This is a genomic window from Pseudomonas sp. NFX71, from assembly GCF_048079215.1.
GTDB classification, from domain to species: Bacteria; Pseudomonadota; Gammaproteobacteria; order Pseudomonadales; family Pseudomonadaceae; genus Aquipseudomonas; species Aquipseudomonas fluorescens_B.
On the sequence record NZ_CP182230.1, the window covers coordinates 821658 to 877392 of the forward strand.

Sequence of the window (55735 nt, forward strand, 5' to 3'; positions counted from 1 at the left end):
GGGTCGCGAAGGCGGGGTTCCAGCGAAACAGGGCATAACGTCCACACATGGGGCAACACGACTCTTGATAAAACGAACGTCAGCCTAACAGACCAGCGTGCCGGGAAAGCTTTCCGGCTCATCGCCGGGTAGCGGCAGCGCGGCATTGTACGCGGCGATCAACTCGCGGGCGTATTCGGCCTGGTCATTGTCGACCGACAACCCCAACAGACCGAAAATGGGCAACTCCCCGCTGCCACCGAGCAAATCACGCCCGACCAGATGCGCCTCGATGCCCTCGCTGGCCAGCATGCCTTGCAGCAGCTCGCCTTCCATCAGGTTTTCCGGTTCATAGATTCGCTGCATGGAGCGCCCCTTCATTCGTTTTCGCTGTGAACTTCAAGTAACCATTCCTGACCATCAGTCTGCAGGACAAACGTGATGGGGCGGCAACACACCGGACAGTCTTCGATATAGGTCTGATCGCCACCGGACAAATCCAGCACCGCCTCGGCCTCTTCACCACAATACGGACATTCGTAGCGCTCGGTTTCCAGCATCGCGGTCTCCAGGGTGACTTGTGCGTATAATCGCCGGTCTATTTGCAGGGCTATTTTTGTCTGGCTACCTTTTCAGACCGTGCCCCGTTGGTTTTCGATCAAAACCTTTACTTACCCTAGCCGTTTCTAACAAGAGAGCATGATGGGCGAATTCGATGCCATCCGACCTTACGACGACAGCGAAGTCCCAGCGGTGCTGGCACGATTGCTCGGCGACAAGGCGTTTCTAGATATCCTCACCCACTTCCGCTTCCCGCGTTTCGCCGGTGCTTTCGGCTGGATGCTCAAACCTCTTATAGCTCATCGGTTGCGCCGTGAGTTCGCCGGCATCAATTCGGTGGCCACACTGCAGGACAAAGTCGAGTATTACGTTGACCACACCATCGAACGCGCCACGGACGGGGTGACGTACACCGGCGTCGAGCAGTTCAAGTCCGGTAGCGCCTACCTGTTCATCGCCAACCACCGCGACATCGTCATGGACCCGGCCTTCGTCAACTATGCCGTGTACCACGCCGGCCTGCCGACACCGCGCATCGCCATTGGCGACAACCTGCTGCAGAAACCCTTCGTCAGCGACCTGATGCGCCTGAACAAAAGTTTCATCGTGCACCGTTCGATCACCGGTCGCCGAGAGAAAATGGCGGCCTATCAGCTATTGTCGGCCTACATCAACCACTCGATCCGCAACGATTGCGCGTCGATCTGGATCGCTCAGGCCGAAGGCCGGGCCAAGGACGGCGACGACCGCACCGAGTCAGCGATCCTCAAGATGTTCCACATGAGTCGCAAGGATGAACCGTTCGGCGAAGTCATCCGCTCGCTGAACGTCACTCCGGTGTCGATCAGCTACGAATACGACCCGTGCGACCAGGCCAAGGCCCGCGAGCTCTACATCCGAGCCACCACCGGCAGCTACACCAAGGTGCCGGGCGAAGACGACGTCAGCATCGCCAAAGGCATCACCGGCTACAAGGGCCGGGTCCACGTGAACTTCGCCGCGCCGATCACCGAGTTGTTCGAAGACACCAAACAATTGGCGATCGAAATGGACAAGCAGATCCTCGGCGGTTATCGCTTGTTCCCGGTGCACTACCTGGCGTACGCACAGTGGAAAGACGCCGATCCGCAGTTGCAGGTGCCGAAAGCGGCTGACGTGTTTGCAGCCGACGAGCTGGCGAAGGCCCAGGAAGAATGGCAGCGGCGCCTTGAGGCCTGCCCGGAAGAACATCGTCCTTTCCTGGTGCTGCAATACGCCACACCGGTGCGTAATCAGTACCGGGTGAAAGCCGGGTTGGCGCTGTAGGTTTTTACAGCAAGATCAAAAGATCGCAGCCTTCGGCAGATCCAACATCAATGTAGGAGCTGCAGAAGGCTGCGATCTTTTGCTTTAAGGGATCAAACCCGCGTGCTGATCCACGACACCAGCAACGCCAAGCCCAGGCAGGCAAAACCGAAACGATAGAAAAACCGGTTCATGCGCAAGGTCGCCCAATCCAGCACGGGCTCTTCACTGGGACGGCTCTGACGCTGCGCTGCCAGACTGGCCTGCGCGCGCTGTTCGCGGCGACGCGTAGCGTGCAGCAACCAGCTGCCCGGAAAGGCAAACAGCAAGGCGAGCAAGTTGATCAATTTGGCGGGATGGGCGGTAAACAGCGTCATCAAATGCAGCGACATCACAAACCTCAGTCAAAACAGGTGTGGCGAACGCCGGACCGACGACCGCGGCGCAAATTCTACCGAAAGCCGTCCCTCCTGCCCGCCGCTTTACGACAAATAACTCACCATTTGGCAGATTCCTGCTCTGCGTCACGGCTTCGTCATCTGAATGCGCCAGTCTCTCGGCCCATCGAAACCGACACGGAAACCGTCATGCTCCACGCCGAAAACCAGGATCGCCTCTACCTCATCGCTCAAAGCGACGAACAACAAGCCCTCGTCGGCAGCCTCGCCTTCAACGTTCAGGATTGCCATTGGCTGGTGTATTGCGCACTGGGTGGGCATCAACATGCGGATTTACCGGAGGCGGACTTGCTGACGGGCGTGAGTGTGCTGGATTTTTATTCGCAAGCCGCCTGACTCCGCAGAATCCTGCCCGGCAGGAGCTGCAGAAGGCTGTGATCTTTTGATTTTTTGAGGGAGTAGCCGAAGATCAGGATCAAAAGATCGCAGCCTTCGGCAACTCCTGCGGGGCTCGCATTACTCGCTGAGAATCTGACCAATCGTCGGGTCCTTGAACAGACGCGTCAATGCGTCGCTCAATACATCGCTGACCAGCTTGGTGTTGGTTTCCTGATTCGGCGCCATGCCGAAACGCTGATCCAGCGACGCACCGTAACGACCGCTGTAGCGGCGGTTGGCGTTCTGTACGTCGGAGCGGAAGGTCGCGCCAATGGTCGCCTCGGTCACGTACATGCCTTCCTTCGGCGACTGATACTTCAGCTCAGCCAGGGTCACGGTCAATTGCGGGGCATTCATCGCATTGGATGTCGGGGTAAAGCCCAGCAAACGCACGGCCGCTTCAGCCTGGGCCTGCAACTTCGGCAGGATCTGCGCGCCCTGCACCGTGATTGCACTCGTTTCCGGATACAGACCGCCACGGGTGCCCAGGGTTGGCGACGGACGACCGTCCACCACACGCACCACCACTGGCTGACCATGGCCGACCGGCGCCAGCTGAGTTGTCAGCTTCGGCTCCGGGTTCAGTTGTTGCGGGCTGTGGGCGCAGCCAACCAGGGTCAAACTGGTCACAGTGATCAAACCGAACAACAGGCGTTGCAACATGCTCTTCTCTCCAGAATCAGGCACAAACAGGCCGGCAGTATAGCGGTGGGCCACTGCGGGTAACCAGCGCCTCGCAGTGAATACTGAAATGTCTGACAAACCCTTGGGAAGCCGGTTCCTGTCACACAGATGTCACCGCCCATACACTTGCATGTCACGGCGCTTTGACAACCTTCACGACAGTCACCCCTTGAAGGTACTTTGCCATGCGCCACCTGATCTCGCTGTTCGCTCCGCGCCCATTGCATCGCTGCTTTGCCCTGCTCGACCGCTATGGTCATTGCCAGGCGTTCAAGCAGTGCAGCCTGCAGCCGATGGGCGATGGCTGGGTCGAAATCGAAGAAATCCGCCTCAACTGGCTGCACCATCCCCTGCCTGCCAGTGCCCGTGTCAGCCAGCACAAACCACGCGCGCGGGCGCAGCAGCTGTTGACCACCTGACCAGACGCCTAATAAAAGTCATTAAACACGTCCATTTCCCTGCGTTTCTTAGATACAATCTCCCCCCGATTATAAGGACGTCTCCTGATCGGGCCTCGCAGCATCGTCAATGCTTCGGTATTGGCACCCCGCACCGCCCACAGAGAGCCGCCCACACAGATCGAGTGAAGCTGGCGTGCTTGCTGTTCCTTGAGCAAAACCCCCACTTTTCGCGAATCTGCAGAGCTGTCATTACGCTCGGTCACTGAGCTGTTTGCCCGTTTTGCCTGTCATGCATCCCATGGCGGCAATCCATCCGGGCACGGTGCCAGGCTGGGGCAGCCCTTTTTTGAGGTTCACGTCTTCAAAAGAGCGTGAAAAAAACGGGTTTTCACAACTTCACAAGAGTGTGGCGAGCAAATGAATAGTTTTGCGTCTGAATATGCACCATTAGCGTCTGGAACAGCCCAACGACACAGGACCGAGTATTCCTCGAACACCGGAGCCTGAAGCCTGTCCGCTACGGATTTGGTTGCACAAACGGATGTCTCGACCATAAGTCGAATTGCCAGTCGCGCGTTGAAATGAGTTCATAGACCTCATTGACCCGGCCGGTAGCGTCCGTCGAAGTTGCGATAAATTGCGAAGATTCGGACATGGCGATACTGCCATGAGTACCAGGGGCATCACTGACTCGCCCCGGAACGCCTGGCAGCCATGCCGACAATTTGGTGCTGCAGATTTTGGAGACGCGTTAAATGGCGCATAACGAAGCAGTCGACGTAGTACTGGTTGGGGCCGGCATCATGAGTGCCACCCTCGCAGTACTGCTCAAAGAGCTCGACCCCGCGATCAAGCTGGAAGTCGTCGAGCTGATGGATTCCGGTGCCGCGGAGAGTTCGAACCCGTGGAACAACGCCGGTACCGGTCACGCCGGGCTGTGTGAGCTCAATTACACGCCGCAGGCCGCCGACGGCACCGTCGACATCAAGAAAGCCGTGCACATCAACACCCAGTTCGAGGTGTCGAAGCAGTTCTGGTCGTACCTGACCAAAAAAGGCACCTTCGGTTCGTGCAAGTCCTTTATCAGCCCGGTGCCGCACCTGAGCTTCGTGCAAGGTGACAGTGGCGTGTCCTTCCTCAAGGAGCGCTTCAACGTGCTGAGCAAGCACCACGCCTTCTCCGACATGGAATACACCGAAGACAAGGCAAAAATGGCGGACTGGATGCCATTGATGATGCCTGGTCGTCCGGCTGACGAAGTCGTCGCCGCCACCCGCGTGATGAACGGCACCGACGTCAACTTCGGCGCGCTGACCAACCAATTGCTCAAGCACCTGACCAGCGCACCCGATGCCCAGGTCAAGTACTGCAAGCGCGTGACCGGTCTGAAGCGTAACAACGGCGGCTGGACCGTCAGCATCAAGGACGTGAACAGCGGCAACACCCGCGAAGTCGACGCGAAGTTCGTCTTCCTCGGCGCGGGCGGTGCGGCATTGCCGTTGCTGCAGGCGTCGGGCATCGAAGAAAGCAAAGGCTTCGGCGGCTTCCCGATCAGCGGCCAGTGGCTGCGTTGCGACAACCCGGAAGTGGTCAAACACCACCAGGCCAAGGTGTATAGCCAGGCCGCCGTGGGTTCGCCACCGATGTCGGTGCCGCACCTCGACACTCGAGTGGTCGATGGCAAGAAGTCCCTGCTGTTCGGACCTTACGCCGGTTTCACCACCAAGTTCCTCAAGCACGGCTCCTTCATGGACCTGCCGATGTCGGTTCGCGCCGGCAACATCGGCCCGATGCTGGCCGTGGCGAAAAACAACATGGACCTGACCAAGTACCTGGTCAGCGAAGTGATGCAGTCGATGGAGCAACGCCTGGATTCCCTGCGTCGTTTCTACCCTGAAGCGAAAGCCGAAGACTGGCGCCTGGAAGTGGCCGGCCAACGGGTTCAAATCATCAAGAAAGACCCGAAAAAGGGCGGCGTCCTGCAGTTCGGCACCGAGCTGGTCGCGGCCAAGGACGGCTCCCTTGCTGCACTGCTCGGCGCTTCGCCAGGCGCGTCGGTGACCGTTTCGATCATGCTGGAGCTGATCGAGAAATGCTTCCCGGCCAAAGCATCCGGCGAGTGGGCGGCCAAACTGGCGGAAATCTTCCCGGCCCGTGAAAAGGTTCTGGAAACCGATGCTGCGCTGTATCGCAAGATCAATACGCAGAACAACATCGCGCTGGAACTGGTTGAAGAAAGCAGCGAGACCCCAAGCTACGCTTGATCGTCGCGCATAAAAAACGCCCCGTTCTCATTGAGAGCGGGGCGTTTTTTTATGGGCGGCAAAACAATCTTGTGGCGAGGGAGCTTGCTCCCGCCGGGCAGCGAAGCGGCCCCAAAATTCTGCCAACGGCGAAGATTTTGTGAGTGCTGCGCACTAAAGCGGGAGCAAGCTCCCTCGCCACAGGTATTCGGTTCGCTTCGGATACGATCAGCCGCGAGCCTTGTTGATCAGTTCGATGTACTCGGCCGCGTTGCGCTGATCCTTGATCAGGTCAACGAAGGTCTTGCCGTGTTCATCCTGGCCATCAACGTCGTAGCCGGCTTCGACGAAGAACGTCAGAAAACGCTCGAAGTCGTCAATGCGCAGGCCACGGTAGGCCTTGATCAGTTTGTGCAGGGACGGCGAAGTGGCGTCGACCGGTTCGAAATCGAGAAACAACTTGATCTGCTCGTCGCCGATCTCGTCACCAATCACTTGTTTCTTATCTTTACGCATTGCCGACTCCAGCTCGCAGACATTTCACGGGGCGGGCAGTTTACCCCTCACAGGGCGCCGGGCTCAACGCGGACGAACGGCCCCGGTGTGCAGGTCAGCCCAGACATGGCCATTGGCGTAGCTGAGGAACTGGCAATACACCGTGTCATTGCGCAACAAGTCGATCACCACGCGGTACTGCGCCATCGGATAAAACAGCGTCAGGGTTTTGCTTTTGTCGTCGTAGATCGGCTTTTTCAGGCTTTTGCTCTCGCCATCGAAGTTGACCAGTACCTGATTGATGGTCGCGCCCTTGTTCAAGGGTTTGCCCTTGAGGCGGATCAGCAACGGAGACGTCACCGGGATCGGTTGTTGGGTGGACTGGCGCTGACTGCCGACCACCACCGAATATTCGGTGACCTGCAGCAGTTGTTGCTGCTCGGGTTCGGCGTCACGCAGGGTCAGGTCGTCCGGTGGCAGAAACTGCGCATGCATCGGCGTCGGCGCGGCGGCCAGGGGCAGGCTGAGGGTCAGCAACAGGGCGGCGCAGCTGCGGATCAAAAGGCTCATGACGGGCTCCCAGGGCGAAGCGGAGCACTCTAGCATGAGGATCATCTGCGCGAATTAGCGATATGGGTCAATACTTCGCAGTACCAAGCTGGCCATGCTGGAAGAGCTTTCAGCCGTCGATCAATGGTGCACCGTCTACCGTGGAGTGCTCATGTCGTTCTCCGTTCCCCCGTTATTCGCCGCCTGGCGTCAGACCTGGCACGCCGGCTACACCCTCAGACGCTTACGCGGCGACATCAGTGCCGGAGTGACGGTAGGGATTATCGCCATCCCATTGGCCATGGCCCTGGCGATTGCCGTAGGTGTACCGCCCCAGCAAGGGTTGTATACGGTACTGATCGCCGCGCCCCTGATCGCTCTCACCGGCGGTTCGCGTTTCAATGTCAGTGGGCCGACCGCCGCGTTCGTGGTCATCCTGCTGCCCATCACCCAACAATATGGCCTGGGCGGCTTGCTGCTCTGCACCATGCTTGCCGGCGTCATCCTCATTGCCCTGGGACTGATTCGCGCCGGGCGGTTGATTCAGTACATTCCGTATCCGGTCACGCTGGGCTTTACCGCCGGGATCGGCATTGTCATTGCCACCCTGCAATTGAAGGATTTGCTGGGCCTGAACACCCCCAGCCAGGCAGAACACTACATCGAACAGCTGGGTGTACTGATTCTCGCGTTGCCCACCGCTCGGCTCGGGGACGGGATCATCGGTATCGCCTGCCTGGCCGTTCTGATTGTCTGGCCACGGTGGGTACCGAGGATCCCGGGGCATCTGGTGGCGCTGACCGTCGGCGCCCTCCTGGGGTTGGCGCTGGAACACGGCGGGTTGGCGGTGGCGACCTTGGGTGAGCGTTTCAGCTACATGGTCGAGGGCGTCAGCCATCCCGGCATTCCACCGTTCCTGCCGAGCTTCGATTGGCCGTGGAATCTACCCGGTCCCGACGGCCAGCCGCTGCACCTGTCCTACGACTTGATCCGTCAATTAATGGCGCCGGCGTTCGCCATTGCCATGCTCGGTGCCATCGAGTCCTTGTTGTGTGCGGTGGTGGCGGATGGCATGACCGGCAGCAAACACGACCCCAACGCCGAACTGCTGGGCCAGGGCCTGGGCAACCTGATCGCACCGTTGTTCGGCGGCATTACCGCCACGGCTGCGATCGCCCGAAGCGCCACCAATGTGCGCAGCGGAGCCTTTTCGCCATTGGCCGCCATTATTCACAGCGCGGTGGTACTGATGGCGATACTGGTGCTCGCACCGCTTTTCAGCTACCTGCCGATGGCTGCGCTGGCCGCATTGCTGGTCATGGTGGCGTGGAACATGAGCGAAGCCCGGCACGTGCTGCATACACTGCGCATCGCGCCCCGCAGCGATGTGCTGGTCTTGCTGACCTGCCTGAGCCTGACGGTGTTATTCGACATGGTAATGGCCGTCGGTGTCGGCCTGTTGCTGGCCGCCGGGTTGTTTATCAAGCGCATGAGCGATCTGACGGACACCGCCGAACTGCCACGCGCCTACCATCAAGCCTTGCAGGACATGCCGGCGCACGTTCGTTGCTACGCGATACGCGGGCCGTTGTTTTTCGGTGCGGCCGAAAAGGCCTTGGGAGTCCTGCGCAAATTCAGTCCGGAGGTCAAAGTGGTGATCGTCGAGATGAGCGCCGTGCCCATGCTGGACATGACGGCGCTGGCGGCCTTCGACAATATCCTCAGGGATTACCGCACGGACGGCATTGGCCTGATTCTGGTGGCGACCTCCCCGCGGGTGCGCCTGAAGCTCAGACGCGCGGGTATCCATCGGGAGCAGCGTCAGTTGGCCTACGTGAACAACCTGGAACAGGCTCGTCGCAAAAGCGAACGCTGGCTGGCCGGGGAAAACTGAGCGCGCTTCAGGCGAACTGCGCGCGCATCCACGCCTGATATTCAGCCACACCCGGCTCGCCTTCGCGCGGCGCCCAGTGAGCAAGCTCTCCCTCACCGACGGGACGATAAGGGCCGGCCTTGCACTCGAACATCAGGCTGTCGGCTTCCAGCACCACCAGGCCATGGAACACACCGGTTGGCAGGTCAACACCCACGCAATCGCCACCAGCCTGCAGAATCTGCTTGCGCACCACCACACCAGACTCATCGAAAATCAGCAGACCAAGCCGCCCTTTGAGGACCAACAAGGTTTCAGCCTTGTTCTCACACAGATGCCGATGAGGCGGAATGTACGTGGACGGCTGCAGACCCACCGCCATGCGATGGCAAGCGTCTTCCATCCGATGGAAGTTGTGATGCTGGCGCCCACGTGGATTTACCGCAGCCTTCCCGGCCAGTTCATTGAACAAGGATTGATCAAGAAAGCTCGGCGCGCTCATCGCTTACATCCCTTTAACGGCGAAAATTCCGTTGGCGTTACGCCAGTAGCCTTTGTAGTCCATGCCGTAACCGAAGATGTAACGGTCGATGCACGGCAGGCCGACGAAATCGGCTTTCAGGTCCGGGCGAGCCTTACGGTCGTGGTCCTTGTCGATCAGCACGGCGGTGTGCACTTTGCGCGCGCCAGCGTGTTTGCAGAAGTCGATGATCGCGCCCAGGGTGTGACCTTCGTCGAGGATGTCGTCGATGATCAGCACGTCACGGTCGATGAACGACACTTCCGGCTTGGCTTTCCAGAACAGGTCGCCGCCGCTGGTTTCGTTGCGATAGCGGGTGGCGTGCAGGTAGGACGCTTCCAGCGGGAATTGCAAATGGGTGAGCAGCTTGCCGGCGAAAATCAGGCCGCCGTTCATCACACAGAACACCACCGGATTTGTTTCAGCCAGTTGTTCGTTGATGTGTGCACCGACGCGGGCGATGGCCGCCTCGACTTCAGCTTCGGTGTACAGGCAGTCAGCCTCTCGCATGATTTGACGGATATGCTCGAGATCAGCGGACATGGCGCTCTCCAGGGGGGACGGGATTCGGGAAAAGCGGGCAAAGGTACGCATCCCGCACGGCCAGATCAAGCGTTTGTGGACTAACGTACTCTATGTCTATAGGACAACACCCTCGGATAGATTAATCTAGGCCGGTTTTTTTGCCCGCCGCCGGAGCCTTTCCCATGCCCATCCTCGAGATCCGCCATCCGCTGATCCGTCATAAACTCGGCCTGATGCGCCGCGCAGACATCAGCACCAAGAATTTCCGTGAGCTCGCTCAGGAAGTCGGCGCCCTTTTGACCTATGAAGCCACCAAAGACCTGCCGCTGGAATCCTACGACATCGAAGGCTGGTGCGGCACTGTGTCGGTCGAGAAAATCGCCGGCAAGAAGATTACCGTGGTGCCGATCCTGCGCGCCGGTATCGGCATGCTCGAAGGTGTGCTCAGCCTGATTCCGGGGGCCAAGGTCAGCGCCGTGGGCGTGGCCCGCAACGAAGAAACGTTGCAGGCCCACACCTATCTGGAAAAACTGGTTCCCGAAATCAACGAACGCCTGGCCATGATCATCGACCCGATGCTCGCCACCGGCAGCTCCATGGTCGCCACCATCGACCTGCTGAAAAAGGCCGGTTGCCGCGACATCCGCGCCATGGTGCTGGTCGCCGCGCCGGAAGGCATTGCCGCCGTGGAGAAGGCTCACCCGGACGTGACCATCTACACCGCTTCCATTGACGAGAAACTGAACGAACACGGTTACATCATCCCAGGCCTGGGCGATGCCGGTGACAAGATCTTCGGCACCAAGCAGAAGGACGCGTGACCATGCAGCAAGAGTTCAACGATCCGCTCTGGCGCACGGTGCTGTCCGGCGCCCAGATGCTGTTCGTGGCGTTCGGCGCGCTGGTGTTGATGCCGCTGATTACCGGCCTCGATCCGAACGTAGCGCTGTTCACGGCGGGCCTGGGGACGATTCTGTTCCAGATCGTCACCGGGCGTCAGGTGCCAGTGTTCCTGGCTTCGAGCTTCGCCTTCATCACCCCGATCATTCTCGCCAAGGGCCAATTCGGCCTCGCGGCGACCATGGGCGGTGTGATGGCGGCCGGTTTCGTCTACACCTTCCTCGGCCTCGCCGTGAAGATCAAAGGCACCGGCTTCATCGACCGCTTGCTGCCACCGGTGGTGATTGGCCCGGTGATCATCTCCATCGGCCTGGCCATGGCGCCGATCGCCGCCAACATGGCGATGGGCAAGGCTGGCGACGGTAGCGAGCTGATCCACTACCAGACGGCCATGCTGATCTCAATGCCTGCGCTGCTGACGACGCTGATCGTCGCGGTGTTCGGCAAAGGCATTTTCCGCCTGGTGCCGATCATCTCCGGCGTGCTGGTCGGTTTTGCGATGGCGTTCTATTTCGGCGTGGTCGATACCGCGAAGATTGCCGCGGCACCGTGGTTCGCGATCCCCAACTTCACCGCGCCGGAATTCAACTGGCAGGCGATTCTGTTCATCGTTCCGGTGGCATTGGCCCCGGCCATCGAGCACATCGGCGGCGTGATCGCCGTGGGCAGCGTGACCGGTCGCGACTACCTGAAGAAGCCCGGCCTGCACCGCACCCTGCTCGGCGACGGCATTGCCACCACCGCCGCCGGTTTGTTCGGCGGTCCGCCCAACACCACCTACGCCGAAGTGACGGGCGCGGTGATGCTGACCAAGAACTACAACCCGAAAATCATGACCTGGGCGGCGATCTTTGCCATCAGCCTGGCGTTCATCGGCAAGTTCGGCGCGCTGCTGCAAAGCATTCCAGTGCCGGTGATGGGCGGGATTCTGTGCCTGTTGTTCGGTTCGATTGCGGCGGTGGGGATGAACACGCTGATTCGCCACAAGATCGACCTGGGCGAAGCGCGCAACCTGGTGATCGTTTCGGTCACGCTGGTATTCGGGATAGGCGGCGTGCTGGTCGGCACCGGCACCGGTCCGGACGACTTCGGCCTCAAAGGCATCGCGCTGTGCGCGGTGGTGGCGATTGCGCTGAACCTGTTACTGCCGGGCAATGACAGCTGGAAGCACAAGAAGGCGGATGAGCCGCTGATCTAAGGCTGACACAACACCCTGTGGCGAGGGAGCTTGCTCCCGCTGGAGTGCGCGCAGCACTCACAAAATCTTCATGGATTGCGAGAATTTTGGGGCCGCTTCGCGACCCAGCGGGAGCAAGCTCCCTCGCCACGGTTTGTATTTCTACAGCGCCAACGGCGCTCTTTCGCACAAAGTTCTCAGCGCCTTGGCCCACTGCGGATCATCGTTGAGACACGGCACCAGCACCAACTCATCTCCCCCCGCTTCGCGGAACAGTTCATTCCCGCGATCACCGATTTCCTCAAGCGTCTCGATGCAATCGGCAACGAACGCCGGGCACATCACCAGCAACTTCTTCACGCCCATTCCCGCCAGCTCATCGAGGCGTGCTTCGGTGTAGGGTTCGATCCATTTCGCCCGACCCAATCGCGACTGGAACGACACCGACCACTTGCCGTCCGGCAAGCCCAGCCGCTTGGCAAACTCGGAAGCAGTGCGCAGGCATTGGGCGCGGTAGCAGGTCGCCAAAACTTCTGGCGAAGCGTTCAGGCAGCAGTTATCGCTTTGGAAGCAATGGTGACCGGTAGGGTCTATTTTCTTCAGATGCCGCTCCGGCAAACCGTGGAAGCTCAGCAGCAGGTGATCGTAATCCTGCAGTAAATACGGCTTGGCGCTGGCCACCAACGCATCGAGGTATTCCGGCTGATCGTAGAACGGCTGGAGAATCGAAAACTGCACGTCGAGTTGCTTCTCCCGCACGACCCGCCGGGCTTCCTCGATCACCGTAGTGACGGTGCTGTCGGCGAACTGTGGATAAAGCGGCGCGAGGGTAATTTTCTTGTGCCCCTGGGCAGCGAGCTGCACCAGTTTCGTTTCAATCGACGGCTCGCCGTAACGCATGGCCAGTTCTACCGGACCGTGAGTCCACTCAGCGGTCATGGCCTGCTGCAAGCGACGGCTGAGCACCACCAGCGGCGAGCCCTCCTCCCACCAGATCGAGGCATAGGCGTGGGCCGACTGCTCCGGGCGCTTGATCAGAATCAGCGACACCAGCAAACGTCGCACCGGCCATGGCAGGTCGATCACGTACGGGTCCATCAGAAATTGATTGAGGTAGCTGCGCACATCCGCCACAGAGGTGGAGGCAGGTGAACCCAGGTTGACCAGAAGCAACGCGTGATCGGTCATGCAACGTCCTATTTCAGAGGCGGCTGGACAAGTCGTCCAGGGCCGCGCGCAAATCAGTGAACTGGAATGTAAAACCCGCTTTCAACAAACGCGCCGGCACGGCTTTCTGGCCGCCCAGCAACAGCAATGACAATTCGCCCAAACACACCTTCAACGCCAGGGCCGGCATGGGCATGAATGCCGGGCGATGCAACACGGCGCCCAGCGTGCTGGCAAACTCACGATTGCGCACCGGTTTGGGCGCGCAGGCATTATAAGGACCGCTGGCGTCTTTCTGATGCAGAAGAAAATCAATCACGGCGATTTGATCCTTGATATGGATCCACGGCATCCACTGCCGACCATCGCCAAGAGGCCCGCCCAGCCCCAGTTTGAACGGCAACAACAGCCGCGACAAAAAGCCGCCCTCGGCAGACAACACCAACCCCGTGCGAATCAGGATCACTCGGATGCCCAAGGCCTCGGCGCGCTGCGCGGTTTCCTCCCAGGCAATGCACAACTGGCTGGCGAAATCGTCGATGACGGGTGGAGATTCCTCAGTCAATTCCCGCTCGCCACCGTCGCCGTACCAGCCCACGGCGGAGCCTGAGATCAACACCTGCGGTTTCTGTTCGCGGGTGTCGAGCCAGGCCAGCAGGGTTTCGGTCAGGGTGATGCGACTGCTCCAGAGCAAGGCCTTGCGCTTGGTCGTCCAGGGCCGGTCGGCAATCGGAGCACCCGCCAGGTTGATAATCGCGTCCACGGGCTCTTGTCCGAGGTCTTCCAACCGCGCGACACCACGAACTTCTGCACCGCAGATTTTCGCGACTTTTTCAGGTGCCCGACTCCATACCGTCAGACGATGTCCCTGGCTCAGCCAGTGTCGGCAGAGTTGACTCCCTATCAAACCAGTACCGCCGGTCAGCAATATGTGCATGACTTCTTCCTCGCGTGGCGTTTTACCCTGATCACTAGTCTATTTTTATAAGCAGGGATCTTTGATATCGGGCAGGCTCTGTTGATAACAATAGGCCAAGCTGTCAGAACGAGAACGCTAAAAGTTATACCAAAAAACAATATTGTACAGGTTTCATCCACGGCGTAGTCTGTACAGAAAGGCAAACGAGGCCCCTATGACTGTACCTATCGCAATCATCGGCACCGGCATCGCCGGACTCTCAGCCGCCCAGGCGCTTACGGAGGCCGGGCATGTCGTTCAACTTTTCGATAAAAGCCGCGGCAGTGGCGGACGCATGTCGAGCAAACGCAGCGACGCGGGTGCCCTGGACATGGGCGCGCAATATTTCACTGCCCGCGATCGCCGCTTTGTCACGGAAGTCCAGCGCTGGCAAGCCAACGGCTGGGTCGCCGAGTGGACGCCACAGCTCTATACCTTCCACGGTGGCCAGCTCAATCTGTCGCCGGACGAACAGACGCGCTGGGTCGGCACGCCGCGCATGAGTGCCATCACCCGCGGCTTGCTCGGCGATTCGGAAGTACATTTCGCCTGTCGCATCACCGAGGTCTATCGGGGTGAGGAGCATTGGCATCTGCAGGACGCCGAGGGATTCACCCATGGCCCGTTCAGTCATGTCATCGTCGCCACGCCCGCGCCCCAGGCGACCGCATTGCTGGCCTCCGCGCCGAAGCTCGCCGGTGCCGCCGCCGGGGTAAAAATGGACCCCACCTGGGCGGTCGCGCTGGCCTTCGATACACCGCTGGACACCCCCATGGAAGGCTGCTTCGTGCAGGACAGCCCGCTCGACTGGCTGGCCCGCAACCGGAGCAAACCGGGGCGTGACAACACAATGGACACCTGGGTGCTGCACGCCACGAGTGCCTGGAGCCGGCAACATATCGACCTGCCCAAAGAGGCTGTGATCGAGCAATTGCATGGCGCGTTCGCCGAACTGCTCCACAGCGCGATGCCAGCGCCTACGTTCAGCCTCGCCCACCGCTGGCTCTACGCCCGCCCCGCCACCAGCCATGAATGGGGCACCCTGGCCGATGCCGATCTGGGGCTTTACGCGTGTGGCGACTGGTGCCTGTCCGGTCGTGTCGAGGGGGCATGGCTCAGTGGTCAGGAAGCCGCTCGCCGCCTGCACGAGCACCTGCAATGAACCGAATCAACCCGAGCAAGCTGCTGCTGTCGAAATGGACAGCAGCCCAGCCGCAAAACCGCGAAAAACATTTTCTGGTCACCGAGCTGTTCCGCGACGAGGAAGGCATGGTGCTGGACGTCGAATTGCAGGCGGTGCTGACCAAGCGCAGTGAGCGGCTCGACTGGCAAACGCTGAAAAACAGCGACACCTGGATCCTCGGCTGGAAATAGATCGCCTGTAGAAGCGAACTCGCAATGTCCGTCAATGCCTTCGCTTTAAACCTGACACGCTTCAGCAATCTCAGGTTCATGGTGATCAGCCTCGCTCCCACAGGGCTCCCGCAAAAACCTATACAAATAATTTGACTTGTACACCTTTGAATCTATGATGAAGGCATGTTGTACAGAAATTTAATTTTGTACAGGTCTTGGATTCGAGGTGCACCCATGCCCCACGCCAGCGCGAAACCGAAAATTGCTATCAGCGCCTGCCTGATGGGCGCCGAGGTGCGTTTCAACGGTGGGCACAAGGAATCGCGGCTGTGCAGCCGCACCCTCACTGAATATTTCGAATTCGTCCCGGTCTGTCCGGAGGTCGCGATCGGTCTCGGCATCCCTCGGCAACCCATCCGACTGGTCGGCGACGCTGAACAACCTGAAGCCCTTGGCACTGTTGACCCTGAACTGAATGTCACCCGAGCGCTGGCCGATTACGGCGAGAAAATGGCCATTGAGCTGGACAATATCTGCGGCTACATCTTCATGCAGAAATCACCGTCATGCGGCCTGGATCGGGTCAAGGTCTACCACGCCAACGGCGCGCCCGTAGACGGCGGCGGCCGAGGCATCTATGCCCAGGCTTTCTGCGCGTTGCATCCGGACCTGCCGGTGGAAGAAGACGGTCGTCTCAATGACCCGGTGCTGCGGGAAAACTTCCTTACCCGAGTGTTCGCCTACAGCGCCTGGCAAGAGCTGCTGCAAGCGGGCCTGACTCGCCGCGGACTGACGGAATTTCACTCGCGGTATAAATACCTGCTGATGGCCCACAATCCGGTGCAGTACAAAACCCTGGGCAATCTGCTGGGCAACATGGGCCAGATCGATCCGAAAGAACTCGGCCCACGCTATTTCAGCGAACTGATGGCGGCCTTGAAGAAGTGCGCCACGCGCCGCACCCACACCAATGTTCTGCAACACATCAGTGGTTACCTCAAACAGGTCATCAGCGCTGACGACAAACAGGAAGTGCAACACGTCATCGGCCAGTACCGCCACGGCATCGTGCCGCTGGTGGTGCCGCTGACGCTGCTCAAACATCACTTTCGCCGACATCCGGATCCGTACATTGCACAACAGGTTTACCTGCAACCGCACCCGGAAAACCTAAGCCTGCGAAACGCGATCTGATGAAAACTCCACTCGACACCAGTGCCCGCGAAGACCTCGGCGCCGACTTTAAAAAAGCCCTCGATGAAGGCTGGCTGCCGATTCGTGAAGTGGCCCGGCAGACCGGCGTCAACGCCATCACTTTGCGCGCCTGGGAACGACGTTACGGGCTGATCGTGCCGCAACGTACGCCCAAAGGGCATCGACTGTTCAGCGCCGAACACGTGCAACGCATCCTGACGATCCTCACCTGGCTCAATCGTGGCGTGGCCGTCAGCCAGGTCAAGCAACTGCTCGACTCCCCGCAAGCTTTTAGCGAGTCGGTCGAAAATGATTGGCAGGTGCTGTGCAACACGCTGCTGCAAGCGGTCACTTCGCTCAACGAACGCACCCTCGATGACACCGTCAACCAGGCGATCGCCTTGTACCCACCGCGGACCCTGTGCGAACAGTTGCTGATGCCGTTGCTGGCCGAGCTTGAACAACGCTGGCAGGGCCAGTTTGGCGCGCAGATGGAGCGTGTGTTTTTTTACTCCTGGCTACGCAGCAAATTTGGCGCGCGCATCTACCATAACAACCGTCAGTTGCGCAGCGCACCGCTGCTGTTGATCAATCACTCCGACCTGCCGCTGGAACCGCACCTGTGGCTCACCGCGTGGCTGATCAGCAGTGCCGATTGCCCGGTGGAAGTGTTCGACTGGCCGCTGCCGGCGGGCGAGCTCGCACTGGCGGTCGATCACCTGCAAGCTCGCGGCGTACTGCTGTACTCCAGCAAAGCCATGAACCTTGCGCAGTTGCCGAAACTTTTCAACGGCGTCGGCGGCCCAAAAATGATTGCCGGACCAACGGTGTGCATCCACCACGCCGAGTTGTCCGTAAAAACGACAGAGATTGCAGAATTGTTCCTGGCCGAAGATCCGTTATCGGCGTATCAGGACCTGCTTCAGCGCGGGCTTATTTAAATGAATCGTACGGATACCACCCTGCAATTGATCTGGCTGCGCAGCGACTTGCGCCTGCATGACAACACCGCCCTGTCGGCCGCCGCATCCCGGGGCCCGAGCGTGGCGGTGTACTTGTTGAGCCCGGAACAATGGCGCGAGCATGACGATGCACCGTGCAAAGTGGATTTCTGGCTTCGCAACCTTCGCGAATTGAGCCGCGCACTCGGCGAGTTGAACATCCCGCTGCTCATCCGCATGGCCTCGCGCTGGGATGAAGCGCCGAAGGTTCTGCTCGATCTGTGCCAGCAGTTGAAGATCGACGCGGTGCACGTCAACGAGGAGTACGGCATTCACGAAAGCCGCCGCGATGCGGCGGTAGCCGACGCACTGAAAACCAAGGGTATCGACTTTTATAGCTACCTCGATCAGTTGCTGTTCAAGCCCGGCACCGTGCTGACCAAGACCGGCACGTACTTCCAGGTCTTCAGTCAGTTCCGCAAGGTTTGCTACGACCGTCTGCGCAGCTCGTTGCCGAGCCTGGTGAGCGCGCCAATGGCTCAGTCGCGCCTGACCGTCGACAGTGATGAAATCCCTTCAAGCGTTGCAGGCTTCGCCACGCCCAGCGAAACCTTGCGCGCGCTGTGGCCCGCCGGTGAAGCCGAAGCCCGTCGCCGCCTCGACACCTTCGCCGATGCGCAGATCGACTACTACAAAAGTGAACGCGACTTCCCGGCCAAACCCGGCACCAGTCAGCTCTCGGCCTACCTCGCGGCCGGCGTCATTTCCCCGCGCCAGTGCTTGCATGCAGCCCTGCAAAGCAATCAGGGCGAGTTCGAAAGCGGCAAAGTCGGCGCCGTCACCTGGATCAACGAATTGCTGTGGCGCGAGTTCTACAAACACATTCTGGTGGGCTACCCACGCGTCTCCCGCCACCGCGCCTTCCGCCCGGAAACCGAAGCCCTGGCCTGGCGCGACGCCCCCGATGAACTGGCGGCCTGGCAAGAAGCGCGTACCGGCCTGCCGATCATCGACGCCGCGATGCGCCAACTGCTCGAAACCGGCTGGATGCACAACCGTTTGCGCATGGTCGTGGCGATGTTCCTCACCAAGAATCTGCTGATCGACTGGCGTGAAGGCGAACGTTTTTTCATGCGGCACCTGATCGATGGCGACCTCGCGGCGAACAACGGCGGCTGGCAGTGGAGTTCGTCCACCGGCACCGACTCCGCGCCCTACTTCCGGATTTTCAACCCGCTCAGCCAATCGGAAAAATTCGACAGCGAAGGCCTGTTCATCAAGCACTGGCTGCCGGAGCTGGCCGGGCTGAACAAGAAAGACGTGCACAACCCGGAAAACCTCGGCGGCCTGTTCGGGGTGGCAGGTTATCCGTCGCCAATCGTCAATCTGAGTACGAGCCGCGCTCGCGCGCTGACCGCGTTCAAAAACCTGCCATCGCGACAAAATGCCGGAGGTGGCTATGAGTGATTTTCTGCGGCGCTTCGCCCGGCAGTTTGGTGAACTCAACAAAGACAACCTGCAACGCCTGAATGAGTTGTATACCGCTGATGTGCATTTCACCGATCCGCTGCACGAAGTACAGGGCATCGGGCATTTGCGCAGCTATTTCAGTGAGCTCTACGCCAACGTCAGCGAGCTTCGTTTCGATTTTTACGGCTTCGACCAGACCGGCGAAGGCGAAGGTTATCTGCGCTGGGTCATGAGCTACCGCCATCCACGCCTGGCCGGCGGGGGCTTGATTCGGGTGGATGGCTGCTCGCACCTGCTCTGGAGTGACAAGGTCTATCGCCACCGGGATTACTTCGATGCCGGGGCTCTGCTTTACGAACATGTACCCGTATTGGGCCGGGCAATCGCCTGGTTGAAAAGGAGAATGGGATGAGCCTTACACCTCCACGACGATATTGGCTGACCGGGGCCAGCAGCGGCATTGGCGCCGCGCTGGCCGAGGAAATCCTGAAAACCGGCGCCCACCTGGCGGTCAGCTCACGCTCGCTGGCGCCGCTGAAAGTCTTGTCGCAACGCTATCCCGGGCAAGTGTTGGTGGTGGCGGGAGACCTGACCAACAGCCAGACCGTGCGCGAAATCGGCGAGCAAATTACGCATGACTGGGGCTCGCTGGATACGGTGATTCTCAATGCCGGCACCTGCGAATACGTCGACGTTCAGCAGTTCGACTCGTCGATCATCGAGCACGTGGTGCGCACCAATCTGCTGGCCAGCAGTTACTGCATCGAAGCGGCGCTGCCGCTGTTGCGCAAAGGCACCGCGCCGCACCTGGTGGGCGTCGCCAGTTCGGTGACCTACCTGCCGCTGCCACGGGCGGAGGCGTATGGCGCGTCGAAGGCCGGGCTGCGTTATCTGTTCGAATCGTTGCGCATTGACCTCGCGCCCGAAGGCATCGAAGTCACCGTGGTCAGCCCGGGGTTCGTCGACACACCGCTGACGGCGAAGAACGATTTCCCGATGCCGCTCAGTTGGCCGGTGGGCAAAGCGGCGCGGCACATCTTCGCCAAACTGAAAAACCGGCCACTGGAGATCGCGTTCCCGGCGCTGTTCATGGCGGCGCTCTGGCCGCTGTCGAAAATGCCCAACCGGGTGAAACTCGCCATCGGCAAACGCATGGTGCGCAGCAGTCCGCCGATCAAGGACGTGCCGTGAACATCGCTATCATAGGCAGCGGCATCTCGGGGCTCACCTGCGCTTACCTGCTGAATCGAAGCCACGCGATCACCCTGTTCGAGGCCGGCGACCGGGTCGGCGGTCATACCCACACCGTGGACGTGAAGGTCGATGGCAAGGAGTATGCCGTGGACACCGGTTTCATTGTGTTCAACGACCGGACCTACCCGAATTTCATTCGCCTGCTGGGCCAGATCGGCGTCGGCTTCAAAGCGACAGAGATGAGTTTCTCGGTCACCGACCCGGACAGCGGCCTCGAGTACAACGGCAACAACCTCAACAGCCTGTTCGCCCAGCGCCGCAATCTGCTGTCGCCGAGGTTCTGGGGCATGCTGCGGGATATCCTGCGCTTCAACAAGCGCGCTCAGTCCGACCTGTCCGAGGGCCGGATCGCGGCCGACACCACGCTCGATGAATACCTCGAGGCCGGCGGTTACGGCGAACGGTTCATCCTGCATTACATCGTGCCGATGGGCGCGGCGATCTGGTCGATGCCGATGGCCCAGATGCTGAATTTCCCGGTGGAATTCTTTGTGCGGTTCTTCAAGAATCACGGTTTGCTGTCGGTCAACAATCGCCCGCAATGGCGGGTGATCGAGGGCGGTTCGAGTGCGTACATCGCACCGTTGACCGTGACCTTCAAGCAGAAGATCCGCCTCAACTGTCCCGTGATACGGGTCGAGCGCGATGCCGATGGTGTCGTGATCCACAGCAGCGCCGGCAGCGAACGCTTCGACAAAGTCGTGTTTGCCTGCCACAGCGATCAGGCGCTGAAACTGCTGGCCAAGCCGAGCGAAGCCGAACGGTCGATCCTCGGCGCCCTGCCCTATGCCGACAACGAAGTGGTGCTGCACACCGACACGCGCCTGCTGCCGTCGCGCAAACGCGCCTGGGCCAGTTGGAATTACCGCCTCGGCGGTGCCGGACATACGCTGGCCGCGGTCACTTACGACATGAACATTCTGCAAGGCATCCAGAGCGACACCACCTTCTGCGTCAGCCTCAACCAGAGCGCCGGCATCAGTCCGTCCATGGTGCTCGGCCGATTCACCTACGCCCATCCGCAGTACAGCCTGGCGGCAGTGGCCGCACAGGCACGCTGGGAAGAATTGAATGGCGCGCAACACAGTTTTTATTGCGGCGCCTACTGGGCCAACGGTTTCCATGAAGACGGCGTGGTCAGCGCGTTGCGCGTGGCCCGCTCGTTCGGGGAAGTGCTGTGAACAGCGCCCTCTACAGCGGCTGGATCGCCCATCGGCGGTTTGCCCCAAGGCGCCATGAATTCCGTTACCGGATCGGCCTGCTGTACCTCGATCTCGATGAACAGGACGTCGTACTCGGGTTGTCACCGCTGGCGGGCAACCGCCGTTTCTCGCCGTTTTCGTTTCGCGAAAGCGACTACCTCAAAACCTGCACCGGCAACGGCATGCGCCTGATCGATGCCGTGCGCGAACAGGTCCGCCTGGCCATTGGTCATGCGCCACAAGGGTCGGTGTGCCTGTTGACCCAGCCTCGCAGTTGGGGCCTGGCGTTCAACCCGGTGAGTTTTTTTTATTGTTACGAAGCTGACGGCCAACTGGCGGCGATTCTTGCCGAAGTCACCAATACCCCGTGGCGCGAGCGTTATCACTATGTGCTGCCAGCCAGGACGCCGGAGGACCTGCGTGACTTCCATCAGCATTTCGCCGTGGCCAAATCGTTTCATGTGTCGCCGTTTCTGCCACGCGATCTCGAACACCGCATGAGCTTCAGCCCCGTCGCGAAAAAGCTCGGCGTGCACATGGCCGACTGGCAGGGCGAGCTGAAGCTGTTCGACGCCACGCTCAACCTGAAACGCGAAGACTTGAGTCGCGCCAGCCTGCACCGTTACTTGCGGCGCTTTCCGTGGATGACCGCGAAAACCTGCCTGGCGATTTATTGGCAAGCCCTGCGCCTGCTGCTCAAACGCACGCCGATATTTGCTCATCAAGCTGCCAATGGCAGCTTTCAAACCGCCACCGTTCCGCCCAAGGATCGCCGCCATGAAATCCTCTAGTGTCTCGGCCAAGGCCACACCGCGACGCATCAACGGTCTGACCGAGATGTTGCTGCGTCGCGGTGTGCTGCGGCAACTGGCCCACCTCAAACATGGACAACTGGTGGTCGTCGAGGACGGCGAGCGTCTGGTCTTCGGCACCGCTGGCAGCCATTTGCTGGGGGAGATTCACATCCTCGATGCCGCAGCGTGGGGACTGGTGGCAAGCAACGGTTCGATCGGCGCGGGCGAGGCGTTTATCCACGGTTACTGGAGTTCGCCGGACCTCACGGCAGTGGTTCGCGTGTTCGTCAGCAACCTGGAAGTGCTGGATGCGCTGGAAGGCGGTCTGGCAAAACTCAGCCGGCCGTTCGTTCAAGGGTTGCACTGGCTCAACCGCAACACGCGCAAGGGCTCGCAGAAAAACATCGCCGCGCACTACGACCTCGGCAACGACCTGTTCGAACAGTTTCTCGACCCGACCATGATGTATTCGGCGGCACAATTCCTGAGTCCCGAGGACAGTCTGGAACAGGCTCAGTTGAACAAACTGCAACGGATCTGCCAGAAACTCGACCTCAAACCAAGCGATCACCTGCTGGAAATCGGCACCGGCTGGGGCAGCATGGCGCTGTACGCGGCACAGCATTATGGCTGCAAAGTCACCACCACCACGCTGTCCAGGGAGCAGTACGCCTTTACCGCGCAACGGATCGACGCCCTCGGGTTGCAAGATCAGGTCACGTTGTTGCTCAAGGATTACCGCGACCTCACCGGGCAGTACGACAAACTGGTGTCGATCGAGATGATCGAAGCCGTGGGCCATCGCTTTCTGCCGACCTATTTCAAGCAGTGCGCGCACTTGCTCAAAAGCAATGGCTTGATGCTGTTGCAGGCGATCACCATCCGCGAGCAGCGCTACGAGCAGGCCAAGGGCAGCGTCGATTTCATTCAGCGCTACATCTTCCCTGGCGGCGCCCTGCCCTGTGTGCAGAAAATGCTCGAGATCGTCAGCCGCGATACCGACATGAACTTGCTGCACATGGAGGATTTCGGCCTGCACTACGCACGAACCTTGCGCCTGTGGCATGAAAACTTTCGCCGCGCCCAAGGTCGCTTGAGCGAATTGGGCTATGACGATTATTTCCTGCGGCTGTGGGAGTTTTACCTGTGCTACTGCGAAGGGGGGTTCCTGGAGCGCACCATCGGCACTGCGCAGTTACTGCTGGCCAAACCTTCGGCGATCACCGAGCCGCTGCTTGGCCGCTTCGATGCTTGAACGCTTGGCCAACGCGGCGCTGTTCCAGCTCGGCTGGTTTGTCTGCGTGATCGGCGGCAACAGTTTGTGGTTGTTGGTGGCGGTGGGCGCTTTGGTGATTCATCTGCTGTGGATAAGTCGTTGGGTGGACGAAGGCCGGCTGATTCTCAGCGTGGTGTTGCTGGGCACGACCGTCGACAGTTCATTGCACTGGCTGGGGGTGTTCGAGTTCAACGAGATCGTGCCGCTGATTCCTCTATGGCTGATGCTGTTATGGGCGTTGCTGGCAACGACGTTGCGCCATTGCCTGCAATGGACCGCAACGCCCTGGTGGCTGGGCAGCCTGCTGGGCGCCGTGGGTGGACCGTTGTCGTATTACGCGGGAGGACAACTGGCCGGGGTGCAATTCCCTTATGGCCAAGTACCGACGCTGATCGGCATCGGACTACTCTGGGCACTGCTGTTTCCCACGTTGCATTTCATGGCCCAGCGGTTGGCGGCGTCCGACACCCATGGTTGAGCGTCCGTCAGGCCTTTCACACAGCGCCGACCGACTGACTTACACTGCGCGCCATGAAGACCATTCCCCACACACAAATCGCCGAAACGGCGGTCACCTGCTCGACCTGCGCAGCCTGCTGCTGCCAGCTCGAAGTGATGCTGATCACCGACACGGGTGTGCCCGAGCGTTTTATCGATACCGATGATTGGGGCGGGGAAGTCATGCTGCGTCTGGACGACGGCTGGTGTGCCGCGCTGGATCGCAACAGCATGATGTGCACGATCTACGAAAAACGCCCGCTGATCTGCCGGGAATTCGAAATGGGTGCACCGGAGTGCATCGATGAGCGCCAGGGGATTACTACGGCGTATCGGTGATCTGCATTAATGCCGTCACAGTCGCCAAAGCGAGACACAGAACCTGTGGCGAGGGAGCTTGCTCCCGCTGGACAGCGCAGCAGTCCCCTTTCTTATTGACAAGAAATGGGGCCGCTCTGCGCCCCAACCGGAGCAAGCTCCCTCGCCACAATTTTTAAACCTTACAACGGCATCGTGTAGTGCAGTGCGTAACTTTCTACGCCATCGTTCGGGCTGCTGAACCCTGCATTGGAATAGTGCGTCGCACGAATCCCGACTTCATGTCCGCCCGCAAAACGCAGGCCGAAGCCGAAACGGTCTTCGAACTGAAAGGCACTGCCCAGTTTGTTGTCTTCAAGTTCGGTATTCGAGAACAACGCCACGCCAACCCCGAGCTCTACATAAGGCTTGACGTTCTGACCGGCAAACTCATAAACAAGAACCGGCGAAAACGAAAGGCTGTTGTTGCTGGAAGTCTTGTCGCCTTCCCAATAGGTGTAGGCGCCGCTCCAGTACCCGGTCAATCGACCGACATCACTCTGCAACCAACTCGTGTCCCAATCGAATTGCATGCCCAGTCGATAGGTCATGGTCGAATCGCTGGTCTGGCCGACCCCGAACTCCACGCCTGCCGCCTGTGCGCTAACACTTTGCCCCATTAGTGCGGCCGCAATCGCGGCCAAGCAGAATAGTCGCTTCACTAGAAACATCCTTTTCCGAACGATTTCATAGGTTTTTTTTGTTGCTCACCGCTATAGAAGTCCGCGCTTAATCAGAAGTTCACCCCAATTATTCGTTCCCCCAGGATTTTTTTTCATCTCTTGAAGCTTTGCACAACGCCAGCAGCATTCCACAGGATCGGCAAGATATTTCTGAAATGCTCCGGATCGGCACTCGTCCAGAACTGCGCAGCACGTGCAGGTCCCTCGGCGAGCAATTCACGCTCAGCCAACAAGCGCTGAAGTTGCCGCGCTACAGCGGCGCCGGTATCAATCAAGCTGATATCTTCAGGGATCATCTGCTTTAGCAACGGTTTTAGAAAGGGATAATGCGTGCAGCCGAGAATTATCGTGTCGCAGCCGGCGGCGAGCAGCGGCCCTACATAGCTGGCCAGCAATTCACGCAGGGCAGGACTGTGCAAATCGCCGTTTTCAATCAACTCCACCAGCCCCGGACACGGCTGAGTGATCACTCGTACATCGGTGGCGAAGCGGTCGAGTAACGCGGCGAATTTGGCACTCTGCAAGGTGCCGGTGGTGGCGAGCACACCGACCACTCCGCTGCGGGTAGCCGCTGCAGCCGGCTTGACCGCGGGCTCCATGCCGACGATGGGCCAGTCTGGATAATCGCGCCGCAAATCCGCAACGCCGGCGACCGTTGCCGTGTTGCAGGCCAGCACCAAGGCCTTGGCGCCCTGCTGCTGAAAGAAATCGGCCATCACGCTGCAACGCTGCTGGATGAATTCCGGGGTTTTCTCGCCGTAGGGAATATTTCCGCAATCGGCGACGTACAGCAGGGTTTCGTTGGGCAGCAATCGCTGGATCTCGGCCAGCACCGACAGCCCACCGACACCGGAGTCGAACACGCCAATCGGCGCTTCACGCATGTGTCGACCCACAGACGCTGCAACCCGGATCACGCTTGACCCGCAGCTCGCGAAAACGCGAACCCAAGGCATCAATCAACAACAACCGTCCCACCAGCGGCTCGCCGAAACCCACCAGCAGTTTCATCGCTTCCAGCGCCTGGAGGCTGCCAACCAGCCCCACCAGCGGACCGACGACGCCGGCTTCACTGCACGTCAGTTCAGCTTCACTGCCGTGCCCGTATAGACAGTGGTAGCACGGACTTTCCGGACGACGCGGGTCGAAAACCGACAATTGCCCTTCAAGGCGAATCGCCGCGCCGCTGACCAACGGCTTGCCCGCGGCCACGCATGCGGCGTTGACCGCTTCGCGGGTGGAAAAATTGTCGGAGCAGTCCAGCACCAGATCCACGGCCGCAACGGCGGCGGCCAAAGAATCTTCGTCCAGCGCAGTGCGATGAGCGACTAACGTGATCTCGGGGTTGATTGCGCTCAGTCGGCGAATGGCCGAATCGACCTTGGTCTGACCGACGCTGTCGGTGTCGTGAACGATCTGGCGTTGCAGGTTGGTCAGGTCGACGGTGTCGAAGTCCGCCAGATGCAGTTCACCGACGCCAGCCGCGGCGAGGTAAAGCGCAACCGGTGAACCGAGACCGCCAAGACCGACGATCAACACGCGGCTTTCTTTCAGTCGCAACTGACCGTCGATATCGACGTGCTGCAACAGAATCTGCCGACTGTAGCGCAACAATTCCTGATCATTCAGCACGGCAGGCGCCCCAGGCTGATCCGTTGGTGGCCGCCCAGATCGGTGCGGCTGTGGACTTCTTCAAAACCGCGGGTCTGCAGCAGATCGCGTACGGCTTCGGCTTGATCATAACCGTGCTCGAGCATCAACCAGCCACCCGCGTCCAGGTGATCCGGTGCCTGGGCGACGATCAGACGCAAGTCGTCGAGCCCGTCGATACCCGCTACCAGCGCGCTGGCCGGTTCGAAACGCACATCGCCTTCCACCAGATGCGGATCGGTTGAAGCAATGTAAGGTGGATTACTGATGATCAGCTGAAAACGCTGACCTTCCAGCGCGCCGAACCAATGGCTGTTCAGCACGGTGGCATTGTTGAGGTGCAGGCGCTGACGATTGCGCTCGGCCAGGGCCACGGCTTCGAGCACGCGATCCACAGCGGTGACGCTCCACGCCGGACGTTCACTGGCCAGGGCCAGGGCGATGGCGCCACTGCCGGTGCCGAGATCGAGGACTTTGGCGGGTGCCGCGGGCAACAATTCAAGCGCGGCCTCCACCAGCAATTCGGTGTCGGGGCGCGGGATCAGCGTGTGCGGGGCGACTTCCAGATCGAGTTTCCAGAAACCTTGCTGGCCGAGAATGTACGCCACCGGCTCTCCGCCACGGCGGCGTTGCAGGTATTCGGCGAATTTCAGCGCAGCGTCGCTCGGAACGATGCGCTCCGGCCAGGTGTGCAGAAAACTGCGGGACTTGCCCAGCGCCGCCGCCAGCAGCAATTCGGCATCCAGACGCGCCGTCGGCGAGTCGGGCAAATCAGCGGCGCGCAACAGACTGGCAATGATCGTCATTCGATGGCCGCCAGTTGGTCAGCCTGATATTCGGCCAGCAACGGCTCGATCACCGCATCGACACCGCCCGCGAGAATTTCATCGAGAGAATACAGCGTCAGGTTGACCCGGTGATCGGTGACCCGGCCCTGAGCAAAGTTATAGGTACGGATCCGCTCCGAGCGATCCCCCGAACCCACCAGCAATTTACGCTCGCTGGCGATGGCATTGGCGGCGGCGCTGGTCTGCTGGTCGTTGAGCTTGGCCGACAGCCAGGACATCGCCCGGGCGCGGTTTTTGTGCTGGGAACGTTCTTCCTGGCACTCGACGACGATACCGGACGGCAAGTGCGTGATGCGGATCGCCGAGTCGGTCTTGTTGACGTGCTGTCCACCGGCGCCAGAGGAACGATACGTGTCGACCCGCAAATCCGCCGGGTTGATCTCGATCGCTTCCTGTTCGTCCGGCTCGGGCAATACCGCCACGGTGCAGGCCGAGGTGTGGATGCGCCCCTGGGATTCAGTGGCCGGAACCCGTTGCACGCGGTGCACGCCGGATTCGAATTTCAGCTTGCCGTAGACGTTATCGCCTTCAACCCGGGCGATGACTTCTTTATAACCGCCGTGTTCGCCGATGTTCTCCGAGAGGATTTCCACCCGCCAGCCACGCCGCTCGGCGTAACGCGAATACATGCGGAACAGGTCGCCGGAGAAAATCGCCGCCTCGTCGCCGCCGGTGCCGGCACGGATCTCGAGGAACACGTTGCGCCCGTCGTTCGGGTCCTTGGGCAGCAAAAGCCGTTGCAGGCTGGCTTCGATCTCGATCAGTTGCTCCTTGGCTTCGCGAACTTCTTCCACGGCCATTTCGCGCATGTCCGGGTCGCTGTCCTTGAGCAGGGCCTGGGCGCCTTCGAGGTCGCTTTGCACCTTGAGCAACTGTTTATAGGTGTCGACGATCGGCTCGACCTCCGCGTACTCCTTGGAATAGGCGCGGAATTTGGTCTGATCGGAAATGACCTCGCCATCGCCAAGCAAGGCGGTCAATTCCTCGAAACGGTCCTGGAGGATGTCCAGCTTATTGAGCAGTGACGCTTTCATTGCGGTTTTTTATCCGAAAAGCTATCCGATGAGCCCTCACCGAGGGCAAAGAGTTCCTGGGCCATGGCCAGTGCGTCGAGGCGACCTTCGGCAGAGAGCTTTTTCAACTGCACGCTCGGTGCGTGCAGGAGTTTGTTGGTCAAGCCTCGCGCCAATTGCACCAGCACGTCTTCGGCGCTGCTGCCATTGGCCAGCATCCGCTGGGCCTTCTGCAATTCTTCGTCACGCAGGCGCTCGCTTTGTTGGCGATAGGCCTTGAGCACATCCACCGCCGCCAGTTCGCGCAGGCGGACCATGAAATCTTCAGCGCCGATCGACACCATCTCTTCCGCCGCTTGCGCAGCGCCCTGACGGCTCTTGAGGTTTTCGGCGACCACTTCGTGGAGATCGTCGACGCTATACAGGTAAACATCGTCCAGCTCGCCGACTTCAGGCTCGATATCGCGCGGTACGGCGATGTCCACCATGAAGATCGGCTTGTGCTTGCGCAGCTTCAAGGCACTTTCCACCGCGCCCTTGCCGAGGATCGGCAACTGGCTGGCGGTGGAGCTGATGACGATGTCGCTGCGCACCAGTTCAGCCGGAATGTCCGAAAGCAACACGGCATGCGCGCCAAACTGCTCGGCCAGAATGCTCGCGCGTTCCAGGGTGCGGTTGGCGACGACGATGCGTTTTACGCCAAGCTCATGCAAATGCCGGGCGACCAGGGTGATGGTCTCGCCGGCGCCGATCAGCAAGGCCTGGCTGCGTTGCAAGTCGCTGAAAATCTGTTTCGCCAGGCTGACCGCGGCAAACGCCACGGACACCGGGTTTTCGCCGATGGCGGTATCGGTGCGCACTTGCTTGGCGGCATTGAACGTCGCCTGAAACAGACGCCCGAGCAGCGGACCGATGGTGCCAGCCTCGCGGGCCACGGCGTAGCAGGATTTCATCTGGCCGAGAATCTGCGGTTCGCCCAACACCAGCGAATCGAGCCCGGAAGCAACCCGCATCATGTGACGAACTGCCGCATCATCTTCGTGCACATAAGCGCTCGCGCGCAGCTCGTCGAGGCTCAAATGGTGATAATCGGCCAGCCAGCGCAGCACGATGTCAGCCGAAAGGTGATCCTGTTCTATATAGAGTTCACTGCGATTGCAGGTGGAGAGGATCGCAGCTTCGCGGCTGTCGGTGAGTCGGCAGAGCTGCTGCAAGGCCTCAACCAGCTGCTCAGGGGTAAAGGCCACGCGCTCGCGGACGTCTACTGAAGCAGTCTTGTGGTTAATACCGAGTGCAAGGAAGGCCATTCAAGGTCGCTGATGGTGACGTGAAGCCGGCAATTGTCCTACTTCGACACAACGAGAACAACTACTCGATCTCTATTGCCCCGGTAGGCGATGCCCGGCTTTGCGAGCGGTTCTCGTTTACACGAAGCGTACACCGGCCCCTGGGGGCGCTGGCTTGCCGGCGATGGACTGAGACACACAGCCAGTTCCCTGTAAAAACTCGTCATCGTTAACGACCATCGCTGGCAAGCCAGCACCCACAGGACACGACGCAGAAGGGAAAATGCCCGGCCGGTTATGTTTGGCCGAAGGCTTGTGTCATGATGATCCGACCGCAGGTTAGTCGTCCTCTTCCTATATGAATAGATCTTCCGCGTTGCTCCTCGCTTTTGTCTTCCTCAGCGGCTGCCAGGCCATGGCACCCGTTTCGTCGGACGGTACGCCGCCGGTCGAAGACAGCACTCCGGCCCCTGAAAAGCCCAAGGTTTACAGCTCATTCAGTGAAGAAACCGTCTTCAGTCTGTTGAGCGCCGAACTGGCTGGCCAACGCAATCGTTTCGACATTGCGCTGGACAACTACGTGACCCAGGCCATCAATACCCAGGATCCGGGCATCTCCGAGCGGGCGTTTCGCATCGCCGAGTACCTGGGCGCCGACCAGGCCGCCCTGGATACCGCGCTGATCTGGGCGAAAAACGCCCCGGACGACCTCGAGGCGCAACGGGCCGCCGCCGTGCAACTGGCGCGCGCCGGGCGTTATGACGACTCCATGGTCTATATGGAGAAAGTCCTGCAAGGCAAGGGCGACACGCATTTCGACTTCCTTGCCCTGTCCGCGGCCGATACCGATCAGGAAACCCGCAACGGCCTGATGAAAAGCTTTGACCGCTTGCTGCAGCGTCATCCCCATAACAGCCAGCTGATTTTCGGCAAGGCCTTGTTGATGCAACAGGACGGCGACAGCAAAGGCTCGCTGGCCTTGCTGGAAGACAACCCGCCGGACGACGGTGAAATCGCCCCCATTCTGCTGCGCGCACGCTTGCTGCAAACCCTTGATCGCGGCGATGAAGCGTTGCCTCTTCTGCAAAAAAGCATCAAGAAATACCCGGACGACAAACGCCTGCGCCTGACTTACGCACGCATGCTGGTCGAACAGGACCGCATGGACGACGCCAAAGCCGAGTTCTCGAGCCTGGTTCAGCAGTACCCGGAAGACGATGAACTGCGATACTCCCTGGCGCTGGTGTGCCTGGAAGCCAAGGCCTGGGACGAGGCCAAGGGCTACCTCGAAGACCTGATCGCCCGGGAAAGCCATGTCGACTCGGCCCATCTGAACCTCGGTCGCATCGCTGAAGAGCGCAACGATCCCCAGGGTGCACTGATCGAATACGCCCAGGTCGGCCCGGGCAACGATTACCTGCCGGCGCAATTGCGTCAGGCCGATATCCTGATGAACAACGGCAAGACCGCCGAAGCACAAAGCCGTCTGGCGAGCGAGCGCGATGAGCAGCCCGACTACGCGATTCAGCTGTACCTGATCGAAGCCGAAACGCTGTCCGCCAACAAACAGCCGGAAAAGGCCTGGAGTGTTTTGCAAAAAGCCTTGCAGCAATACCCGGACGATCTGAATCTGTTGTACACCCGCGCCATGCAGGCGGAAAAACGCAATGACCTGGCGCAGATGGAAAAAGACCTGCGCCTGATCATCAAGCGTGACCCGGACAACGCCATGGCACTGAACGCCCTCGGCTACACCCTGTCCGACCGCACGACGCGTTACGCGGAAGCCAAGGCCCTGATCGAACAGGCACACCAGATCACCCCGGAAGACCCGGCGGTACTCGACAGCCTCGGCTGGGTGAATTTCCGCCTGGGCAATCTTGATGAAGCCGAGCGGTATCTGCGCCAGGCACTGGATCGCTTCCCCGATCAGGAAGTCGCGGCTCACCTGGGTGAAGTCCTGTGGGCCAACGGCAAGCAACGGGAAGCCAAGCAGATCTGGGGCAAATTCCTCAAGGCACAACCCGACAGCCCAATCCTGCGCGGCACCATCAAGCGCCTGACCGGATCAGAGACTCTTTAAGATTATGTTTTTGCGCCACTTCATCGTTTTCAGTTTTATCGCCCTGCTCGCCGGTTGCGCGGGCTTCGGTGCCCGCGAATCGGTTCAGGGCCAGGGCGACGCCAGTCTATGGCGCGTTCACAAAGAGCAACTGACCAGCCTCGACGGCTGGCAGATCAACGGCAAGATCGGCATCCGCGCGCCAAAGGACTCGGGGAGCGGCACGCTGTTCTGGTTGCAACGCCAGTCCTATTACGACATTCGCCTTTCGGGCCCCCTGGGTCGCGGCGCCGCACGCCTGACCGGGCACCCCGGAAAGGTTTCGCTGGAAGTCGCCAATCAGGGGCGCTACGAAGCGCCGACGCCGGAAGTGCTGCTTGAAGAACAGCTCGGCTGGAAGCTGCCGGTGTCGCACCTGGCCTGGTGGGTCCGCGGACTCCCGGCGCCGGACAGCAAAAGTCGCCTGACACTGGATGCCGACAGCCGCCTGGCCAATCTGGATCAGGATGGCTGGCAGGTCGAATACCTGAGTTATGCCGAGCAAAACGGCTTCTGGCTGCCCGAGCGGATCAAACTGCATGGCACCGACCTTGACGTCACGCTGGTGATCAAGGAATGGCAACCGCGCAAACTGGGGCAATGAACATGACGGCCCCACGCTTGACGCTGCCCTCCCCGGCCAAACTCAATTTGATGCTGCACATCCTCGGCCGCCGCGAAGACGGTTACCACGAGTTGCAGACGATTTTTCAGTTTCTCGACTACGGCGATGAAATCACCTTTGCTGTGCGCGACGACGGTGTGATCCGACTGCACACTGAATTCGACGGTGTGCCTCACGACAGCAATCTGATTGTTCGTGCCGCAAAAAAACTTCAGGAGCAATCCGGTTGTTCGCTCGGTATCGACATCTGGATCGAAAAAATTCTGCCTATGGGCGGTGGCATCGGTGGCGGCAGTTCAAATGCCGCGACGACGTTGCTCGGCCTGAATCATCTCTGGCAGCTGGGTTGGGATGAGGATCGGCTGGCCGCACTGGGCCTGACGCTGGGCGCCGACGTCCCGGTTTTCGTGCGTGGCCACGCGGCTTTCGCCGAGGGCGTGGGAGAGAAACTTACCCCTGTAGACCCCGAAGAACCGTGGTATCTCGTGCTTGTGCCGCAAGTATCTGTAAGTACAGCAGAAATTTTTTCAGATCCGTTGTTGACACGTAACTCTTCTCCCATTAAAGTGCGCCCCGTTCCCAAGGGAAACAGTCGAAATGACTGCTTACCGGTGGTAGCAAGGCGTTATCCAGATGTACGTAACGCATTGAATTTGTTAGGTAATTTTACCGAAGCAAAACTAACCGGAACTGGAAGTTGTGTGTTTGGGGGCTTCCCAAGCAAAGCTGAAGCTGATAAAGTCTCGGCCCTTCTTACAGAGACCCTTACAGGGTTTGTAGCAAAAGGAAGCAACGTTTCGATGTTGCATCGCAAGCTGCAAAGTCTGCTCTAAAGGAACCGAGTACTGGGTACTCGTTGCAACAGATACAGGGGCGTCGCCAAGCGGTAAGGCAGCAGGTTTTGATCCTGCCATGCGTTGGTTCGAATCCAGCCGCCCCTGCCATTTTCCTATACTCATCCAGGTTACCCTCAGCCTCTAGGTACTGCGCGTGTCCAAGATGATGGTCTTTACGGGGAACGCTAACCCCGATCTGGCTCGACGTGTCGTACGTCAGCTGCATATCCCTCTCGGTGACATCTCTGTCGGCAAGTTTTCCGACGGCGAAATTACAGCCGAGATCAATGAAAACGTCCGCGGTAAAGACGTCTTCATTATTCAGCCGACTTGCGCTCCGACCAACGACAACCTGATGGAACTGGTAGTGATGGCTGATGCCTTCCGCCGCTCCTCGGCTACTCGTATCACTGCTGTTATTCCTTACTTTGGTTATGCCCGTCAGGATCGCCGTCCGCGTTCCGCACGTGTGGCTATCAGCGCGAAAGTCGTCGCTGACATGCTTACCGTAGTCGGCATCGACCGTGTTCTCACGGTTGATCTGCATGCTGACCAGATCCAGGGTTTCTTCGATATTCCGGTAGATAACATCTACGGCTCCCCAGTATTGGTGGATGACATTGAAGATCAGCGCTTCGAAAACCTGATGATTGTGTCCCCGGACATTGGCGGCGTCGTGCGTGCACGTGCTGTTGCCAAATCCCTGGGTGTGGATCTCGGGATCATCGACAAACGCCGTGAGAAAGCCAATCACTCTGAAGTGATGCATATCATCGGTGATGTCGAAGGGCGTACCTGTATTCTGGTCGATGACATGGTCGATACCGCCGGCACTCTGTGCCACGCGGCAAAGGCTTTGAAAGAGCATGGCGCTGCCAAGGTTTTCGCCTACTGCACACACCCTGTGCTGTCCGGTCGGGCGATCGAAAACATTGAAAATTCCATGCTGGACGAACTGGTGGTGACCAACACCATCCCGTTGTCCGCTGCTGCTCAAGCCTGCTCGCGTATCCGTCAACTGGATATCGCGCCGGTAGTTGCCGAAGCGGTCCGCCGCATCAGCAACGAAGAATCGATCAGCGCGATGTTCCGTTAAGGGCCCTGCCCTTCTCGAACATCTCGTTGACGAAAAGCGCCCCGCCCCGGCATTCCTGTCGGGGCGGGGCTTTTTTGCCCATATCGCCTTTAGCGCTGGTCGCAAACGCTGGGGCGAATGTGGTTATTTTGGAGATACAACATGAACGAATTTACTCTGAATGCTGAAGTGCGTTCCGACCTGGGGAAAGGTGCGAGCCGCCGCCTGCGTCGTCTCGCAAGCCTGGTACCAGCTGTAGTTTACGGTGGCGAAAAAGCCCCTGAATCCATCAGCATGCTGGCTAAAGAAGTTGCCAAACTGCTCGAAAACGAAGCGGCTTACAGCCACATCATCGAGCTGAACGTTGGCGGCACCAAGCAAAACGTAATCATCAAGGCTCTGCAGCGTCACCCGGCCAAAGGCCACGTGATGCACGCTGACTTCGTACGCGTTGTAGCTGGCCAGAAACTGACCGCTATCGTGCCTGTACACTTTGTTGGTGAAGAAGCTCCGATCAAGAAAGGCGGCGAAGTTTCGCACGTTGTTGCCGAGATCGAAGTGAGCTGCCTGCCTAAGGACCTGCCTGAATTCATCGAAGTCGACCTGGCTAACGCCGAAATCGGCTCGATCATTCACCTGTCCGACCTCAAAGCCCCTAAAGGCGTTGAGTTTGTTGCTCTGGCACACGGCGATGACAAGGCTGTTGCCAACGTCCACGCTCCACGTGTTGCTCCAGAAGCTACCGAAGAAGGCGCAGCAGAGTAATTTACTCTGTGATGCCGGAGTGACCCGGTAACATCGCGGACTGGAACGTAGCGAGAAAGCGGGCGAGAACGCGGAGTTTACATAATGGTAAATGAGCACTTGTCGTCCACTTTCGCCGCACACCCAGGTTGCGGCGATGTTATCCACCACTCCAAGGAAGGGCCCCTATCGTGACTGCCATCAAACTGATCGTTGGCCTGGGAAATCCAGGCGCTGAATACGAACAGACCCGGCATAACGCAGGGGCCCTTTTTGTTGAGCGCATCGCGAACGCACAAGGCGTGAACCTTGTGGCGGATCGCAAATATTTCGGCCTGACCGGGCGCTATTCGCATCAGGGTCAGGATGTTCGTCTGCTGATCCCCACCACGTACATGAACCGCAGCGGCCAGGCCGTAGCGGCGCTTGCCGGCTTCTTTCGCATCAAGCCGGAAGAAATCCTCGTGGCGCATGACGAACTCGACCTGCCACCGGGCGTTGCCAAACTCAAACAGGGCGGCGGCCATGGCGGTCACAACGGGTTGCGCGACATCATCGCGCAACTGGGCAATCAGAATACCTTCTACCGCTTGCGGCTTGGCATTGGCCACCCGGGCGTAGCCAGTATGGTTTCAAATTTCGTCCTGGGTCGTGCGCCACGCGCCGAACAGGAAAAACTCGATGCCAGCATCGACTTTGCCCTCGGCGTGCTGCCGGATATCCTCGCCGGGGAATGGAACCGCGCGATGAAAAACCTGCACAGCCAGAAGGCCTGACTCTTATCCGAGGGGAAACACCATGGGATTCAATTGCGGCATCGTCGGCCTGCCTAACGTCGGCAAGTCCACCCTGTTCAACGCCCTGACCAAATCCGGGATCGCGGCCGAGAACTTCCCCTTCTGCACCATCGAGCCGAACACCGGTATCGTGCCGATGCCGGATCCACGACTGGAAGCCCTGGCGGCCATCGTCAATCCAAAGCGCATCCTGCCGACCACCATGGAATTCGTCGACATCGCGGGCCTCGTTGCCGGCGCCTCGAAAGGTGAAGGCCTGGGCAACAAATTCCTCGCCAACATCCGTGAAACCGATGCCATCGCCCACGTGGTCCGCTGCTTCGAAGACGAGAACGTGATTCACGTCTCCAACAGCGTCGACCCGAAACGCGACATCGAGATCATCGACCTGGAACTGATCTTTGCCGACCTCGACAGCTGCGAAAAGCAACTGCAGAAAGTCGCCCGTAACGCCAAGGGCGGGGACAAGGACGCCGTTGTCCAGAAGGGCCTGCTGGAGCAGTTGATCGCTCACTTCACCCTCGGCAAACCTGCGCGCACCTTGATGAAGAACATGGCAGCCGACGACAAGGCGGTGATCCGTGGCTTCCACCTGCTGACCACCAAGCCGGTCATGTACATCGCCAACGTCGCCGAAGACGGTTTCGAGAACAACCCGCTGCTGGACATCGTCAAAGCCATCGCCGAAGAAGAAGGCGCCATGGTGGTTCCGGTCTGCAACAAGATCGAAGCCGAAATCGCCGAGCTGGAAGACGGCGAAGAAAAAGACATGTTCCTCGAAGCCCTGGGCCTGGAAGAACCTGGCCTGAACCGCGTGATCCGCGCCGGCTACGAAATGCTGCACCTGCAGACCTACTTCACCGCCGGTGTCGAAGAAGTCCGCGCCTGGACCGTCCGCGTCGGTGCCACCGCACCGCAAGCCGCCGGCGTGATCCACACCGACTTCGAAAAAGGCTTCATCCGCGCCGAAGTCATCGCCTACGACGACTTCATCCAGTACAAGGGCGAAGCCGGTGCCAAAGAAGCCGGCAAATGGCGTCTGGAAGGCAAGGACTACATCGTGAAAGACGGCGACGTGATGCACTTCCGCTTCAACGTCTGAGTCATTCAGACGGGACACCCGCCCAAGAAAAAGCCGCGTTTGATACGCGGCTTTTTTGCACCTGAAATAAATACCTGCCACACCATCAATCTTCTGAGCGAGCAGCTCGCTCCCTCAGGAGGATGCTGTCAGATCATGCCTTATTGGTTCTTGGCAGCAAGATTGCCAACACACCCAACAGCGGCAGGAACGAGCACAGGAAGTACACGTATTCGATACCGTGCACGTCCGCCAGGTGCCCCAGCAGCGCCGCGCCAATCCCGCCGAAACCGAACATCAGCCCGAAGAACACCCCGGCGATCATCCCGACATTGCCCGGCACCAATTCCTGTGCATAAACCACAATGGCCGAGAATGCCGAAGCCAGGATGAAGCCGATCACCACGCTCAGAATGCTGGTCCAGAACAAGTCAACATGCGGCAGGATCAAGGTGAACGGCGCGACCCCAAGGATCGAAAACCAGATCACCGCCTTACGCCCGATCTTGTCGCCGATCGGTCCACCGAAGAACGTCCCCGCCGCCACCGCCCCCAGAAACAGGAATAAATGCAGCTGCGAACTGGCCACCGACAGGTCGAACTTCTCGATCAGGTAGAAGGTGAAGTAGCTGGTGAAACTGGCCATGTAGAAGTACTTGGAGAACACCAGCAACCCGAGCACCACCAGCGCGCTGATAACCCGGCCCTTCGACAAGCCATGCGTCGCCGCCTGGCCTTGCTTGAGTTTGAACAGGCTCAGGTGATTGGCGTACCAGCGGCTGATCCGGTAAAGCACAAACAGCGCAAACACTGCGAACAAACCAAACCACGCCACATGGCCCTGACCGAACGGAATGATGATCGCCGCCGCCAGCAACGGGCCGAAAGCGGAGCCCGCGTTACCGCCCACCTGGAAAGTCGATTGCGCCAGGCCAAATCGCCCGCCCGACGCCAGCCGCGCCACGCGAGACGCTTCCGGGTGAAAGGTCGACGAGCCGATGCCGATCAACCCCGCCGCCAGCAGAATCAATGGAAAGGTGCCGACCACCGACATCATCAAAATGCCGATCAATGTGCACACCGTCCCGGCCGGCAGCAGCCAGGGTTTGGGGTGGCGATCGGTGTGGTAACCGACCCACGGCTGCAATAGCGAAGCGGTCAGCTGGAAGGTCAGGGTGATCAGGCCGACCTGGGTAAAGGTCAGGCCATAGTTGGCCTTGAGCATCGGATAGATCGAAGGCAGCACCGACTGAATCAGGTCGTTGATCAAATGCGCCAGCGCCACGGCGCCGATGATGCGCATGACCAGAGGGCTGCTTTGTGAAGTCGCGGATGCCGGCGTCGCGCCGGTCTGGGCATTGCTGATAGCCATGGGAAATTCCGTACAACAGATGGGTGCACACGGGCAGGTGGGTCAATGTGCCATTTTTCAGTGCAGCAGCGCCATCCCCTTAGCCAGCTAACGAACTAAATTCAGACGGTAATAGCGCAACGCCATGGTCTGAATCTTGCCTTGTTTATTCCCTTCAACGCGGCGCCCTTACAAAGGGCACCGAGAATGGGAAGTTTCGCTACAGAGTCGGCCTACAGAGCTGGCGAGGGTGAACTTTCGAGGCCTTTAAAACGGGCACATGTCGCGGTCGCTACGACCTCGACGCACGCGATTGGTGCGTGGTGTCCAGGGGAGTCATGGGGCATGCAGGCTTTTTTATCTCCGGGGATCGGGTTGCTGGGGCGTTTTGGCTTCGCCCGCAAGTTTCAGCTGTTGTTTCTGCTGTTTATCCTGCCACTCGCAGGCAGCCTGCTGATGATCGGCCAGGACTATCGCGCCAAACTCAACCTGATTTCCGGCGAGCGTGCCGGGGTCCGGCAACTGCTCGCGCTGGATGCGCTGGATAACCTGCTCGCCGCCCAGCGTGACCGCGCCGCGCGCTGGCGTGCCACCGAGACCAATCGCCAGCCGACACCGGCCACTCTTGCTGCGATGGCTGCGTTCGATGCGGTTCAGCCAGCGGTCGCCCAAGCCACCACGGACCTTGGCAACGCGTTGCAAACCGAAGGCGCCGTGGGCGAAACCCTGGCCCGCTATCAAGCCCTGCAGACAGCCCTCGATGGGCTCGACTCGAAAAGCCTGAGCAGCGTCGGCTGGTGGCCGGATGGTTACGATCGTTTCACCAATGCCTTGAGCGCTCTGCAGGCCTTGCGTGAACAGATCGCCATGGACAATCGTCTGACGCTGGCACCATGGCTGGAAACCTACCTGCTGACGCAGATTTCCACGCAACACGCGCCGGACCTGATTGAGCGCGTAGGCCGTCTGGCCAGCGTCGGCCAGGCGTCGGTGGTGTCCGGTCAGTTCACCCTGCAAAGCCGTCTGCAATTGCGCGATCTGCGCAGCCGCATCGGCGACGCCCGTGAGCAGCTGGCGAAAACCGCCACGCTTCTGGAAGCACGTCTGCCCAGTGCCTTGCAGACTTGGGCCGGTCAATACCATGACAGCCTCAAACACCTCGATGCCGAGCTGAAAGTCCTTGATGACGGCGTATTTGGCGGCAGCATCAAACTCAAGCCCGAGGAGTTCGAACGCAGCCTGGACAGCCTGCTCACCGACCTCGCTTCGCTGCGCCAGCAGTCGTTGGTCTCGCTGGATCAGCGTCTGGATTACTACCACGGCTCGGCGATCCGCCAGTTCATTGTGGTGGCGGCGATTTTTGGTTGCCTGTTGCTGGCCGCGCTGTACCTGTTTATCTGCTTGCAGGCCTCGATCCGTCGCAGCGCCAGCGGCATCACGCTGCTGGCCGAAGCCTTGCGCGACGGCAATCTGAGCCTGCAAGTGCCGGTTGAAGGCCGCGACGAACTGGCGGCGATCAGCACCGCACTCAACGTCGCCGTGGTGCAACTGCGCAACAGCCTGCTGGGGGTCGATCACGAAACCCTGCAGCTGAGTAATGCGGTGCGCACGCTCAACCATCATTCCAGCGGTGCGCTGGGCGAAGTCGAAGCCCAACAATTGCAGATCAGTCAGATCGCGGCGGCGGCAACGCAATTGGCCGCCACCTCCCAAGGCGTCGCCCAGAGTTGCGAACAGGCTTCCGGCAGCGCCCAGCACACCCAGCGCATTGCTGCCGACAGCAGCCGTGACAGCCAACGTACCACCGCGAGCATTCAACAGCTCAACCAGCGTTTGAACGAAACGGCGGCGGCACTCGGACGGGTCAGCGAACAAGGCCAGCAGATCCAGTTGGTGGTCGACACCATTCGCGGGGTTGCCGAGCAGACCAACCTGTTGGCGCTCAACGCCGCCATCGAAGCCGCTCGTGCGGGTGAACAGGGTCGAGGCTTTGCGGTGGTCGCCGATGAGGTGCGCAGCCTGTCGCAACGCACCCAATCGTCCACCGCGCAGATCGCCGGCACCGTCGACAGTTTGCGTAGCACGGTGAATGAAGCCGTAAGCCTGATGGAAGCCGCGTGCGGCCAGGCGCAATCCGATGCGCAGTCGGTCACAGGGTTGGGCGAACGCCTCGGGGAAATCGCCCACGCGGTACAAGGCGTCACCGACACCCTGGCGCAAATTGCTACGGCGGTAGAAGAGCAAGCCAGCACCGCCGACGAAGTCAGCGGCAACATCCAGCAAGTCGATCAGGCGGCGGTACGCCTGCTCGAAGGCGCGCGGGCGGTGAACCTGGCTGCGGACACCTTGAGCCAAGGCAGCAAAGCGCTGAGTGCCAATACCGGGAGATTTCAGCTCGGTTGACGCCCTCCCCTGGCCCGATTTTGCGGGTCAGGTGGATAAGCGGTTGAAAGCGTAGAGAAATATTTTAGATTTACGCTTGACACATCTTCATTACGAGCCAATAATGCGCGCCACTTGGCTACATAGCTCAGTTGGTTAGAGCATAGCATTCATAATGCTGGGGTCCGGGGTTCAAGTCCCTGTGTAGCCACCAAGTACCGATTCACAGATGTCTCTAGATGTCTCTGAATCAAAACAAGAAGCCCGCCTAGTGCGGGCTTTCTTGTTTCTGGCTATCCCTCCTTGTATCCCCCTATACCTTCCCTCTGTGTATCCCCCTGTGTATCCTCGGCAAATAATTGAACCGAAGGGATACAGGTCAGATGAAGCGTTCAGAGATAAAGCGCCGCCCCCTCTCCGATACCGCATTGGCCGGGCTAGAGCCTGACGCCAAGGAGTATCGCGAGCTCGACGGGAACAGCCTTTATTTCCGCGTGAAAACTGACGGTCAGAAGTCCTGGCAGCTTCGGTACAAGAAGCCTGACGGGAAATGGTCATGGCTCGGGCTGGGTGGTTATCCCGATGTGAGCGGGTCGGTGGCCAGGCAGAAAGCTGCCGAGCTGCGCGCGGACGCTGCTGATGGAAAGAACCCCATCATTACCAAGCAGGCTCGCAAGAAAGCGGAAAGAAACACTGCCGCCGAAACATTCGAGCCGCTGGCAAGAGAGTGGTACACGTCACGACTCACCAACTGGGATGCGGGCACGTCGAAGCGAATCATGGGCGCCTTCGAGCGTCATGTTTTCCCCGTGTCCGGGATTAGTTGACCACTACACCATGGTTGCAGGCGGCGTCATGCAAATGCTGTCTCCGGTACCCAAGTCGCCCAGCCAGCAAGAGCAAGCCACTACCGAAAACAAACCCAGCTACCTCTTCAACGGCGCGTTCAACTCAACGCAGCAAGGCCTTCCCGTGCCTGTCATCTACGGAAAGATGTTGGTCGGCTCCAGCGTTGTCGCCGTCGGTACCTGGGCTGAGGCTATCCCGGCATGAGCGAAGCCATTATTGGTCGGGAGGGTTTTCTTGGCCGGCTAATCATTTAAAAGACGCACGGGAGCGTGGTAGTTTCCATGCTCCTGTGTGTCGTGAATGGATGACGAGACTATGCGTTTAATCGGACTGCTAGCGATCTCTTCGATACTTCTGGTTGGCTGCTCAACTTCTCCAATTTCCGCCGGTGATGCCGATCCGGTACCGCCATCAAGGCTTTATGCTTTCCCCTCCCAGGGAGGCACCCATCTCATTGTTACGCGTGACAGCGGTATGTTCGGGGCCGGCTGCAACCACCGGTTCTACATCGACGGTACGCTGGCTGCAGAGCTTTCTTCTGGTGAGGTAGCCAAGTTCGGGCTAGCTCCAGGCAAGCATGTGGTGGGCGTCAAGCCGAGCTCCGCGTGCGGTGGCGGCGGCCTTGTGGAGACCGAGGTTGATTTGAAGTCCGGCGAATCAGTTCGTCGACGCATTTCGGTAACTCTTGGCGGACTTGCCATTACGCCAACCGCGTTCTGAGCGGAGACAGACGAATCGATCCCACTCAGACCATATCGTTTGTCTCGGTGGTGGTGCTGCTCCAGGCGTCGACGGCCAGGTGGTAACCACACTAGTAACCGCAAAAAGTAACCAGCCGGCCTGGTTACGCCCCCCTCAACTGCAACTGACGTCGGAAGCAAGAAAATGGAATCTCAAGCCTACCTTCATGCGTTAAATACCCAGCTCACCTATCTGTTCGCCTATGTGTGTAAGATCAATGAGATCGACACCGCCGCTGCATTGTCCGGCGAGTTCCGCGGGATGCAGGATGCTGGCTGGAATACGGTCGGCACAGCCTATGAGGTATTCCAGGAGTTAAAGGTCCTCGGAACAAAGGGAACACCACTCACTCGTGCCGAGCTTCGCCAGTTGCTCTGTCTATACGCACACCTTGCAGAGGCTGGCGGCGTCTACGAAGGGCTTCTGAACACCCTGCAGGTCGCACAATTGAAGGCCTACAACCTCTGGCCGTTTCAAAATCTCGTTCGAGTGCGTGCCGAACCCCGAGCAGTGATCGGTCCCAACGCTAACGCGATGTTTCGGCACTTAGCACGAATTGCTACCGAAATAGGGATGACCGGCCTTGCACGTCTGTTGGAGATAGCTTTCCGCGACGACATCAGAAATGCCATGGCGCATGCCGACTACATACTGGCCCCAGAAGGCTTACGGGTAAGGCGAAGAAACGGTGGCCAGCCAAAGCTAGTATCCAACTCAGAAGTGGAAACCGCCCTACAGATCGCAATGTACTTTTTTGAGCTCCTGCAAGCCTTTCAACAGAAAGTTGCAGAATCATTTCGCCCAGCCCGGACAATCATAGGCCGATTCAGCGACAACCCTCCCATGCCTTGGAAAATTGAATTCACCAGCGATGGTAGGTTCTCCATTTCTAGCAACTCACCTGGTCAACAAGTTGATGCCGCTTACGAGCGACAAAAACGGATTAACGACCGGCTGGGTGGGAGAGTGGTGGCGGCTTACATCGGGCCCGATATGGAAGTATCACCTTCGCTACTAATGGAGATATCTGAGGCAGGCTTTGAAGTTTTGATAGTTGACATCGAAAACCAGGAGCAGTACGCGGCCCTTATTCTTGAGATAAACGAACACGGACTATGGAGCATCGCCGTTGCCCCAAAAAATACCGACGACTCACTACTCATGGCCACGCCTTACGGGTTTAAATGGGTTTCAAGCGGAGCAGAATTCAAGGCTTGGCTTCCCGTCGTGGAGGAAGTTGAGCTAGCCTAATTTATCGCCTTTTAGCCAGGTTTTTCCAAGTAGAGAGGCTAATAAAATGGCCCCACGCCATAGGAAGCTAACAAGTTGCTGACTCGAAAGGCAGAATTTATCCAGGTTCCACCGACCCACGTCGATTTTGGGGTCAGCCCTGAGGCCGAATTTTCGATGTAGTCGGGTTTGTGCTTTGAGCCCGTATCCTAAGAAACTGTATCCGTGGAGATTCGATGTTTGATTTAGTTGATAAAACCCCTGGGGCCCGCGAGTGGCTGGACAACGCCATTCGACGGCACGCCAATGGGATATACGGACATATTGTTTCCGCGGTCGTGTGGACAGATGCGCGAAACATTCAAGGCCATCTTTTGGTCCCCGCCGACCCTCAAACCTTGGTGGATAAAATCAACAATCATTCGTTCATTCTTCTCCAGAATCACGATCCGGGAAAACCTATAGGGCAGGTTCTTGAAAGCGCCAGTTTCGAGACCGCGGACGGCCATCAATTTGTCACCGCCGTTTTAGGTTATTACTCAGGTGGTGATGTCATAAGCTTCCAAGAAATTGGAATTGATGCTCAAGAATCCACACCATCACCAGCCCATCTTCCGTGCTTGTCAGAGGACTGCTGGATTCAGTTAGCGACAGATCCAAGGGAGGTGGATGATTACTGGCTCAACCAAGTCACCACCCATGCGCCATTGAAAATCGAACGAATTGAGCTTTCCCACAACGCCGAAAGCGCTGCGCAAGAGTTGATCAGGCTAGGTCTGGTCTACCTCGCCGTGGTGTGGAATCCGTTCGTTACTTCGATTGCTTCTGAAGCGGGAAAGGGAACTTACACTGCGATTCATGCCTGGCTTCGGAAGTTGATCGAGTGCTTGGCTGAACGACGTAACCCTGTACTAGATATTCATACTCATCAGGACGGTTGCCAAGTGTCGTTTCTTATACGAGGCAAGGACGTCAAAAAGCACTACGCAGCACATGACAGCCTTTCCGCGGCAGCGGCTCAAGCAGCGACATTGGTTGCAAAGCTCAAGGCCCGAGGAGCACCAGCCCGACAATTAGTCTATGAGTTCGATAAGGAGCTTCTTTTGTGGCATCCATCATTTGCGGTTCTAGACGACAAGCGCATTGTCACTGACAACCTTGCACTGATCGCTATAGAGCAACTGCCGGCCGGATTGAGCTTGGGCCTCACTCGCAGCCAATCTCTTATAAAGTAATGAAAACGAGAAAAACACCCTAAACAAATTGTTTATTTAATATATTTCTCCAGATCACCCAACGAGAAAAATAATGAGCACAGAAATATATAGCTCGGTCCGCCTAACACTCTTTAGGCATAGCGCAAACTCATTCTTAGCTGCGTTAGATGAGGCTCAAATTTCTCACGGCCCCATCCATATGTTTTCATCCAATCCTCAAGGCTCTGGCGTTGTTGAGGCAATCACCGCCTTATCCGATGCTATGCCTTGGAATGCTATAGCGAAGGTTGTGGTTGCGTGGATTGAAGCAAGAAAAAGCCGAGAAATACTCATTCATACAGAGTCGGGTGACTCAATCCATGCAAAAGGCTATTCGGCTTCTGAAATCCAAAAGCTGCTTCAAAAATCCACAAATGTGATCGTAATCGATACGAAGCCTGTAGATGAGCCATAGCAGTCCACCTAGCGTAGGTGCATACGTTAAATTAAGTTCTATCACGAAGTCGCTCGGCGCCCGGCGGCATTTTAAATCTTGCCTAGCAGAATTCAGTCAAAGCACAGTAAACCAGCTATTTACACATTTTATTGAGAAGTAACTTTATGGTATTTGTAGTCGTTGTAGCAGCATTGATAATTGCTGGCGTTTATTCCGCATTTGCTATCCGCCAAAGAGCCGATATCGCTTGGGGCTGGGCCCACGCCCTCTGTTCGACTTTAGTCTCGGTGACCTTAGCATTGGCAATAGGTATAGGGATCTTTCACATTCAGACATCAGAGCAGGATAAGGAGGAGCGGGCCCGCTGGAAAATGCTTGTAGCTACTGAATACACGGAGATTCAGGCAGGCACCTCAGGCACTTCCATGAACGTCATTTTTTCTGAGGGGCAAGTGCCAGCGACCGTTCCAATATTTATCACCTACTTACAGCCAATCGCGGCAGAGCAGGCGGCTCTTAGCGGCAAGTTCTCTCAGGCGACGAGTGGAAAGCTTTTGGAGCTATCGACCGCAACGAGAAGCTACAACATGAAAGCAACCTACTCTCTTCAACTATTAGCCCAGGGAGACGTATCCCCAAATTATGCTCAGCGTGTCGCTCACGCCGCCTTGAATCTACAGCAGTCCCGCGAAAACGTTTTAGCGTACATCAATGACGTAAAGCGTCTTATGGGACAGGAATAACGGAGGGCAAAAGTTCGTCCGAGGAGCTGTCACTCTCCATGAACGGTATCTCCGTCACGGAGTCGCCCGACGAGCTCCAACCTTGACAATTGTTAACAGGATTACAGGCCCGCGCACTCGAACCAACGTTAGGTTTTGTTAGGTCCTGGTGCGCGCTCGATGACAGTTTTTGACAGGTTCTCGTGCCGACAAAATGTTAAGTTTTGATAAGTCGCTGTCGCTCGCCTGGTCGCCCGGTATCCACTCTGGTATCCACGGCTTGAGGCAGATCCGGCGCGGATAACCTGGCTGGTTACCAAGCGAGCGACCACCATCAGGGACCACTTTTCACCGGTCGCAAAACCATCAAACCAATTTGGGGAAACCGAACCCCATGAATGAGCCGCGTCAAGTGTCTACCGTGGTGTTTCACGCAGGCGTCACGCAGGAACGTCACGCATACTAGAGTGCGAAAAATCGTCTCTGAGAGAAGCTTATCCAGCACTGGTACGCAAGCCGACAAGCACCGGTAGTACGAATGTGGCTTAAATCGATACGGCTGCGTACACAATTTAGAGATTCAAATCTCGACTAAAATAGAGCGGGCAATTCCGAAACGGAAGATAGCCGCCATGCACAACATCGAGCGTCACCACCAGATTCATCGCGCTTTCGCTGCCATTAATCTTGGTATGGTATTCGCCGGCCTCGCCTTTCGTGATACTCCAATCGATCTGAACGTGATTCTGTTAGCTGTGCTTTTTATCATGATTCGTGCGAAGTTTTGGTTCGATGATGAGGCATATCTTGAGGACGTTGGCTGTGGAAAACTTCCAGGAGGCCTGTCATTCAGCTTTGGAATGTTGCTTGCCATACTTTCGTGGATTGCATGGTGTTTTGCAGGCTTTTACATTAAAGACGTCGAGACTAGCTCACTTATTTTGGTGGTGGTATTCGCGCTATCCACATTTTGGATCGTGGCCGCAATGGTCATGCGCGGAGCATATGCGGAACAGATTCCATGGCTTTTTTTCAATTGTCTCTACGGTCTTGGATTCACGTTGATCTACTGGCGAGGCCGCCTGTGGAATCCATTTCACAATCAGCAAAGCGCATTCATAACTTCCGTGCTTGTCCTGCTGCTTGTGCTATTTCTCATTGATCTTGGAGTAACACGAATTCTTGAGCAGAAACGACGGCCATCAACGTGATCATCGTTAATACCTGACGGACGCCTAGATACCTAGCTCTAGGTAAGCGCCATGTGTACGCACTAGCCCATGTGTACCGGCAGCAAGTTTGCACCTAAGGTTCGCACGTCTGGTTCGCACCCCCCATTGCGCGAACCTGGGCAACCGCCGGTTGAGAAATGTTGAGGCTGCCAGGTACTGGTTTCCACTATGGTTTCCACCGTATTGCAGCGCTTTTCACTGGTAGAGCGTCGCTTTGCAAAACAACCCCATGAATGAGGGTCAAATGACGCGAATACGACGTTGAATGAGACCTGTGAAAACCAACCCCATCAATGACACGCGACAGCCGTTTCAATGTCAGGTTTTAACAGGTTCCGGCGTGTAGAAAGCGACACTCTGTGTAGGAATCAACACGGTGTCGAGCGCCTGCTACTTTGACCACGCTTTGACGGGATGTGAGACAGGCATGAGACGAAACCGGCGTAGTGTGGGCGTCAGAGGCTAATTCCACGCGGTGGCCGTCAAACAAGGGGAATTGGCCGTCTCATACCCCAGACAGACCCCAGACGATTCTGGACAGGCTCTAGACGGATTGTGACCGTCTACAGCAGCCTGATTGCCCGGAAAACACCGGCACGCCTGGCGCGCGGAGGATCACACCGCATCCGAGCACAGTACCCCGTCCAGAATGGCTAAAACCTTGACCCAGCCTTGACGAAGTTTTTGACAGGGTAAGACGGATCGCCTGCCGACCATGTGCAGCATCTTGGCTGGACACCTTGATCTGTAAGGGCTGGCGCGTACTTATCGAGCTGACAACGAGCGCGGCCCGTCAAAAATTGTCGGGGACTCGTCAAGGGCGATTTATCAGCGATGGCTGGCGCCCGTATGTGGAAAACCAGCAGGCTGGTTTGGAGAAAAGCCACAGTCTGGCCATGGAAGCCTGGGCGCCGAAATTACCAGTTCCGGTAGTCTCGACTGATATTGGTAGTCTCGTCCCAGCCGTGCGCGCCGAACTACCGGGATCACGGCGGTTATCGGATAATCAAACACCTGTCCAACCGCTGTTGATTACGACCACATCTGCAAGGGCTACCCCATGTCCATTATCGACTGCGACTACCTGCCCGCCGACAAGGTGGTGTTTCCGCCCGAGCTGGCACTGCTGATAATCAGGAAGGCCAGCGCCATGGCGGCAGCCTTTGAAGAGCAGGCGCTTGACCAGCTCACCAAGGACGCCAGGCGAGCGCTTGCGCAAGGCCTTGAGCCTCGGCGAGTCATCCGGGAGATGCGTCTGTAATTGTCCCTGCCAAACTACCGGGAACTCGGTAGTTTCCAGCACCTGACCAGGGCAGTTGTCATAGTGTTATTTAGTCGGGCGGTTTCGGTGGAGGCGACGCCCATGACATCAGCGCGTCAATGCTGTCAGAGCTTGCAAGCAGACACTTTGCCTCCTCAACCTTTGCTAAAAGCTCAGCGCGAGCTTCGCGATTCATATCAACTGAGCGGGTGGCGATGTCGTCGAAAAAATCCTGGAGTTTCCTATCAGAACTCCACTTGTCGATGATCTTCAGTAGATTACGTAGCGAGTCTTCCCTGGCCTGGATAATCAGAGAACGCTCGTAGCGCGCTGTTGCTATTGCGCGCTCAGCCTCCCACCTCTTTCGCTCTTCTGCCGCCTGCCGGTCAGCCTCAGCAATCTGAGGCCCTAATATTTTCGACCGATCCACCAAAGCCAACACAATGCCGTCGAGTTGTTTCGAGAGACTAACTTTGTCCTCAGTCCAGGTATGAGCCCAGTCCACCCGCCCATAGGGGCTATAAGCCCTAAGGCACAGTCGTTTGGAAGCAACACGCTGAACACTCCGCGGGTAAAACGTCTTCGTCTTTCGGTTCCACAGCCCAGGCTTGAGCGCTTTAGCCTCCTTGACGGGCAAATACTGGCCATCGAGGTAGACCATTTCTTTTTCGACCGTAGCCTCGTAGACAGTCAGTCCTATCGCTACCTCGCCGAGGAAGACGATTGTTGGCCGAGCTGGCGCCCAAACATCTGTCTCGAAAGCCGATCGCTTCAGCCGCCCGTCCTCATTTCCAAGCGCCTTACGTGTGAAGCCGCTTTCGCCGCATGCGATTGAAATTCGAAAGTTCGTTTCACGGAAACAGTTCGCAAGTTTCAGCAGAACTGACGCGGCCCTCTGAAGCGTGGGCTCAGTGACTACAAGGTCGGGGAGGTTACGTTTTGCGGGTTTGAGGTAGCCGTCGCCAGCGACTCTGCCGCTCGTGAATGAATCCAGTGAGCCCATCACCATCGTACGCCTGGCACCAGTTTTTTTCGGAGCGACTTCAGCCAGTTCAGTTCCCGTTTTACGCGGCAACTGGTCACCCTTCCTCCACTCGGTGGGATCACCTGGTGTGGACTTGGGCAGAGGCGGAGTCTTTAGTCTCTGTCCAGATTGCTTCCTTGCCCAATAGCCTCGTGGGGGACAAGGTACGTTCAGGCGAGAACAAACCCGCCTCAGGAACACCGCGGAAACTCCGTACTTGGGAGCGAGGGAGACCATTGGGGTGGTCCAAACCTCGGAGTACAGGGTATCTCTGTGGACGCGATCTTGGTCCATCTCCAGTTGCCTCTGTTTCGCCCGGAGGGGGATCACGCTGACAGTTTTCCCTTGGATGGTCAAAACAGCATCCACGAAGAAAACCAGTTTAGTCCTTCCATCGCCTGGGCCGACACCTGCATCGAGGCTGCGCTAAGGCCTCAATGCCGCGACCTAGTGCCCGGCCGGCCAGCTTGGTATCCATTAACCATGGCCGCTCGCTGCGCCAGGCTGACCGTTACCTCCTTTGAGTGTTGAAATCTACACTCTGTGTAGATCCCAACACGCTGGTGCCGGCTCTCATTTGTGAAAACGACCCCCAGCGATGAATCGAGTCAATTGCCGACGGCTCCCCCGGAATCAGGGTGGTGGAAGCGTCGCATTGTGGCGCGGGGACCACACTCGAGTTCATGTGGAATAGGTGAATCTGGCCGCCTCTGAATAAGCTCCTGCGCCGGCTATACCCCCCCCAGGCATCGCTTAAACAATGGCTATACACAACCCCCCAGGCATCGATGATTTTCCCGGGCTCAGAATGGCAAGTGAGCAGTGAGCAGTGAGCAGTGAGCAGTGAGCAGTGAGCAGTGAGCAGTGAGCAGTGAGCAGCTTGTGTCATGCGCTGACTGAAAATGCCAACGAACCAACGCTGCTACGCTTTCATTTTCTCGAATGGAGTCGAAGCGATGCCTTCCACGAACAGACCAGGAACCGAGAGCATTGATCGTTTTCTTCGCCTCGACGAGGTGCTGCACACCACCGGCCCGGGCCGAAATACGGTATACCGGCGGATCAGGGAAGGCACCTTCCCAAAACCGGTCAGGATAGGCCCCAACTCAGTGGCATGGCGCGAGTCAGCAATCGCTAAATGGATGTCCGATCCGACCCCGGGCAAGTGAAGGTTTTAAAGATGGGAGCTTCATTTTCTCACCTATAGTCAGTGCATACGGTCGTCGGTTGAACAAGCCAGGTCGTGTAAATGTGTTTGACAGGCGCCCTGTCGGGAAGATAATGCCGGCCTGTTTTGGAACCAAATTTAACCTTAGGAGGCTTACATGGCTGCCTGCACCGCAAATGGAGTCGCAGACTACCTGCTGTGGTTCGCCAAGGAACATGGCGACATCCTTACCCCGCTGAAGCTTCAGAAGCTGATGTTCTACGCGGATGCTTGGCATATGGTCCTCAACGACGGCGAGGAACTAGTCCAGCAGCAGTTTGAGGCCTGGGTACACGGCCCCGTTCTTCGCGATGTTTATTTCCGATTCAATCACTATCGGTGGAATCCCATCGCTCAGGATGTGGCCAAACCGGATTTGCCCGATGTATTGCAGAACTTTCTGAACGATGTTTACAAGGTGTTCGGTGGATTCAGCGGTTATGAGTTGGAGCAACTGACTCATCAAGAGGAGCCTTGGCGCGCTGCCCGCGGCGACTTGGCACCAGACGCAAGTTGTACAGCTGCTATCGACAAATCGTTGACTCGTCGTTTTTACACTGAAATGTCCAAGGCGAGCTGAAGGGTCTGAAAATGGGAATGAAGGCAGGAAGCCTAAAAAAACCGGCTCAGATTACGGCCGGGACACCTGACCCTCAAAAGCGCGTAAGCTTCTCGTTCCGGCATATTGAACAAGGTCATGAGAAGTTTAAGTACTCGGCGTGCGAATCGGGGTACTTTTGCAAAGTGCTTGAACGGCTCGCCGCCTTGAGCAACTTCACAGTTCAAGAACTGTACTCAAATCGATCAGAATCCATTAGAGCGCACCCGATTGCTTGGGACGAAACGTCTGAACCTGAAGGTTACAACAACCTTAATGAGCAGCTCCGAAGCATCCGGCCCTATCAGTTTGCTGTAAGCGTGAACGCTCACGGCAGAGTGCATGGTTTCTTTGTCGATCACGTTTTTTATGTGGTGTGGCTCGATCCTTCGCACTCTCTCTATCCGTGACAGTGAACCTGACTCCACGAGAAGCCTGGCCCAGCGTCAGGCTTTTTTGTATCTGGCCCTCGCGCGCTTCCGATATCACCATCATGCTCGATAGGCTGATCCAAGTATTCGGAGAGTGGGATGCGCTATCTGACCATCAGGAAATTTTCCAGCGAGTCTGGATACTCAGAGGCCGCGATTCGATCAAAGATCGCTGACGGCACATGGCGGAAGGATTACCTTTGGCGAAAGGCGGCTGACGGGCGAGTGCTGATCGACGCCGTTGAGCAAAGCCTCAAAACGCGGAAGCCCAAAGCCGTTAATGTGATACCGTTCGTCGGAGCAGACGCGCGTGTCACACGGTGACTTTCGAGGACGTTCTGGCGGAAAGAAAAAAGGCCAAAAAGCACCTAGCAGCGAGCACCATGTATCCCCACATGTATCCCTCGCGCAAACGGAAAGACAAATACTCAATAAACACAGATGGTTAAGTGCTCAGTTCAAATGTCTGTGTACCACCAAGTACTAAAAACGGCTTACCGAAAGGTAGGCCGTTTTTTTATGCCTCGAGAAAAGTGCCCCGAAATCACAGAGGTGACTTCAGGCAACAAGAGCAAGCCTCAGGATCGCACCAACGCCAACGCGGACAATGCCCGCTCCCATATCTGCCACGTACGCAACCAGACCATCGACTGCCAGTCGTTGTCGGCAGGATAGAACTGCTCCAGCAGATTCAGTTTGATTTCCCGCCCGACCGCATCACTCGGATTGCCGTGCAGATGCAGCCAATGGTCGTCGCGCAAATGACGATGAACCTCGGCTCCCGGATAAGTCCCGCATTCGATCACGAAGGGCATCAATCGCACCTGCGGCAGCGCGTCGATCAGCGCCTGCGAGGTGTAGCCGGTGGCCGTGGCCGCCACACCGGTTTCGCTCAGCGTGTCGGCGCCGGTCAGCAGCGTGTAGAGCCACGGTCCATAGATCGACTGCGCCTCCGGCAACGCTGGATAGGCGGACTCGGTAATGGTCAACAACATCGGATGGCCGTATTCCCCGGCGCCGGTGTGCAAGTCGAAGCACATCGCAACATCGGCATGGGCGACATGTTTTTGAAGGATCTGGTGCAATGTGCGGTTCGACCAGCTCGGCGCTCGTCCGCCGTAAAACAGACCATCGGGATGACTGTGCTGGCCGCCCTCGACAATCGACATCACCGCCGGCCAGCCGTGTTCCTGGATCTGCTGATCAAGCAGTGCATCGGCGCGATCACGCTCCGGGCCTGTCAGCTCGGTGCAGGCATAGATTTCATGCAGCGCGGCGTAGGCCTGATTGTCCGGCAGCGGATGTTCGAAGTTCAGGTGATTGCGATTAAGGTCGATGTTGTCTTCGTTGACCCGGCGCAGCCACGCCGTGCCCCACGGATTGATCAGATGAACAAACACCACCGCGACATCGGCCGGCAATGAACGCTTGCCCAACTCCTGCAGCCACTTGATCTGACAGCCCGAGCCATAGAAGCCTTCGACCCCGTGAGTGCCACTCAGCGCTATCAGCAAGCGTTTGGAGGCCGGATCACCGAGCACCGCCACATCGGTGCTCAGAGGCTCCCCGAACGGTCCTTTGAGCGGGTGCGGATACTCGGTCAATGTCGCGCCGGCCGCCTTCGCGGCTGCCAGAAACTGTTCACGCTGAGCGCCATAGCTCGGCTGTGCGGGGAAGTCGGTCTGCATGTCTGCCTCTTGTTGATCTTCTGACTCGTCTACTGCCCTTGACCCTACAGAAATTCCGTCAATGGATGAAGGACAAAAACGGCCATGGTTTGCGTCACTGGCTGTCGGCCGATAAAGTCGCCTGACCTTTCCCACGGACGGAGTGCCCCGCGTGTTTACAGCCATTCACTGGAATCGCTATCGCCTGCCAGCCCTTTCGCTGATTGTCGGCGCATTAACCCTCGCGGCGTGTAACGTTCCGCCCGCGTCGAAGTTGCCGATCGCACCGGAAGCCGCCTCGGGTTATCGCGCCGACCTGCAGACCCGGCACGCCTCGAAGCATATGGCTGCGGCGGCGAATCCGCTCGCCGCCGAAGCCGGGCGAGCAATGCTGCGTCAGGGCGGTTCGGCGATTGATGCCGCTATTGCGATGCAAGCGGTGTTGACGCTGGTCGAACCGCAATCCTCGGGTATCGGCGGTGGTGCGTTTATCGTGCTCTGGGACGGTAAAACCGTGCGCACTTACGACGGTCGTGAAACCGCGCCGGCCGGCGCCACCGAGAAGTTGTTCCTGCAAGCCGACGGCACACCGATGCCATTCACTCAGGCGCAGATTGGCGGTCGTTCCGTGGGCACCCCCGGTGTGTTGCGAGCGCTGGAACTGGCCCATCGGAAACACGGGCGCCTGCCATGGGCGCAGTTGTTCGAACCGGCGATAAAACTCGCGGAGCAAGGTTTTCCCATCTCGCCACGCCTGCATCAGCTGATTGCTTCGGATTCGTCCATGCAGCGCTCGCCAGACATGATGGCGTATTTCCGGAATACCGATGGCAGCCCGAAAGCCGTCGGCACCCTACTGAAAAACCCGGCGCTGGCCGCTGCGTTCAAACGCATCGCCAAGGAAGGTCCTGATGCGTTGTATAAAGGCCCTATCGCGCAGGAAATCGTCGCCAAGGTTCAGGGCCACGCCAACCCCGGCAGCCTGTCGCTGAACGACCTCGACGGCTACTCCGCCAAGGAACGCGCGCCGCTGTGCTCCGATTACAAACGCTGGCAGGTCTGTGGCATGCCTCCACCGTCGTCGGGCGGAATCGCCGTGGCGCAGATCCTCGGCACCTTGCAGGCGCTGGAAACCCGCGACCCGCGTTATGCCCTGGCGCCACTCAAACCAGTCAAAAACACCCGCTCCGCAGGCATCGAACCGGCCCCGGAAGCCGTGCACCTGATCTCCGAAGCCGAGCGTCTGGCCTATGCCGACCGCGCACTGTATGTCGCCGACAGCGATTTTGTGCCCGTCCCGGTCAAAGGCCTGGTGGACCCGACCTATCTGGCCAGCCGCGCCGCCCTCATCGGTGATCGCAGCATGGGCACGGCCAGGCCTGGCACGCCGCCGGGCATTCAGGTGGCCTACGCGCCGGACCGTTCGCCGCTGCGCATTTCCACCTCGCAAGTGGTGGCGGTCGATGACCTGGGCGGTGCGGTGTCGATGACCACCACGGTGGAATCCGCATTCGGCTCGCACCTGATGGTTCAAGGCTTTCTGCTCAACAACCAGATGACCGACTTCTCGTTCATCCCCGAAGAAAACGGGCAGAAAGTCGCCAACCGCGTCGAACCCGGCAAACGCCCACGCTCGTCCATGGCACCCACCCTGATCTTCGACCGCCAGAGCGGCGAATTCCTCGCCACCCTCGGCTCTCCTGGTGGCTCGCAGATCATTGAATACGTCGCCAAATCCACCGTCGGCCTGCTCGACTGGAACCTCGACCCGCAAACCGCCATCAACCTCCCCAACTTCGGCAGCCGCAACGGCCCGACCGAGCTGGAACAGGGGCAGTTCAGCGCGGAGCTGATTCAGGCGTTGAAGGACAAGGGGCATAGCGTGAGCGAGATCGACATGACCAGTGGCACTCAAGCGATTGTCCGGGTCAAGGATGCTCAGGGGAAAGCGTCGTTGGCGGGTGGGGCGGATCCACGACGCGAGGGGGAAGCGTTGGGGGATTGAGTCTTGCCATGGCATGGAAAAGGCTTACCGGGAGGTAAGCCTTTTAGTCCCGCGCAGCCTAGCGAGAAATCTTCAGCGCCTGCCGCGCCCGGTGTTTCTCCAGCGCCAGCTCGATCAGGCGGCTGACCAGTTCGCTGTAGGTCATGCCG

The 55735-nt window shown here is 58.5% G+C and carries 60 protein-coding genes, 2 tRNA genes and 2 pseudogenes (2 of these 64 only partly in view); 43 read left to right on the forward strand and 21 right to left on the reverse strand.

Going from position 1 to position 55735, the window contains the following annotated elements:
• The 3 genes in view from ACM1ZW_RS03715 to ACM1ZW_RS03725 are tightly spaced (at most 35 nt apart) and all read right to left on the reverse strand, a layout consistent with a single transcriptional unit that may run on beyond the window.
• Positions 1–49 carry the beginning of an SOS response-associated peptidase gene (locus ACM1ZW_RS03715; RefSeq protein WP_414884177.1) on the reverse strand. The gene continues 575 nt to the left of window position 1, outside the view, so 49 of the gene's 624 nt are visible here — the first part of the coding sequence; its start codon is at positions 47–49; the stop codon falls past the left edge of the window.
• A gap of 35 nt (positions 50–84) precedes the next feature.
• Positions 85–345, reverse strand: a complete 261-nt coding sequence (locus tag ACM1ZW_RS03720) for a putative signal transducing protein (RefSeq protein WP_031319115.1) — start codon at positions 343–345, stop codon at positions 85–87.
• Between the two features lie 11 nt (positions 346–356).
• Positions 357–539, reverse strand: coding sequence for a CPXCG motif-containing cysteine-rich protein (locus tag ACM1ZW_RS03725; protein ID WP_008153387.1), 183 nt, complete (start codon positions 537–539; stop codon positions 357–359).
• Positions 540–678: 139 nt separating this feature from the next.
• On the opposite strand from ACM1ZW_RS03725, the gene ACM1ZW_RS03730 reads away from it, so the two are divergent.
• On the forward strand, positions 679–1845 hold the full coding sequence (locus ACM1ZW_RS03730) for a 1-acyl-sn-glycerol-3-phosphate acyltransferase (RefSeq protein ID WP_414880530.1): 1167 nt from the start codon (positions 679–681) through the stop codon (positions 1843–1845).
• A 92-nt stretch (positions 1846–1937) separates the two neighbouring features.
• Here the strand turns inward: ACM1ZW_RS03730 and ACM1ZW_RS03735 are convergent, their stop codons facing one another.
• A complete protein-coding gene (locus tag ACM1ZW_RS03735) occupies positions 1938–2216 on the reverse strand; it encodes a hypothetical protein (protein ID WP_017340724.1) in 279 nt (92 codons plus the stop codon).
• A 195-nt stretch (positions 2217–2411) separates the two neighbouring features.
• Between ACM1ZW_RS03735 and ACM1ZW_RS03740 the strand changes: the two genes are divergently transcribed.
• A complete protein-coding gene (locus ACM1ZW_RS03740; RefSeq protein WP_017340725.1) occupies positions 2412–2618 on the forward strand; it encodes a hypothetical protein in 207 nt (68 codons plus the stop codon).
• A gap of 120 nt (positions 2619–2738) precedes the next feature.
• Here ACM1ZW_RS03740 and ACM1ZW_RS03745 read toward each other — a convergent pair whose 3' ends face one another.
• Complete coding sequence (locus ACM1ZW_RS03745; protein WP_017340726.1) at positions 2739–3323, reverse strand: YajG family lipoprotein; 585 nt, start codon at positions 3321–3323, stop codon at positions 2739–2741.
• Between the two features lie 206 nt (positions 3324–3529).
• Between ACM1ZW_RS03745 and ACM1ZW_RS03750 the strand changes: the two genes are divergently transcribed.
• Together ACM1ZW_RS03750 and mqo are read left to right on the forward strand one after the other, a co-directional pair.
• On the forward strand, positions 3530–3763 hold the full coding sequence (locus ACM1ZW_RS03750; protein ID WP_414880529.1) for a hypothetical protein: 234 nt from the start codon (positions 3530–3532) through the stop codon (positions 3761–3763).
• A 737-nt stretch (positions 3764–4500) separates the two neighbouring features.
• Positions 4501–6009: a malate dehydrogenase (quinone) gene (mqo, locus tag ACM1ZW_RS03755; protein ID WP_017340728.1), complete on the forward strand. Its 1509-nt coding sequence runs from the start codon at positions 4501–4503 to the stop codon at positions 6007–6009.
• Positions 6010–6216: 207 nt separating this feature from the next.
• On the opposite strand, the gene ACM1ZW_RS03760 is transcribed toward mqo, so the two are convergent.
• Both ACM1ZW_RS03760 and ACM1ZW_RS03765 read right to left on the reverse strand, forming a co-directional pair.
• Entirely contained in the window at positions 6217–6504 is a 288-nt protein-coding gene (locus ACM1ZW_RS03760) for a PA4642 family protein (protein ID WP_017340729.1), read from the reverse strand.
• Between the two features lie 63 nt (positions 6505–6567).
• Positions 6568–7053: a hypothetical protein gene (locus ACM1ZW_RS03765; RefSeq protein ID WP_416740178.1), complete on the reverse strand. Its 486-nt coding sequence runs from the start codon at positions 7051–7053 to the stop codon at positions 6568–6570.
• Positions 7054–7204: 151 nt separating this feature from the next.
• Here ACM1ZW_RS03765 and dauA point away from each other — a divergent pair, with 151 nt between their 5' ends.
• On the forward strand, positions 7205–8926 hold the full coding sequence (gene dauA, locus ACM1ZW_RS03770) for a C4-dicarboxylic acid transporter DauA (RefSeq protein ID WP_414884175.1): 1722 nt from the start codon (positions 7205–7207) through the stop codon (positions 8924–8926).
• Between the two features lie 7 nt (positions 8927–8933).
• Here the strand turns inward: dauA and ACM1ZW_RS03775 are convergent, their stop codons facing one another.
• The gene (locus ACM1ZW_RS03775; protein WP_416740179.1) at positions 8934–9407 is read right to left on the reverse strand and encodes a WbuC family cupin fold metalloprotein; all 474 of its coding nucleotides are present in this window, start codon (positions 9405–9407) and stop codon (positions 8934–8936) included.
• A gap of 3 nt (positions 9408–9410) precedes the next feature.
• The gene (locus ACM1ZW_RS03780; RefSeq protein ID WP_017340733.1) at positions 9411–9968 is read right to left on the reverse strand and encodes a hypoxanthine-guanine phosphoribosyltransferase; all 558 of its coding nucleotides are present in this window, start codon (positions 9966–9968) and stop codon (positions 9411–9413) included.
• 164 nt (positions 9969–10132) lie between these two features.
• Here ACM1ZW_RS03780 and upp point away from each other — a divergent pair, with 164 nt between their 5' ends.
• Positions 10133–10771, forward strand: coding sequence for a uracil phosphoribosyltransferase (upp, locus tag ACM1ZW_RS03785; RefSeq protein WP_017340734.1), 639 nt, complete (start codon positions 10133–10135; stop codon positions 10769–10771).
• A gap of 2 nt (positions 10772–10773) precedes the next feature.
• The gene (locus ACM1ZW_RS03790) at positions 10774–12048 is read left to right on the forward strand and encodes a uracil-xanthine permease family protein (protein WP_017340735.1); all 1275 of its coding nucleotides are present in this window, start codon (positions 10774–10776) and stop codon (positions 12046–12048) included.
• Positions 12049–12189: 141 nt separating this feature from the next.
• Here the strand turns inward: ACM1ZW_RS03790 and hemH are convergent, their stop codons facing one another.
• Both hemH and ACM1ZW_RS03800 read right to left on the reverse strand, forming a co-directional pair.
• The gene (gene hemH / locus ACM1ZW_RS03795) at positions 12190–13215 is read right to left on the reverse strand and encodes a ferrochelatase (RefSeq protein ID WP_416740180.1); all 1026 of its coding nucleotides are present in this window, start codon (positions 13213–13215) and stop codon (positions 12190–12192) included.
• A gap of 13 nt (positions 13216–13228) precedes the next feature.
• Positions 13229–14131, reverse strand: a complete 903-nt coding sequence (locus ACM1ZW_RS03800) for a TIGR01777 family oxidoreductase (protein ID WP_017340737.1) — start codon at positions 14129–14131, stop codon at positions 13229–13231.
• A gap of 196 nt (positions 14132–14327) precedes the next feature.
• On the opposite strand from ACM1ZW_RS03800, the gene ACM1ZW_RS03805 reads away from it, so the two are divergent.
• From ACM1ZW_RS03805 to ACM1ZW_RS03860, 12 genes are all read left to right on the forward strand, one after another.
• Positions 14328–15314, forward strand: coding sequence for an NAD(P)/FAD-dependent oxidoreductase (locus ACM1ZW_RS03805; protein ID WP_017340738.1), 987 nt, complete (start codon positions 14328–14330; stop codon positions 15312–15314).
• Positions 15311–15526: a TIGR02450 family Trp-rich protein gene (locus ACM1ZW_RS03810; protein ID WP_416740181.1), complete on the forward strand. Its 216-nt coding sequence runs from the start codon at positions 15311–15313 to the stop codon at positions 15524–15526. Before ACM1ZW_RS03805 ends, ACM1ZW_RS03810 begins: the two co-directional genes overlap by 4 nt.
• Before the next feature lie 216 nt (positions 15527–15742).
• Entirely contained in the window at positions 15743–16702 is a 960-nt protein-coding gene (locus ACM1ZW_RS03815) for a YbgA family protein (protein ID WP_017340740.1), read from the forward strand.
• Positions 16702–17643, forward strand: a complete 942-nt coding sequence (locus ACM1ZW_RS03820) for a MerR family transcriptional regulator (RefSeq protein WP_416740182.1) — start codon at positions 16702–16704, stop codon at positions 17641–17643. The genes ACM1ZW_RS03815 and ACM1ZW_RS03820 overlap by 1 nt, the downstream gene beginning before the upstream one ends.
• A 21-nt stretch (positions 17644–17664) precedes the next feature.
• A complete protein-coding gene (gene phrB, locus ACM1ZW_RS03825) occupies positions 17665–19110 on the forward strand; it encodes a deoxyribodipyrimidine photo-lyase (RefSeq protein WP_416740797.1) in 1446 nt (481 codons plus the stop codon).
• A complete protein-coding gene (locus tag ACM1ZW_RS03830) occupies positions 19103–19525 on the forward strand; it encodes a nuclear transport factor 2 family protein (RefSeq protein WP_017340743.1) in 423 nt (140 codons plus the stop codon). The genes phrB and ACM1ZW_RS03830 overlap by 8 nt, the downstream gene beginning before the upstream one ends.
• Positions 19522–20304, forward strand: coding sequence for an SDR family NAD(P)-dependent oxidoreductase (locus tag ACM1ZW_RS03835; RefSeq protein WP_017340744.1), 783 nt, complete (start codon positions 19522–19524; stop codon positions 20302–20304). Before ACM1ZW_RS03830 ends, ACM1ZW_RS03835 begins: the two co-directional genes overlap by 4 nt.
• Positions 20301–21548, forward strand: coding sequence for an NAD(P)/FAD-dependent oxidoreductase (locus tag ACM1ZW_RS03840; RefSeq protein ID WP_416740183.1), 1248 nt, complete (start codon positions 20301–20303; stop codon positions 21546–21548). The genes ACM1ZW_RS03835 and ACM1ZW_RS03840 overlap by 4 nt, the downstream gene beginning before the upstream one ends.
• Positions 21545–22360, forward strand: a complete 816-nt coding sequence (locus ACM1ZW_RS03845; protein ID WP_017340746.1) for a DUF1365 domain-containing protein — start codon at positions 21545–21547, stop codon at positions 22358–22360. Before ACM1ZW_RS03840 ends, ACM1ZW_RS03845 begins: the two co-directional genes overlap by 4 nt.
• Entirely contained in the window at positions 22347–23618 is a 1272-nt protein-coding gene (locus ACM1ZW_RS03850) for an SAM-dependent methyltransferase (RefSeq protein WP_017340747.1), read from the forward strand. Before ACM1ZW_RS03845 ends, ACM1ZW_RS03850 begins: the two co-directional genes overlap by 14 nt.
• Complete coding sequence (locus ACM1ZW_RS03855; protein WP_414880523.1) at positions 23611–24117, forward strand: DUF2878 domain-containing protein; 507 nt, start codon at positions 23611–23613, stop codon at positions 24115–24117. Before ACM1ZW_RS03850 ends, ACM1ZW_RS03855 begins: the two co-directional genes overlap by 8 nt.
• Positions 24118–24170: 53 nt before the next feature.
• Positions 24171–24476 (forward strand): YkgJ family cysteine cluster protein, encoded by a 306-nt coding sequence (locus ACM1ZW_RS03860; protein WP_017340749.1) that lies wholly within the window; start codon positions 24171–24173, stop codon positions 24474–24476.
• 161 nt (positions 24477–24637) lie between these two features.
• Here the strand turns inward: ACM1ZW_RS03860 and ACM1ZW_RS03865 are convergent, their stop codons facing one another.
• The 6 genes from ACM1ZW_RS03865 to hemA form a co-directional block, all read right to left on the reverse strand.
• Entirely contained in the window at positions 24638–25156 is a 519-nt protein-coding gene (locus tag ACM1ZW_RS03865) for an acyloxyacyl hydrolase (protein WP_017340750.1), read from the reverse strand.
• Between the two features lie 113 nt (positions 25157–25269).
• Positions 25270–26061 carry a glutamate racemase gene (gene murI, locus ACM1ZW_RS03870; protein WP_416740184.1) on the reverse strand — a complete coding sequence of 264 codons (792 nt, stop codon included), beginning with the start codon at positions 26059–26061 and terminating at the stop codon, positions 25270–25272.
• Positions 26054–26809, reverse strand: coding sequence for a molybdopterin-synthase adenylyltransferase MoeB (locus ACM1ZW_RS03875; protein WP_017340752.1), 756 nt, complete (start codon positions 26807–26809; stop codon positions 26054–26056). Before ACM1ZW_RS03875 ends, murI begins: the two co-directional genes overlap by 8 nt.
• Entirely contained in the window at positions 26803–27633 is an 831-nt protein-coding gene (gene prmC, locus ACM1ZW_RS03880; RefSeq protein WP_416740185.1) for a peptide chain release factor N(5)-glutamine methyltransferase, read from the reverse strand. Before prmC ends, ACM1ZW_RS03875 begins: the two co-directional genes overlap by 7 nt.
• Positions 27630–28709 carry a peptide chain release factor 1 gene (gene prfA, locus ACM1ZW_RS03885; protein ID WP_017340754.1) on the reverse strand — a complete coding sequence of 360 codons (1080 nt, stop codon included), beginning with the start codon at positions 28707–28709 and terminating at the stop codon, positions 27630–27632. The genes prmC and prfA overlap by 4 nt, the downstream gene beginning before the upstream one ends.
• Positions 28706–29995 carry a glutamyl-tRNA reductase gene (gene hemA, locus ACM1ZW_RS03890; protein WP_414884169.1) on the reverse strand — a complete coding sequence of 430 codons (1290 nt, stop codon included), beginning with the start codon at positions 29993–29995 and terminating at the stop codon, positions 28706–28708. The genes prfA and hemA overlap by 4 nt, the downstream gene beginning before the upstream one ends.
• A 337-nt stretch (positions 29996–30332) precedes the next feature.
• On the opposite strand from hemA, the gene ACM1ZW_RS03895 reads away from it, so the two are divergent.
• The 8 genes from ACM1ZW_RS03895 (at position 30333) to ychF (ending at position 37254) form a co-directional block, all read left to right on the forward strand.
• The gene (locus tag ACM1ZW_RS03895) at positions 30333–32057 is read left to right on the forward strand and encodes a tetratricopeptide repeat protein (protein ID WP_017340756.1); all 1725 of its coding nucleotides are present in this window, start codon (positions 30333–30335) and stop codon (positions 32055–32057) included.
• A gap of 4 nt (positions 32058–32061) precedes the next feature.
• On the forward strand, positions 32062–32679 hold the full coding sequence (gene lolB, locus ACM1ZW_RS03900) for a lipoprotein insertase outer membrane protein LolB (RefSeq protein WP_017340757.1): 618 nt from the start codon (positions 32062–32064) through the stop codon (positions 32677–32679).
• A 2-nt stretch (positions 32680–32681) separates the two neighbouring features.
• Complete coding sequence (gene ispE, locus ACM1ZW_RS03905) at positions 32682–33533, forward strand: 4-(cytidine 5'-diphospho)-2-C-methyl-D-erythritol kinase (protein WP_031319119.1); 852 nt, start codon at positions 32682–32684, stop codon at positions 33531–33533.
• 36 nt (positions 33534–33569) lie between these two features.
• Positions 33570–33644, forward strand: a tRNA-Gln gene (locus ACM1ZW_RS03910).
• A 46-nt stretch (positions 33645–33690) separates the two neighbouring features.
• Entirely contained in the window at positions 33691–34632 is a 942-nt protein-coding gene (locus tag ACM1ZW_RS03915) for a ribose-phosphate pyrophosphokinase (protein ID WP_003208392.1), read from the forward strand.
• 141 nt (positions 34633–34773) lie between these two features.
• Positions 34774–35376, forward strand: a complete 603-nt coding sequence (locus ACM1ZW_RS03920) for a 50S ribosomal protein L25/general stress protein Ctc (protein WP_017340759.1) — start codon at positions 34774–34776, stop codon at positions 35374–35376.
• A 170-nt stretch (positions 35377–35546) separates the two neighbouring features.
• On the forward strand, positions 35547–36131 hold the full coding sequence (gene pth / locus ACM1ZW_RS03925) for an aminoacyl-tRNA hydrolase (protein WP_008037207.1): 585 nt from the start codon (positions 35547–35549) through the stop codon (positions 36129–36131).
• A 22-nt stretch (positions 36132–36153) separates the two neighbouring features.
• On the forward strand, positions 36154–37254 hold the full coding sequence (gene ychF / locus ACM1ZW_RS03930) for a redox-regulated ATPase YchF (RefSeq protein WP_017340760.1): 1101 nt from the start codon (positions 36154–36156) through the stop codon (positions 37252–37254).
• A gap of 133 nt (positions 37255–37387) precedes the next feature.
• On the opposite strand, the gene ACM1ZW_RS03935 is transcribed toward ychF, so the two are convergent.
• Positions 37388–38605: an MFS transporter gene (locus ACM1ZW_RS03935; RefSeq protein ID WP_017340761.1), complete on the reverse strand. Its 1218-nt coding sequence runs from the start codon at positions 38603–38605 to the stop codon at positions 37388–37390.
• A gap of 846 nt (positions 38606–39451) precedes the next feature.
• On the opposite strand from ACM1ZW_RS03935, the pseudogene ACM1ZW_RS03940 reads away from it, so the two are divergent.
• From ACM1ZW_RS03940 to ACM1ZW_RS03995, 12 genes and pseudogenes are all read left to right on the forward strand, one after another.
• Positions 39452–40081: pseudogene (locus tag ACM1ZW_RS03940) on the forward strand (methyl-accepting chemotaxis protein); the annotation flags it as partial.
• A 105-nt stretch (positions 40082–40186) separates the two neighbouring features.
• Entirely contained in the window at positions 40187–40987 is an 801-nt protein-coding gene (locus ACM1ZW_RS03945) for a methyl-accepting chemotaxis protein (RefSeq protein WP_416740798.1), read from the forward strand.
• A gap of 116 nt (positions 40988–41103) precedes the next feature.
• Positions 41104–41180 (forward strand) — tRNA-Met (locus tag ACM1ZW_RS03950).
• A 169-nt stretch (positions 41181–41349) separates the two neighbouring features.
• Positions 41350–41784, forward strand: a pseudogene (locus tag ACM1ZW_RS03955) (tyrosine-type recombinase/integrase); the annotation flags it as partial.
• 37 nt (positions 41785–41821) lie between these two features.
• The gene (locus ACM1ZW_RS03960) at positions 41822–42019 is read left to right on the forward strand and encodes a hypothetical protein (RefSeq protein ID WP_416740186.1); all 198 of its coding nucleotides are present in this window, start codon (positions 41822–41824) and stop codon (positions 42017–42019) included.
• Positions 42020–42115: 96 nt separating this feature from the next.
• On the forward strand, positions 42116–42535 hold the full coding sequence (locus ACM1ZW_RS03965; RefSeq protein WP_416740187.1) for a hypothetical protein: 420 nt from the start codon (positions 42116–42118) through the stop codon (positions 42533–42535).
• Between the two features lie 165 nt (positions 42536–42700).
• Complete coding sequence (locus tag ACM1ZW_RS03970) at positions 42701–43807, forward strand: hypothetical protein (protein WP_416740188.1); 1107 nt, start codon at positions 42701–42703, stop codon at positions 43805–43807.
• A 215-nt stretch (positions 43808–44022) separates the two neighbouring features.
• Positions 44023–45021 (forward strand): hypothetical protein, encoded by a 999-nt coding sequence (locus ACM1ZW_RS03975; RefSeq protein ID WP_416740189.1) that lies wholly within the window; start codon positions 44023–44025, stop codon positions 45019–45021.
• A 73-nt stretch (positions 45022–45094) separates the two neighbouring features.
• Positions 45095–45457, forward strand: a complete 363-nt coding sequence (locus ACM1ZW_RS03980; RefSeq protein WP_416740190.1) for a hypothetical protein — start codon at positions 45095–45097, stop codon at positions 45455–45457.
• 146 nt (positions 45458–45603) lie between these two features.
• The gene (locus ACM1ZW_RS03985; RefSeq protein ID WP_416740191.1) at positions 45604–46182 is read left to right on the forward strand and encodes a hypothetical protein; all 579 of its coding nucleotides are present in this window, start codon (positions 45604–45606) and stop codon (positions 46180–46182) included.
• Between the two features lie 611 nt (positions 46183–46793).
• Complete coding sequence (locus ACM1ZW_RS03990) at positions 46794–47372, forward strand: hypothetical protein (RefSeq protein ID WP_416740192.1); 579 nt, start codon at positions 46794–46796, stop codon at positions 47370–47372.
• Between the two features lie 1081 nt (positions 47373–48453).
• Entirely contained in the window at positions 48454–48654 is a 201-nt protein-coding gene (locus tag ACM1ZW_RS03995) for a hypothetical protein (RefSeq protein WP_416740193.1), read from the forward strand.
• A 70-nt stretch (positions 48655–48724) separates the two neighbouring features.
• On the opposite strand, the gene ACM1ZW_RS04000 is transcribed toward ACM1ZW_RS03995, so the two are convergent.
• On the reverse strand, positions 48725–49657 hold the full coding sequence (locus ACM1ZW_RS04000) for a hypothetical protein (protein WP_416740194.1): 933 nt from the start codon (positions 49655–49657) through the stop codon (positions 48725–48727).
• A gap of 977 nt (positions 49658–50634) precedes the next feature.
• Here ACM1ZW_RS04000 and ACM1ZW_RS04005 point away from each other — a divergent pair.
• From ACM1ZW_RS04005 to ACM1ZW_RS04015, 3 genes are all read left to right on the forward strand, one after another.
• Positions 50635–50847, forward strand: a complete 213-nt coding sequence (locus ACM1ZW_RS04005) for a helix-turn-helix transcriptional regulator (protein WP_416740195.1) — start codon at positions 50635–50637, stop codon at positions 50845–50847.
• A gap of 156 nt (positions 50848–51003) precedes the next feature.
• Complete coding sequence (locus tag ACM1ZW_RS04010) at positions 51004–51465, forward strand: Panacea domain-containing protein (protein WP_416740196.1); 462 nt, start codon at positions 51004–51006, stop codon at positions 51463–51465.
• 11 nt (positions 51466–51476) lie between these two features.
• On the forward strand, positions 51477–51893 hold the full coding sequence (locus ACM1ZW_RS04015) for a hypothetical protein (protein ID WP_416740197.1): 417 nt from the start codon (positions 51477–51479) through the stop codon (positions 51891–51893).
• A 599-nt stretch (positions 51894–52492) separates the two neighbouring features.
• On the opposite strand, the gene ACM1ZW_RS04020 is transcribed toward ACM1ZW_RS04015, so the two are convergent.
• Entirely contained in the window at positions 52493–53602 is a 1110-nt protein-coding gene (locus ACM1ZW_RS04020) for a DUF2817 domain-containing protein (protein WP_416740198.1), read from the reverse strand.
• 151 nt (positions 53603–53753) lie between these two features.
• Here ACM1ZW_RS04020 and ggt point away from each other — a divergent pair, with 151 nt between their 5' ends.
• Entirely contained in the window at positions 53754–55586 is a 1833-nt protein-coding gene (ggt, locus tag ACM1ZW_RS04025; protein WP_416740199.1) for a gamma-glutamyltransferase, read from the forward strand.
• A gap of 58 nt (positions 55587–55644) precedes the next feature.
• Here the strand turns inward: ggt and ddlA are convergent, their stop codons facing one another.
• A protein-coding gene (ddlA, locus tag ACM1ZW_RS04030; RefSeq protein WP_416740200.1) for a D-alanine--D-alanine ligase crosses the window boundary here: on the reverse strand, positions 55645–55735 show its 3' portion. 1004 nt of this gene lie beyond the right edge of the window; 91 of the gene's 1095 nt are visible here — the last part of the coding sequence; the start codon falls outside the window, past its right edge — the gene reads right to left on this strand; its stop codon occupies positions 55645–55647.

Bases quoted from the DNA above. Each gene is read 5' to 3' on its own strand.
- ACM1ZW_RS03720 (WP_031319115.1), bottom strand. From the start codon at position 345: ATGCAGCGAATCTATGAACCGGAAAACCTGATGGAAGGCGAGCTGCTG.
- ACM1ZW_RS03725 (WP_008153387.1), bottom strand. From the start codon at position 539: ATGCTGGAAACCGAGCGCTACGAATGTCCGTATTGTGGTGAAGAGGCC.
- ACM1ZW_RS03730 (WP_414880530.1), top strand. From the start codon at position 679: ATGATGGGCGAATTCGATGCCATCCGACCTTACGACGACAGCGAAGTC.
- ACM1ZW_RS03735 (WP_017340724.1), bottom strand. From the start codon at position 2,216: ATGTCGCTGCATTTGATGACGCTGTTTACCGCCCATCCCGCCAAATTG.
- ACM1ZW_RS03740 (WP_017340725.1), top strand. From the start codon at position 2,412: ATGCTCCACGCCGAAAACCAGGATCGCCTCTACCTCATCGCTCAAAGC.
- ACM1ZW_RS03745 (WP_017340726.1), bottom strand. From the start codon at position 3,323: ATGTTGCAACGCCTGTTGTTCGGTTTGATCACTGTGACCAGTTTGACC.
- ACM1ZW_RS03750 (WP_414880529.1), top strand. From the start codon at position 3,530: ATGCGCCACCTGATCTCGCTGTTCGCTCCGCGCCCATTGCATCGCTGC.
- mqo (WP_017340728.1), top strand. From the start codon at position 4,501: ATGGCGCATAACGAAGCAGTCGACGTAGTACTGGTTGGGGCCGGCATC.
- ACM1ZW_RS03760 (WP_017340729.1), bottom strand. From the start codon at position 6,504: ATGCGTAAAGATAAGAAACAAGTGATTGGTGACGAGATCGGCGACGAG.
- ACM1ZW_RS03765 (WP_416740178.1), bottom strand. From the start codon at position 7,053: ATGAGCCTTTTGATCCGCAGCTGCGCCGCCCTGTTGCTGACCCTCAGC.
- dauA (WP_414884175.1), top strand. From the start codon at position 7,205: ATGTCGTTCTCCGTTCCCCCGTTATTCGCCGCCTGGCGTCAGACCTGG.
- ACM1ZW_RS03775 (WP_416740179.1), bottom strand. From the start codon at position 9,407: ATGAGCGCGCCGAGCTTTCTTGATCAATCCTTGTTCAATGAACTGGCC.
- ACM1ZW_RS03780 (WP_017340733.1), bottom strand. From the start codon at position 9,968: ATGTCCGCTGATCTCGAGCATATCCGTCAAATCATGCGAGAGGCTGAC.
- upp (WP_017340734.1), top strand. From the start codon at position 10,133: ATGCCCATCCTCGAGATCCGCCATCCGCTGATCCGTCATAAACTCGGC.
- ACM1ZW_RS03790 (WP_017340735.1), top strand. From the start codon at position 10,774: ATGCAGCAAGAGTTCAACGATCCGCTCTGGCGCACGGTGCTGTCCGGC.
- hemH (WP_416740180.1), bottom strand. From the start codon at position 13,215: ATGACCGATCACGCGTTGCTTCTGGTCAACCTGGGTTCACCTGCCTCC.
- ACM1ZW_RS03800 (WP_017340737.1), bottom strand. From the start codon at position 14,131: ATGCACATATTGCTGACCGGCGGTACTGGTTTGATAGGGAGTCAACTC.
- ACM1ZW_RS03805 (WP_017340738.1), top strand. From the start codon at position 14,328: ATGACTGTACCTATCGCAATCATCGGCACCGGCATCGCCGGACTCTCA.
- ACM1ZW_RS03810 (WP_416740181.1), top strand. From the start codon at position 15,311: ATGAACCGAATCAACCCGAGCAAGCTGCTGCTGTCGAAATGGACAGCA.
- ACM1ZW_RS03815 (WP_017340740.1), top strand. From the start codon at position 15,743: ATGCCCCACGCCAGCGCGAAACCGAAAATTGCTATCAGCGCCTGCCTG.
- ACM1ZW_RS03820 (WP_416740182.1), top strand. From the start codon at position 16,702: ATGAAAACTCCACTCGACACCAGTGCCCGCGAAGACCTCGGCGCCGAC.
- ACM1ZW_RS03830 (WP_017340743.1), top strand. From the start codon at position 19,103: ATGAGTGATTTTCTGCGGCGCTTCGCCCGGCAGTTTGGTGAACTCAAC.
- ACM1ZW_RS03835 (WP_017340744.1), top strand. From the start codon at position 19,522: ATGAGCCTTACACCTCCACGACGATATTGGCTGACCGGGGCCAGCAGC.
- ACM1ZW_RS03850 (WP_017340747.1), top strand. From the start codon at position 22,347: ATGAAATCCTCTAGTGTCTCGGCCAAGGCCACACCGCGACGCATCAAC.
- ACM1ZW_RS03855 (WP_414880523.1), top strand. From the start codon at position 23,611: ATGCTTGAACGCTTGGCCAACGCGGCGCTGTTCCAGCTCGGCTGGTTT.
- ACM1ZW_RS03860 (WP_017340749.1), top strand. From the start codon at position 24,171: ATGAAGACCATTCCCCACACACAAATCGCCGAAACGGCGGTCACCTGC.
- murI (WP_416740184.1), bottom strand. From the start codon at position 26,061: ATGCGTGAAGCGCCGATTGGCGTGTTCGACTCCGGTGTCGGTGGGCTG.
- prmC (WP_416740185.1), bottom strand. From the start codon at position 27,633: ATGACGATCATTGCCAGTCTGTTGCGCGCCGCTGATTTGCCCGACTCG.
- prfA (WP_017340754.1), bottom strand. From the start codon at position 28,709: ATGAAAGCGTCACTGCTCAATAAGCTGGACATCCTCCAGGACCGTTTC.
- hemA (WP_414884169.1), bottom strand. From the start codon at position 29,995: ATGGCCTTCCTTGCACTCGGTATTAACCACAAGACTGCTTCAGTAGAC.
- ACM1ZW_RS03895 (WP_017340756.1), top strand. From the start codon at position 30,333: ATGAATAGATCTTCCGCGTTGCTCCTCGCTTTTGTCTTCCTCAGCGGC.
- lolB (WP_017340757.1), top strand. From the start codon at position 32,062: ATGTTTTTGCGCCACTTCATCGTTTTCAGTTTTATCGCCCTGCTCGCC.
- ispE (WP_031319119.1), top strand. From the start codon at position 32,682: ATGACGGCCCCACGCTTGACGCTGCCCTCCCCGGCCAAACTCAATTTG.
- ACM1ZW_RS03920 (WP_017340759.1), top strand. From the start codon at position 34,774: ATGAACGAATTTACTCTGAATGCTGAAGTGCGTTCCGACCTGGGGAAA.
- ychF (WP_017340760.1), top strand. From the start codon at position 36,154: ATGGGATTCAATTGCGGCATCGTCGGCCTGCCTAACGTCGGCAAGTCC.
- ACM1ZW_RS03935 (WP_017340761.1), bottom strand. From the start codon at position 38,605: ATGGCTATCAGCAATGCCCAGACCGGCGCGACGCCGGCATCCGCGACT.
- ACM1ZW_RS03960 (WP_416740186.1), top strand. From the start codon at position 41,822: ATGCAAATGCTGTCTCCGGTACCCAAGTCGCCCAGCCAGCAAGAGCAA.
- ACM1ZW_RS03965 (WP_416740187.1), top strand. From the start codon at position 42,116: ATGGATGACGAGACTATGCGTTTAATCGGACTGCTAGCGATCTCTTCG.
- ACM1ZW_RS03970 (WP_416740188.1), top strand. From the start codon at position 42,701: ATGGAATCTCAAGCCTACCTTCATGCGTTAAATACCCAGCTCACCTAT.
- ACM1ZW_RS03975 (WP_416740189.1), top strand. From the start codon at position 44,023: ATGTTTGATTTAGTTGATAAAACCCCTGGGGCCCGCGAGTGGCTGGAC.
- ACM1ZW_RS03980 (WP_416740190.1), top strand. From the start codon at position 45,095: ATGAGCACAGAAATATATAGCTCGGTCCGCCTAACACTCTTTAGGCAT.
- ACM1ZW_RS03985 (WP_416740191.1), top strand. From the start codon at position 45,604: ATGGTATTTGTAGTCGTTGTAGCAGCATTGATAATTGCTGGCGTTTAT.
- ACM1ZW_RS03990 (WP_416740192.1), top strand. From the start codon at position 46,794: ATGCACAACATCGAGCGTCACCACCAGATTCATCGCGCTTTCGCTGCC.
- ACM1ZW_RS03995 (WP_416740193.1), top strand. From the start codon at position 48,454: ATGTCCATTATCGACTGCGACTACCTGCCCGCCGACAAGGTGGTGTTT.
- ACM1ZW_RS04000 (WP_416740194.1), bottom strand. From the start codon at position 49,657: ATGGGCTCACTGGATTCATTCACGAGCGGCAGAGTCGCTGGCGACGGC.
- ACM1ZW_RS04005 (WP_416740195.1), top strand. From the start codon at position 50,635: ATGCCTTCCACGAACAGACCAGGAACCGAGAGCATTGATCGTTTTCTT.
- ACM1ZW_RS04010 (WP_416740196.1), top strand. From the start codon at position 51,004: ATGGCTGCCTGCACCGCAAATGGAGTCGCAGACTACCTGCTGTGGTTC.
- ACM1ZW_RS04015 (WP_416740197.1), top strand. From the start codon at position 51,477: ATGGGAATGAAGGCAGGAAGCCTAAAAAAACCGGCTCAGATTACGGCC.
- ACM1ZW_RS04020 (WP_416740198.1), bottom strand. From the start codon at position 53,602: ATGCAGACCGACTTCCCCGCACAGCCGAGCTATGGCGCTCAGCGTGAA.